This is a genomic window from Streptomyces sp. NPDC001880 (assembly GCF_053594575.1).
In genome coordinates this window covers 54975-103144 of the sequence record NZ_JBSFET010000019.1, presented here as the reverse complement: position 1 = coordinate 103144, position 48170 = coordinate 54975, and the positions used below count along the sequence as shown (strand labels likewise).

Genomic DNA, 48170 nt, shown 5'->3' with positions numbered 1-48170 from the left:
ACGACCAACGCACAGGCAACAACACCGCCGAAACGATCCGCGCCCTCAAGATCAACTATAGCCCGGGCCCCACTGGGGTTCGCACGCGCCTTGGGCTTGCCCGCGCCGTCAGCGGAAGGCTTGCCCGAGTCAGCGGCACAGGCACGAGAACCAGCCGCCCGCCGTCCCGCGCCGTCGGGCCGGGCGGCGCGGATCGACTTCAGCGCGGCCATACTGTTGGCGGTGCCCTTGCGGCGGCGGTTGACGCCCCACAGCTGGTCGTCGCCGACGGAGTATCAGCCGTGGAAGTAGGTCACGCCGTGGGCCCGGCGGTAGCCGCCGCCGCACCAACGGCGAAGCCGAATGTCCGCGCAAGCTGTCGCGCCGATGCCGTACCGGCCCCGACGGCGCCCACCATTCCGGTCGCCGCCGCCATTGCCGTCACGGTCCGAAGGATGATCCTCATCCTTGGTCTGGTGCACCTGGTACTCATGAGTTCCACTCCGACCACTACTGAGGTGTTCGATTACAGAACAACTCCTGTTTCCCGAAGATCGACACGCTGCTCTGATCGCCTGCTCGGCACCGAATCCGTGGCGCCTGGGCAATTTCGTCCAGCATGTCCGTACCACTCCTGGAAAGACGTACTGCGGACGGCTCCAGTTCCCTTGTGGACTGACACGAATGACTGCATGTCAAGGACTTGTGCTGACCTTTTTTGATCTTCGCTGCGCGGAGCGTTTCCGCAGCACACTTGATACCACGTCACAGGTTCGTACTGGCGCCCGAATTCACCGACTGTGACACTGAGCCGGCGCTACTCTGAGGTCCGGATGTCCCGCACCAGGGGATTCACCCCTGCGCCCGGGAATAACCATGTACGCGGATCAAGGGAGGGCCCTGGTGACAAGTGTCGACGCTCTACTCGGCCAGATCGTGCCCGCTGTCGAAGCGGCGGTGGGTGCGTACGGCGTCAGCGTGCTGACCCAGGCCGAGGACCTCGCGGCCGGTGAGACGGTACGGCTGGGGCAGCGGCTGCTCGCTCGGATCCTGAACCGTGGCACCGACGCCGCGTCGGTCGAGGCCGCCGTCAGTGACCTGGCCGAGCCGGGCGAGGACCGGGACGCACGGGACGCGCAGGCCGCACTGCGCTTCCAGATCGAGAAGGCCCTGCGGGAAGACCCCGGCTTCGCCGCGGAGTTGTCGGCGATGCTGCCTCAGCGCCCGACCGTGCAGGCCACCGGCCAGGGCAGCGTGGCGGTGGGCGGAAGCATCGTGGGACCCGTCATCACCGGCAATAACGCGACGTTCGTCGCTCTCGGCGAACCTCACACCGGGTCCGGAGGAGAGAGCTCCCGCCGTGCTCACCTCTGACCAGCCTCCTCCCGGCGAGGGATCGGTCCAGGCCAGGGACATCGAGGGCCCTGTGGTGACCGGCAAAAACAACATCGTCGTCACGCTCTACATCGACGGGGCCTCCGCCGGGGATGCGCTGGACGAGCTGTCCTCTCGACTCATACGTGAAATGCGGGTCGGGCGCAGCCCCGTTGACGCGGAGCGGGCCGGCATGGCCGATCAGCTCGCGGGCGACGTCCTGCATCGACTGACGTCAGAAGTGGAACAGTTACGGTTGGCGGACCGGGACTCGCTGCCTGTGCACTGGCAGCCGGCGTTCAGGAGCGCACCCGGCAGCGGGGGAGACACCCGCGATATCCCGGGCGAGGCATCGGGTATTCCTCTAACGGGGTTGACCAGTCGACTGGATGAAATCACGGCGGATTCCCGCTGGCTGATGGTGTTGGGGCGGGGAGGGTCAGGGAAGAGTGTCCTGGCCCTGCAATTTGCGAAGTCCCGCTTGGAACGCCGCTCTCACGACCGCAAAGAGTCGGTTCCGGTGATCTTCAGTATGGGATCATGGAATCCCGGCACTGTCGCGTTGCGAACATGGCTGATCGACCGGCTGGAACGAGATTATCCTGATCTGGCCGATGCCGGCCCCAGAAAAACGAAGACATGGGCCGCAGAACTGATGGGAACCGGCTATGTGCTGCCGATTCTGGACGGGTTCGACGAGATCGCTGTCGATCTGCATGAACGCGCGCTGAACCAGCTCAACAGCAGTACCCTGCCACTGGTGGTGACCAGCCGCCGTGACGCGATCAAAGCCGTCATGGACGGAAGTCATATCGTGCCCTCCGCCGCCGCCATCGAATTGGTCGACCTCGGCCTGGACGATTCCATCCGATACCTGTGCGAGGCCACCGGCACGGCTCCCCCCGACGGCACGACCGCCGCCCGCCGGACCGGGTGGGGCCACGTGGTGGACGAGTTGAGCAGCCCTCGTCGCACCCGAGCCAGTGACAATCTCGCCACCGTGCTGGCCACCCCACTGATGACCACACTCGCCCGGTTCGCCTACGAGTCGAGGCGGTCCGGCCATGACCCGTCGGAGCTGCTGAACACCGAGAAGTTCGGTTCCCAGGACGCCCTCGAGAAGCACCTCCTGGATTTCTTCATCCGTACCGCCTATGAGCGCTTCCTGGAAATCGAGTCCGTGGGAGGGGCAGGAAACGGGGCGCAAGACCACCGCTGGGACACCGAGCGCGTCCGGCACTGGCTCGGCTACCTCGCCACACATCTGACGAAGCTCGGTACGCCCGACATCGAGTGGTGGCGGCTGGGCACCGCCATGAAGCTGCGCTGGGTCATGCTGCGGGTCGGTGTCACGGTCGGAGTCGCCTCCGGTCTTGTGGCCGGACTCGTGTTCGGGGCCGAAGACGCGCTCTTGTACGGGCCCGCTTACGGGCTCATGTCGGCGGGCCTCAGTGGCCTGGCGGACGGAGCCGGGCTGGGGCTGACCTTCGGGCTCATGCATGGGTTCGCCACGAAGATGCGGGACGGCGGACCGATGTTCGAACCGTCGCGCATGGAGATCAGTCGTCATGGCTGGGACAAGTCGAGGCTGCGGAAGAACTTCCGCCCCAGAGTCCAGGGCGGGCTCGTCGGCGGGCTCCTGTTCGGGCTCGTGTGGGCACTCGGAGTCGCGGCCTTGAATGCCCTCGCGGGCGCCACCTGGTCCATGATCTGGCCGTTCGCGGGGCTGCTGTTCGCGGAAGGGACCGGACTGGGTCTCGTGCTGGGCCTCGTCGCCGCCGTCGGGGCCGGGTTCGAAAAGGTCATTCCGAGAGAGAAAGCCGACGCCTCGTCGGACCTGCTGGACACGAACCGCGCCACGGTGCTCAAGCAGCTCATCACTGTCGGGCTCGTGATCGGCGTCGGGCACGGAACCTTGTTCGGGTTCGCATGGAACAGTGTCCTCAACGGACTCGGGGCCGGACTGGCGGCCGGAGCCGCGGTCGCGCTCGGAATCGGCAGCATGACCGCTTGGGGGCGTTGGGTCGTCCTGGGCCGGATCTGGCTTCGTCTGACGGGGCAGTTACCGAAGGACCTGGACGCCTTCCTGCGGGACGCCTACGTGCGAGGTGTTCTACGCCAGCAAGGCGTGGTCTACCAGTTCCGCCACGCGCGGCTCCAGGAGCACCTGAGCGATGCATACCAGGAGGGAACGGCCCGATGACGAAGCTCGGCGCAGCAGGCGGGGACGTCGACGCCCTTGGACGAGGATCTTCGGGGGCCGGTTTCATGAGGAGTGCGGGGTGAAGGTGACGAACTCACCGACACGTGGGCCGCTGCGAGGCGGAAGGCCATCTTGAGTGCGGCCCTCCACCCACTCCACATGCAGTCGAACGAGCAGCATCAAGAACCTCAGCCCGGTGCCTGGATATCGGACTTCAGCTACCGCTGGCCGGAGGGCGGGGTCGCTCGGGGAGATGCCGAGCCAGACCCAGCCAGCGGCCATGAGCGTGGAGTAGAGGCCGCGCAGGGTCTTATGGACGACGTCCTTCATGCGTGCAGGACCTCTCCCACCGAGGACGCGGACGTGGTAGTCGGCACGAAGATGACATGGCGTTTCGGCATCTGTTTCAGCAGTCATTCAGCAACCACTACCAGCGAGAAATACCAGGTCGCACGGCCTTTACCACTGACGCTCGGATGACGCTCTCCAACTGACACTCCCCGCAGACCATCACGAAGTGTGACCTCGGCGGCATGGCGGAGCACGAGGAAGCCCTGAGGAATTTCCTGCCTGCAGCCGATGGCGACGGCCTCCTGGAGATGCTGGACGACGCCCTGCGCCACGCCGAAGCACGTCTGCTGCGCAGCAGCGGCAGTCGCCTGCACGACCTGCGCGCCTGCACCCGCGAAGCGCTCTGGAACGACGCCGATGACGCGTACACCGAAGAGAAGTTCCTCCAAGTCAAGGCGCGCCTCGACCGCTTCAAGGGCCGCCCGGAGCACACCCGTCTCGACAAGGAGTGGACCGCCCGGGTCACCGACGTGCGGCGCTGGTTTGTCTTCTCCGCCAGCGAGCTCAACCGCGAGGACGACGCCGAGTACGAGGTCCACTCCGACTCCGGCGGGCACAGGCTCCGCTTGAAGGAAGCCCTGCTCGGCAGGTCCCGTAGCGGACTGACCAGCAAGATTCACCTCGCAGCCGTCCAAAAGCGCGTCCAGGGCGACGACAGCGAGGTTGGCCAGGCTGCGCTTGACGTGGGCGCACACGCCCTCGACCGGGTTCAGGTCGGGCGAGTAGGCGGGCAGCAGGAACACCGTCAGCCATGCCCGTGCGTCGATCAACTCTCGCATCGTGCGGGAGACATGGGTGTTGAGACGGTCCCAGACCAACACGATCGGTGCCTTGATGAGCTGGTGGGTGCCGTCGAGCAGAGCGATGAAGTCGCGCTCGCTCATGCTGCGGCGCTTGCCCTCGCCCGCCGGGTGCGCGATCAGCCGATGGCACAGCCGGGTCCGTGAGCCGGGCCGCATCGCAATCAGCCCGGCCACCGACAGCCGCCCCGAGCGGCGTCCACTCACCGTCACGACCGGGGTGTGTCCGCGTCGTCCCCAGGTCGGAACTTCCGGCCGATCAGCGTGGCCACCCGCGCAGCGGTCCACACCTGGTCCTCCACCCAGCCGTGCGCATTCGGCCCCTCCTCCAGATACGCGGCGAGCTTCTCCAGACAGCGCGGCGACAGACGGCACCGTGATCCGCCCGGCTCGCGCGAGTCCAGGGCCTCGATCCCGCCGTCCCGCCGCAGCTGGTGCCACCGGTAGGCCGACTTCCTGCTCACACGGAGACGCTGGGCGACCTCCAGCGGCTTGATCTTCTGCTCGAACAACCCGGCCGCCTGCCGCCGTACGGCCTCCAAACGCTGCCGCCCCGCAGCGGTCGGCCCGCCCCCATCCGCGTACCTCACACAACACGAGATACAGCCCGCACCCCAGGCCCATCAGGCACATCGACAAAGCTCACCCTGCCGAGCCGAAGTCAGTAGACGCAGCAAGCTACATGCGACAAGCCCGCTTGTTGTCAACAAAGTTGACACAACCCCAGGTCAGCCAGCTCATCACCAGGCCGAAGGGCACCACGCCCCGTTCTCACCGGATCTGCAGCAGCCCAGCTCACACACACTCCACACCTCAACTCACACCCCCGCCAGAGATCGTGAATGCCGTCTGCGATGGCGAGGCCGATCCGGCCTGCCTCACGTGGCATGCCGTCAGACAGGGCGACGCGCCCGGACAGAGATCATGACCAGACTGATGTCCATGAAGGCCGGATCGTTGAAGGGATCGATGCCCGCCTGCCACTCTTCCTGCGAGAGGAGTCCTGCGGATATCAGAGGATCGCGCATTTGGTTGATCATAAACGTCCAGTGGCGGTCACCCGCGCCCCCCTGCCCGCACTGCATTATCCGGGCGGAGACGGACAGGTCGGCCAGGCCGTTCCGCAGGGCCAGACCGGGCAGGGACCTCGACCACCGCAAGTCCGCGCCGTGCCTTCCCAAGAGAGCTCTGACGGCTCGGGTCATGTTGCTGAACTCTGGGTAGGGCGATTCGCGATCATCGATGATCACGGGTTCCTCGGTCACGAGCCATCCACCAGGAGCGAGCCACTGAGCGGCGCGCCGATAGATCTCCTCCCGCTGGCGGAGGTGAAACAACAGCAGCCGTGTGTGGATCAGGTCGAAGGACTGCGGAGCGAAGTCGCACTCGAGGACGTCCCGCTCACTGATCGTGAGGTTGCGGAAGGCCCCCTGGTCGAGGAAGCGGGTGTCCAGGTCGACGGCGGTGGTGCGCCCCTCAGGGCACATCCCGGCGAGCCAGTACGCGATCGACCCGGCGCCTGCCCCCAGCTCCAGACAGCGCCAGTTCGGCTGTACCGTGCAGTCGGAGAGCAGGCTGATGGTCTCGGGATCCAGCGCGCCCTCCAGGCGGCGAAGCCTCTCGAGTTCGCTGTGCACCTGATGGCCGATCGAACTCTCATTGTACCCGTACGCGGGGTTTTGCGGCTGATTGCTGGTCATCGTTCAGTGCTCCTTGCGTGCCGAGGCAGTCGGGTATGGCAATTCAGAAGTCATCTGATTTGGTGAGTCTGCGGTAGCAGATGAGGGTGCGGGCGATGCTGATGAAGGCAAGGAAGTGCTCGGCCTTGCGTCAGCTCCTGAGCGCGGAGAAGACGAGAGCCGGCAAGCGCCTGGCCTGCGGTGCGGCGACGAAGTGGGTGAGTCGTTCAAGAGTCGCGCGCCCGGTGCGACTCGTGGCGAAATACGGCGGGCGTGGTGAGAGCGACGGAGAACCGGCGAGGAGGCCACGTGGGGCCGGTGCGAAGGGTGCGCGGAGCACGGTCTTCTCGATCTCTCCCAACATGAAGGCGTTGTGCACGAATCCGGTGCCGCTGCCGACTGCCTGGCGGGTGTGGCCGGGGTAGGCGCCCCAGGGGGTGTAACCGAGTAGGAACCCCACCGCTGGCCAGCAGTTGACGCCCAGGGTCCCGTAGCGCAGCGCGGCCACGGCGTCCCGGACGGCGGGGGATGCAACCTTTTCCGTCCGTGGGTGGACGAGGACTGTGGCGCCCAGCGTCCCGGGCAGGACGTGGTTGGCGAAGTCGATCGCGTGGCGGAGAAACTCGCGCGGACTGTCGCCGGGAAGCTTGACCACCCCCAAGGCGCCGGAGAAGATCTCGGCCGTGATGAGCGGGTCGTTGTGGTCGTGCAGTTCCGGTACCAGGACGAGGCCTGTGGTACCGAGGATCTCGGCCTCCGGGTGGCGGGCCAGGACGTCGGCCAGCCGGTTCTCGGTGCCGGGGTAGTAGCTGGCGCGCGTTGGAAGCGCACGTGCGAGAAGACGGATCTCGTCCAGCAGCCGCTGGGATCCGGTCCAGCCGGACGGCACGATGAGAACCTGACTGGCGACGCAGTTGTGGCCCGAGTTGTTCATCTTGCTGGTGACAATGTGCTCGGCCTGGAAACGGAAGTCTGTGTCACTCCAGTCTCCGGGTACGACGATGACGGGGCTGACTCCACCCAGTTCGCTGGTGAAAGGCTTGCTGACCAGGGGAGTGTTTTCGCGGCGCCGCTGCTCTGCCAAAGCGTCGGTGCCCCACACGATGGCGTCGTGAGTGCGGTCGCTTCCTGTCACATGAATGGAGTCCACACCCGGATGTGTGGTGAGGTACGCGCCCTCCGCCTCGCCTCCGTCGACGAACCGCAGCCAGTCGCGCTTGACGAACTCGCTGAAGATCTGCTCGAGGTGGGGCCGAAGGTAGGCGTTGACCGGGTGTGTCTTCGCCACAACGACCTGACCATCGGTGTAGAGCTTGTGGAGAACGTCGAGCGCGGTGATGGAGGCGACATTGCCGCCTCCGAGTACCAACGCGACGCCAGGTGGGCTCGCACCGCCACGGTATTCCTTTGCCGCACCAGCCCGAACACTCTCGGGCGTGGCACCCTCCTGCATCCGCACCTCGGCACGGTGCCCGTTGAGCAGGATTCGGTCCCACCCCGTGGCGGGGAAGACGTCGACCGCAATGCGTCCGTCACGGATGCGCACCGCGTGGGACTCCACGGGGTCCCTTCCCTTTGCTATACGACGCAGCACCTCAAGGCGGGCACTGACGCCCTGGAGCAGGGCCCAAGGGCCGCCGGCCCAGTCCTCGGCCGCCCACGGGGAGTCTGGGGCATAGCTCTTCGCGCGGGCTGCCACTGCGACCATGTCCGAGGCCACACCGAGGATCCTCGGTACGAGTCGTTCGAGCAGGGCGATGCGCTCCTCAAGCGGAGTGGCAGCCCATGAAGAGGCGTTTCGCCGCAGTGCGTGCACGGCCTCGTCCATGACTGCCATGCCCGGAACAATCCTATCCACGACAGGCCACCTCCCGAGCGTACACCCGTTTTCCCAAATACCCGTTCTCGGCCGGAGTTCGCACTGGGAGCAGCATCATTTCCTCTCCTTGCAAAACGTGTCCAGGAATTTCTGGATCTCTCCGCTCAATTCTTCCGGGCATTCGAGAGGCAGGATATGGCCGACGCGAGGGATCACGGCCAACCGAGCGGACGGGAGCTCCTCGGAGAGTAGCCTCATGTATTTACGCGAAGCTATTCTGTCACCCCCGCCAGCTACTATCAGGACCGGAACCCTCCTCAGGGCGGCGAGATCCGGCAGCGAGAACCTGGAGAGCAGTCCAAGCATGACGCTCAGCGTGTACGGCGGAGTTCTCGAAAGCATGGTCGAGAACTCGTATCGAGCACCCCTGGAAGCGTCAGCCCCGTAGAGGGGCCACCGCCAAGCACTGATCACCCTTATTGCCTTCATCGCACCGCGTGCCACCAATCGGCCGAAATATCCGCCGCGCTCATTCCTCAGAGCGACGCTGGGCAGAGAAAGCAGAGCCCGTTCCAGGAAGCGTCCTGGATACCCGCTCACCGAGCAGCGGAGATCCGGGCGGGCTGCACTGGCCAAGACCACGCCGACGATCTCCGACTCCGAACCGAACAGCGTCGGCTCGAGAGCGGCAAGCCTGAGGATGGCGGCACCTCCGGCCGAGTGTCCGACGAGAACTACAGGACCCGGCAGGGGGGAACTCCGGACGACGGCACCGAGATCTCCCGCGAGCCGATCGAGTGTGAGCTCCTCGTTTCCCAATGGGGTTTGCCCGTTTCCACGTTGGTCATAGGCGTACGACTCGTACCGGGCAAGGAGGCTGCGCACTTTACCCCAGTATGTCCTGTCAGCGCCCAGTCCATGAACGAAAAGCAGGGAAGGTTTCGCAGTCATGAGCCACTCTCGCTTCCTGACCCGGATTTGCTGGATTCGCCGTATTGTCGGATGTCGAAGTGTGACAGCTGAATCCGTGACAGCATTTTATGATGCGCTCTCACCGTCCAGGGCCAGACCATCAGACCTCCTTGGGAATCGTGGTACCAGGATGCGCACCCGGACGAGAAGGCCGTACCCGGCATGCCACTCCGCAGAAGTTTGTTGAATTTATCCGAGGCTTCCTGGGTGGGGGACATCTCCGCAACGACACCGGATTCGAAGAGTTCTATCCAGCGAAGGACGTAATCTGACTGCGTCTCGGCGATGCGCATGACCGACTCGCTTGAGAACGGACTGTTCGGGCCGACGAGCATGAAGAAATTCGGGAAGTCCGGCATCGCGACCGTCTGATATGCCTTGGGGCCGTCGGACCAGAAATCTTCAAGTGTTCTTCCGGATTTTCCGACTATTTTCATCGAACGCATGAAGGTATCTGCGCGGAACCCCGTGGCGAAAACGATAACATCCGTTTCCCTTTCTACACCGTCACGGGTCAAGATCCCCCGTTCCGTGATCCTCTCGATCTCCTCACCGATTACTGTGACGTTATCCTGCTGCACGACCCGGTAGAACCCGGAAGCCGCCACCAACCGCTTGCACATCGGGTTGTCCGGAGGTGTGAGCAGTCGCCGCAGCTCCTGGGAACGGACCCGCCCAAGGGACAGCCGGCAGACCCCCGCGATCAGCCTCCTCTGCCACCCCGCTCTGACCACTGCCGCACTTATTGTTCCCTGGAAGACCACCCGCCAGAACCGATCTGCGAGCCGGCTAAAGCCCGGGACCACGCGATGAATTCTCTTCGCGATCGCGGAGTACCGCTGCGTGGGCTTCGGGAAGACCCACTGCGCGGTGCGCTGGAACAGATAGAGGTGCTCGGTCTCCGCGGCAAGTGCGCAGGTCATCTGCGTTCCTGTCGCCCCCGTGCCGATGATCGCGACGCGCTTCCCTCGTGTATCCACGCCGCTTTCCCATTGAGCGGAGTGCATCATGACCCCCCGATAGGCACTCCTCCCCTCCAACTCGGGCAGGGTCGGCTGGACAAGCAGCCCTGTGGCACATATCAGGAAATCCCAACGCGACTCCACCCCCCGGGACGTCAGCACTCTCCACTCCCCTGCGGTGAACCGGGCCTCTACCACCTCTTCCCCTAGTCTCAGATGAGGGCCGATTCCGTACATTTCCACCACCCTATTGAGGTATGAGAGGATCTCATCTCCTCGGGCGAAATAGGAATCCCAGTCAGGGTTCGGTGCGAACGAGAAGGAGTAGATCCTGCTCGGGACGTCACATGAAACACCTGGATAAACGTTTTCTCGCCACACTCCCCCCACGGCCTTCCCCCTGTCGTATACGACAAAGTCGTCGTTGCCGGACTGCTTGAGCTTGGCCGCGAGGCAGATCCCGGAGACCCCGGCGCCGATGATCGCAATCCGGGCCTTTCGTCGACCTCTCATCGCTTTTGCCCTCCACCGTCGCGCGTTGACGCGGTCAGTGATGCCGACAGAAGCTCCCGAGTCTGCTCCAGCACGTTTCGACGAGTCGCCTGCCGGATTCCGAACCACCGAGCGGCCTCACAAATATGGGGGTGCGGCTCGAACAGCAGCGACAATCCGGCCCGGTTCAGTACCTCGATGTCCGGCCAGGAGTTTCCCAGCGCGTAGGCGACAGTCCAGTCCACTGTCCTGGGCTGCACCGCCTCCTCCAGTACCGCCCTTTTTCCTCCCGGCAGCGCAGGAGCCAGTTCGATATGACCGGTGTAATGGCCCTCGGCGCGGACAAGTCGAGTTCCGTACCCGGCATGGACGCCGAGGTCCCGGGCGACCAGACGCACGATCTCGTCCGGACTCCCGGAGACGAGAAGCGTGTGATACCCGGCCAGATGGAGTGTGTCGATCAGTGGCTTCGTATGGGGGTAGATGGACATCTTCTCGCGCTGCCACACCTCCTCCGCCAGCTCCTGTATCGCCGACTCGGGCAGGCCGGCCAGCGTCTGAGCGTATTTTTCGTAGAGCGCGTACATGTTCGTGACGGACATCCGGGCATCCCGGTAAAGTCGTCCGAGGTCCTTCATCGCCGCGGGGTTTACGAGCTTCGTGGCACGTTGGGATCCGAGCATGGCCATCCCCAGCGCGGTGGGCGTGAGTGTGCCGTCCATATCCAGAAGTGCGATCTTCATCAGATTTCCCGTCTCCCGATGCGGTGATCCCTCGCCATTGAATAGTCACGCCTCGATTCACCGCTGAGCTCGACGAGCCGCCTCAGCTTTTCCGGCGCGAGCGCGTGAAAAGCCGCGACGTACGGCACGTAGGCGGGGACGTTCACCACAGGACGTGGTCGGACCAGGGACTTGGCGATACTTCGTGCGACCTGCTCTGGTGTCGCCGCCGGGAAGATGTCGCTGAGCCGCGACATTCTCCGGGAGGACACGTGACGGAAAAAATTCGTACCAGCCACCGCCCCGGGGCGCACCAGCGTCACGTCGACGGGGGTACAGGCGAGTTCCAGGCGCAGTATCTGGCTGTACGCCTCCGCTGCCGCCTTGGCCGCGGCGTACGCTGCAGCAGGACCGCGGACGTAGACGCTCCCTGCCAGCGATCCCATCGTGATGATCTGCCCGCCTCCGCCAGCAAGCATCAAAGGGACCACCGCGCGGGTCGCGTGGACCATAGCGTCAAAGCTGGTCCGCATGGTGCGTTCGATGTCGTCATCACTCATGTCGACGTCGTCTACCCAGCGGCTGTACGCCGCATTGTTCACGAGTACGTCAACACGCCCATGGTGGCTGTGCGAGGCGGATATCCACGCCTCCAGGGCGTGCCGGTCGGTTACGTCCACCTGCTCGAAGTGGAAGGATCCGGACGATGCCGTGGAGCGCACGGCCTCGATAGCACTCCTCGATATGTCACAGACGTGGACAATCGCGCCATGCTCGGCAAGGAGGCGTGCCACGGCCCAACCAATGCCTTGGGCACCTCCGGTGACGAGGCAGGCCGCACCGGTCAGGCGGTCACGCAGGGTCTTGTTCTGCCGGGATGTCATCTCCACTCCTTCAGTCGAACCTTGGCGACGGGTGGTCAGGTTCCGGGCAGGCACTGTCCTCTCGGCCTGCCGGTGGTTGTGGCTCGACCCGGTCATCGATCGGAGACCGGGCCGGTACGGGACGTCGGCTCCATGTCGGCGATCGCCACAGCGGTCACTTCCTCCGGGTCATCAGGTCCGTCGTCGGCACCAACTGGATCCCGGTGCAGACATCGCCGACCAACCGCCATGGACGAGCACGCTCATGGAAGCGCGGGGTTCAGATCGGTGTAGTCCAGGCGGTGAGGGTGCGGGGGGTCAGGCCGTAGCGGCGTTTGAAGACGGGATTGCGCCGGCCGCCTTCGAACCAAGGGCGGCGGTTGGCCATGGCTTCGCGTAGCAGTTCGGCGAAGGCGATGTAGAAGGGGCTGAATCCGGGGCATGCGTCGTAGTCGATGCCGCACGCCCAGAAGTGCAGCCGGGTGGGGTCGACGAGGGCGAGCGCGGAGCCCACCAGGTGGCCGTCGATGCGCAGTTCGAGGACGCGTACGTCGTTGCCGAGCGCACGGACGAAGTCCTGGAAGCGGCCGGGCCGGTAGTAGTCGGAGTTGTGGTGCTTGGCGGCGGTGGCGCGGGCGAGGCGGACGAAGCCGTCCAGGTCGGCTTCGTGGGGCGGGTGGAACGAGGTGGTCAGTCCTGCGTCCTGCGCGTTGCGCAGGTCGTGGCGCATGTTGCGGCGGGGTGCCTTGCCGAGGCCGTTGAGGTAGGTGTCGAAGTCGGGTACTGCTCGCAGGTCGAGGCCCCAGCCGGTGTCGATCTCGACGGGGTGCAGGCCCGCTTGGGCCAGGATCTTCGTGTGCGGGTGGGCGGCGTCGATGTTGGCCAGGCCGATCAGGGTCGCGTCCCAGGCGGTGGCTTGTCGGCGCAGGGCGCTCAGGAGCGTGTGGGCGGCGGTGTCGTCGGCCTGGGGGTGGAGGGGCAGGACGGTGTCGAAGCAGTGCCAGACGTGGCTGAAGACGACTGGCATGTCGACGGTCTGCGGCAGGTGGTCGGCGAGGACGCGCATGGGGTCGACACGCTGTTGCAGATAGGCGGGGAGTCCTGCGACCGCCCGTCCGGTGTGGTCCCGCACCAGCAGGTAGGCCGTCTGTTGCACCGGGTGCAGGGGGTGTTGTTCGAATGCGCGCAGGAAGGGGCGGCGGTAGAAGACGGGTGCGTCGGCGGCGTTCATGAGGGTGTCCCATTCCGCGCCGCAGTCGTCGATCGAGGTGTGGGCCGTGACGGTGAGGCGGTCGGTCGGAGTGCGGGTCATGCCGTGGCTCCTGTCGGCTCGGACCAGGTGAGTACGACCTTGCCGGCGCTGCCCTCGGCGGCCGCGGCGAATGCCTCGTCGTGCTCGTCGGCCGGGAAATGGTGTGTGATCACGGGCTGGGGGTCGAGCCCGTCTCGCAGGAGGTCGCGCATGCTGTGCCAGGTGTCGAAAACCCGCCGTCCGCTGATGCCGTGGACGGTGATCATGTGCAGGGAGAGATCGGCCCAGTCGGCCGGCACCGGTTCCGGCGGCAGACCCAGCAGTCCGACATGGCCGCCCCGGTCCACGCAGGACAGGGTTTCGTGCAGGGCTTGGGGGTTTCCGGACATCTCGAAGGCGACATCGAAGCCGGTGTCCCTGCCGAGGTCGGCGAGCAGGCGGGAGACAGCTCCGGGGGCGGCCTCGACGGCGTGATGGGCGCCGAGTGTCTGGGCAAGCTTCAGCCGGAACGGGTTGACGTCGGTGACCGCCACCAGCCGGGCACCGCGGTGGACGGCCACCGCGGCGGTCAGCGCGCCGATCGGCCCGGCGCCGGTGATCAGAACGGTGCGGCCGTCCAGGTCGAAGGTGTCCGCGGCGTGCACCGCGTTGCCGAACGGATCGAAGATCGCGGCCACGTCCAGGGAGATGCCGGGGGCGTGGACCCAGATGCTCCGGGCCGGCAGCGTGATGAACTCGGCGAACACGCCGTCGCGTTGAACACCGAGCCCCTGCGTCCCCGTGCACAGATGCCTCGCCCCGGCCCGGCAGTGGGCGCAGCGTTCACAGGTCAGGTGGGCCTCGGCCCCGACGAGTTGCCCCGGTCTCAGCGCGCCGACGCCTGCCCCCACCTCCACGATCTCCCCGACGAACTCGTGCCCGACCACGCGCGGCAGGGTCAGGGTGCGCTGCGCCCAGCCGTCCCAGCGGTGAATGTGCACATCGGTGCCGCAGATCCCCGTGCGCAGGACCCGGATGCGGACGTCCTCACGGCCCATCGTCGGCTCCGGTACGTCCACATAGCTCAGGCCGGCGGCCGCCGTGGTCTTGACCAGCGCCTTCACAGCCGATCCACATCCTCGGCGGCAGCCTCGCCGGGGAGCGGGGCGTGGAGATGGTCCAGGGGCACGGCGATCCGCCGGTCGTTCTTGTCCTCCAGCCAGCCTTCGAGGTCGAACAGCCACCATTCGTCGACATCGACGACGTAGAACCGTCGGGGCCCACAGCCCTCGAACTCCGCCCTGTCCAGACGCCATTGCTCGCGCACCTGCGGGTCGGCGAAGTTCCGCTCGTAGTACCACTGGCTCAAGGTGGTGAGTTCATCGGCGCCGACCGCCCGCGCCGTCCCGGTGAATTGGGCTCCGTCCAGGCCCAGTTCATTGTCGATCCCGGTCATGAACAACGACGCGGACAGCCGCCCGTCGGCCTCGATGTTGACCGAGTGCCGCGCGGCCCGCAGGGAGTACCACAGCAGGCGCAGCGGACCGCGCAGCGGCACGAAGTTCACCGTCGACGCCCACGCGCCGTCCGGGCCCTCCGTGGCCAGGGTCATGAAACGGGCCTGCTCGATCAGGAGGTTGCTGCGCGTTACCAGCCGCTGCGTCCGGTCGGCCGCGAGCCGCGACGGGGCCATCACAGTTCCTCTTCCTTGACCGCGTCGAGGATCAGCGCGTGCGGCACCCGTAGATAGTCCGCGCCGAAGCCCGCCGGGGCGTCATCGGTCGCCAGGTGGGAGGGCTGGGCGGGGGCGCCGAACCCGCACTCGGTCAGTGCCCGGCGCAGCGTGGCCGTGTTCCACAGCCGCGCCGCGACATGCGCGTTGTGCCGGCCGAAAAGCAGGTCGAGTCCCAGCGGCGCGCCATCGCCCCTGGAGCCCTGGTCGTACACGCGGAAACCGTAGGAGGCGTAGTAGTCCGGGTCTGGGTGAAAGGCAGGGTTCACCGGCAGCGTCACGAACCGGCCCCCGGGCCGCAGTGCCCGCGCCGCGGTACGGCACATCGTCGTCAATTCCTCGTACGTGGTGGCGTAGGGCAGCACATACACGCCGAGGACGATGTCGAAGGAGCTCACCATGGCCTCCGGCAGGGCACCGGCCACGTAGGTGATTCCCTTGGGCTCCCGTTTCTCGGCTCGTCGGGCGTGGGCGACCATGCCCTCCGCCTCGTCCATCCCGACCACCGCGTCGGCGCCCTGCTCCGCGAGCAGCCGGCTGTAGGTTCCGCTGCCGCACCCGAGGTCCAGGACGCGCAGGCCCTTGAGTGCTCCGACCGCTTGCAGCACGGAAGGGATCTCCAGATGCCGGCGAAAGGGCGTCTGGGAGAACTCCTCATACAGCGGGGCGAGTTGATCGAACTGGCTGCTCACTGTCAGTCTCCTCTGGTTAAGGGTTGACTTCGAGGGGCTTGCGATATGTCAGGTCTCCGCGCCTGTGCTCCCGCTCGGTTGCGCAACACGATCGCCGCGGCATGTGGAAAGGCGCGCAGCTGGAGGCACAGGAGGTGTATGCGGCATCAGTCATGTATCGGGCTGGGCCCTGTTTCATGGGCGATCGCCTATGAAACAGGGCCACGACCGTTGATGGCGGCGTCGGCCGTGATGTCGGGTGACGTTGCCGGCCTATCGGCTTGCACCTGGTGGGTCGAGAGGAGTCAGGGTGCGGGCCCCGGGGAGTACTTCTGCTACTGAGTGGGCAAGGGTGCGACCGATGCCCAGTTCGATGAACAGGCGGCCCCTGGGCGGTGCGAGCCGGATGAATGCGTCGAGGGAATAGGCGGGCATCACCCAGTTGTCGGCCATAGCGTCGCCGAGTTTCTCGGCGTCGGTGTAGCACCGGCGTTGAGTCGACGAGTACACGGGCACGCGCAGGGGCTGTTGGTCCACTTCCCCGATCAGGCCGAGGAAGCGGTCCCGGTATTCCCACAGGGCGGGATCATGTGCGCGCAGGGGCACAGGCAGCATCTTGCGGCGGGGTCCGGCGAGCCCCATCAGATCTGCCACGGCATCGGTGGATCCACTGACGACGGTCTGGCGGGGGGTGTTCACGCAGGCGAGAGCGAGATCATCGCGCGCTGTGCGAGCCAGGAGCGCCCGTGTCTCCTCCTCCCCGGCCTGGACGAGCACGAGGGCCCCCCGGGTCCCGGGGCTGCGGTAGACGTCGCTCAGTGCGCACACCAGACGGGTGCCCTCTGCGAGGGTGAGCGCCCCGGCTGCGACCAAGGCAGCACACTCGCCGAGGCTCTGCGACACGATCAGTGACGGCACGGTGCCCGCCCGGGCCAGGATCCGGGACAGAGCCACTGACGCGGCGAACTGCGCCAGCATGCTCGTCCCATGCGGTGCCGTGTCGGCCGGCCTGCGGCCCAGGAGCACGTCATAAAGTGCGTCGTGTGCCTGGTAGCCGTAGCAGCCCATGGCCTGCGTGACCTCTGCGAGGACCTCGTCCGCCGCGCCCCATGATCCGGCCGGAAGGGCGGTGTTCGTGCCTTCGCGGAGGCTGACCAGGGCCCCGGTTGGGTCGGTTCCCTGCCCGGCGGCAAGGTAGACCACTGCTTCGTCGTGTATGTGCGGGAAGCCGTCCATCAGCGGCTCACCCGCTTCCATACGACCGTCACGGCGGGGAGGCCGTTTGCTGGTTCGGCGCGCAGGATCAGCAGGCCGTCTCGAAACTCCACGGTGCGGGAGAACGCGGTGTTCTCCCACTGCGGGGAGCTGCCGACGATCGTGTGGTGGACGACCACATCGTTGTGGAGCTCGTATCGTCCGGCGTAGCCGACATATCCGCCCGAGCCGCCGATCTGGGCGGACAGGCAGCCGTCCGTGGTGTACATGATCTGGCCGTGGGCGTCTTCACCAAGCGGGTGGGTGATCTCGCCCTTCTCCGTGCCGGTCAAAGACAGCAGTTGCCAGGTGCCGGCGAGCAGAAGCGGGTCAGCCGGCGGCATTGAGGCCTTGTCCATGTTCGGTGTCCTTTGTTCTGGGGTCGAGTGGGATCGGGAGGGCATGGGCCGGTCACCACCAGGTGAGTGCGACCGCCCCGACCGTCATGCCGGCGCCTGCTCCGGCGAACAGGATCTTCTCGCCGCGGCGCAGCGGCGCGACGCGGTTCATGTGGTGCAGTGTCAGGGGCATGGAGCCGCACCCGGTGTTGCCGTACAGGTCGCCGGTCACGCCGACCCGGTCGGCGTCGATGCCCAGGGTGTCGGCGATTTCCCGCAGCATCACCGGGTTGCCCTGGTGGAACACGAACCGGTCGATGTCTGCAAGCTTCCACCCAGCCTCGTCGGCTGCCTGGAGGGTGAGGGCGGGGACCTTCTCGACGAACACCCGGCGTACGACCTTGCCGTTCATGTGGAGCTTGTCGCGGCGCGCTTCCAGGACCTCAGGAGTGAGGGGCTCACGGGTGCCGCCGGCCATGATGCCGACCTCGTCGTGGAACTCACTGTAGGCGGCAAGCGCCACACCCTGGATGCCGTAGCCGTCGGGGACAGGGCCGACCGTCACGGCACCGGCACCGTCGCCGAACAGGGCCGCGGTGGCGCGGTGAGAGCGGTTGACGTATTTCGAGTACTGGTCGGCTCCGACGAGGAGGACGTTCTGCACGTTCGGCAGGGTGCTGATGAGGCCACGCGCCACTGCGAGACCATAAACAAAGCCGCCGCAGGCGGCATTGAGATCGAAGGCCATGCCGTCACCGTCGAGCCCGAGACGGCGCTGCAGGGCCGTCGCGGTGGCGGGGGTGACCTGGTCCGCAGTGGACGTGGCGAGGATCAGCGCGTCGATGGGCCCGGCTGCGCCTTCCATGGCCTCGCGGGCCGCCGGCTCGCACATGGCGGAGGTGGACTCACTGACCGGGGCGACGCGGCGCTCCATGATGCCGGTCGCAACGGCAACCCACTCGGGCTCTGTCGACGCCCAATCGGCGACCATCTGGTTCGTGACCACCCCACCCGGTACGTAGGCGCCCAGAGAGCGGATGCCGACCGGTACCGACCCCGGCTTCCCGTTTTCCTCTAGGGCAATGCCGTCGGCGGGGCCAGCGCCCGGGCGGTAGAAGGTGCTCGTCATGAGAGATCTCCGTCCTGTTCCTGTAGGCGGTAGCGGTTGATGGCGTCGATGTGCCGGGCGCGCTTCTCGTGGTCGCGTACGCCCAGGCCCTCGGCCGGGGCGAGGGCGAGGACGCCGACCTTGCCCTGATGCAGGTTGTGGTGGACGTCGTACGCGGCCTGGCCGGTCTCCTGCAGGGAGTAGACCTTCGACAGCGTGGGGTGGATCCTGCCCTTGGCGACCAGGCCGTTGGCCTCCCAGGCCTCGCGGTAGTTGGCGAAGTGCGAGCCGATGATCCGCTTCCGGGACATCCACAGGTAGCGGTTGTCGTACTCGTGGTCGTAGCCGGAGGTGGAGGCGCAGGTGACGATCGTGCCGCCCTTGCGGGTCACGTACACCGAGGCGCCGAAGGTCTCGCGGCCCGGGTGCCCGAAGACGATGTCCACGTCCTCCCCGCCGGTAAGTTCCCGGATCCGCTTGCCGAACCGCTTCCACTCGCGCGGGTCCTGGCTGTGCTCGTCCTTCCAGAACCTGTAGCCCTCGGCGGTGCGGTCGATGACCGCGGTCGCGCCCATTGCGCGGCAGATCTCCGCCTTCTGCTCGCTGGAGACGACACAGATCGGGTTGGCGCCGCCGGCCAGGGCGAACTGCGTGGCGTACGAACCGAGTCCGCCGCTGGCGCCCCAGATCAGCACGTTGTCGCCCCGCTCCATGCCGGCGCCGTTGCGCGACACGAGCTGCCGGTACGCCGTCGAGTTGGCCAGACCGGGCGCAGCCGCCTCCTCCCAGCTCAGGTGATCCGGCTTGGGCATGAGCTGGTTGGACTTGACCAGCGCGATCTCGGCGAGGCCGCCGAAGTTGGTCTCGAAGCCCCAGATGCGCTGCTCGGGGTCGAGCATCGTGTCGTTGTGACCGTCCGAGGACTCCAGCTCGACCGAGAGGCAGTGTGCAACGACCTCGTCGCCGGGCTTCCAGGCGTTCACCCCCGGGCCGGTGCGCAGAACCACGCCCGCGAGGTCGGACCCGATCACGTGGTACGGCAGGTCGTGGCGCCGGGTGAGTTCGCTGAGCTTTCCGTAGCGCTCCAGGAAGCCGAAGGTGGCCATCGGCTCGAAGATCGAGGTCCAGACCGAGTTGTAGTTCACCGAGCTCGCCATGACGGCGACCAGGGCCTCGCCCGGCCCGAGTTCGGGCACCGGGACCTCGTCCAGGTGCAGCGACTTGCGGGGGTCCTTGTCGCGAGTGGCGAGCCCGTGGAACATCTCGGTCTCGTCCTTGTGCACGGTCACCGCGCGGTACGAGTCGGGCAGGGGAAGTGCGGCGAAGTCGGCGGGAGTGGATTCCGGCGACTGGATCGCGTCCAGAATCTCCTTCACGGTGTGGCCACTCGGCTCTGATGCGCTCGTGCTCCACAGATTCTGGCCCTGCTCACTGTCCCAATTGGGAAGGATTGACATAGGTGTACCTCCGATCTTGCGTGATGAGGTGGGAATGAACGCCTCAGGACGGCCTATTAGTGGCCAATTGAGCTTCCGTGGCAGCAGGTACTACATGGCGAAGGGCGAAAGGGGTTTGGGGATACCGGTGAGGCCCGCGTCGGGGACCGGTAGGCCACCGTCGATGCCCTGGGAGTGGCCCGTGGCAAAGGCGGAGGCGGGCGACGCCAGGTACTGCACCGCGTATGCGACTTCTTCAGGCTCACCCCAACGGCCGGGCGGGACATGCGCCATGAGCCAGTCGGAGAGTTCGTCGGTGTTGGAGGCGAGGCTGGTCATGTCGGTGTGGACCCAGCCGGGGCACATGGCATTGACCCGGATGCCTTGCCGTGCCCATCCCGCCGCCAGGCTGGGCGTGAGGGAATGTTGTCCGGCCTTGGAAGCGGCCTGGGCCTGTCCGGCGGATCAGGGTCGGATAGGCCCTAGGGGGATGCGCCAGTCACCAGTGCCCGGGCTCCGTCGATCCGGAAGACATCAAGAACGCTCATCACAGCTCCAGTGGTTGTGGTGCAGTACCTGCTCACGTGACCCCAGGCGACGTTCACGGCGGGTCGCTCGGGTCAGCCAGGGCGGGTGCGACGGTGGCCATGGCCATCAGCCCGTCCTGCACCCGGGTCCGGGGCAGGTAGCGGCCAAAACGAACACAGCGGGTTGCGCCTGCCGTTGAAGACGACAACCAGTACACCGCACGGATGTTTCGACAGACAGACGGTCGAGGCGGTGAATGCGCTGCAACCGCTGCACCATTGCGCACTTGTGAATTCCGGGCAAGGGTGGCCTAGTTGACCGGAGCCAGAGAGGGAAGAAGTGCCGAAGACACCCAATACCCGCCTGCGGACGCTGCTTGCGGAGGCCGACTGGAGCGGCGCCCAGCTCGCTGCGGCCTTGCGGCAGGTGGCTGCCGAGCACGGACGCCAGCTGGCCTGCGACCGCTCCATGGTCTCGCGCTGGCTGTCCGGCACCACACCCCGGCCGCCGGTGCCGCAGCTGCTGTTGGAGGTGCTCTCCCGGCGCCTTGGGCGGCCCGTGGGCGCCGTGGAGGCGGGCCTGAGCCGCCCCCCATGCACGATGCTCGATCTATCCTGGGAGGCTGACCCGTTGCGCCTATTGACTGCACTCACTCGCGCTCACCTCGACCCTGAACGGCGCCGCCTGCTGCACGCCGGGGTGTACAGCCTGGCCATGCTGGCCGTTCCCGTCGTGTGGTCGCCCGACGCCAAACCGTTGGCCGGGCCGGCGCCGGGTTCAGACGGTCCGAGAGGCCGGGCGGGGCGGGGGGAGGTCGAGCAGATGCAGACCATGGCGCGCGTCTTCGCCGAGGCCGCCCAGCTCCACGGCTCCGGTCATGTCCGCACCGCGCTGGCCGCCTATCTCGGCCATGATGTGGCCGGCTACTTACAGGCCCCCGCCGCCGAGCACACACACCGGCAGCTGCTCACAGGAGCCGCCCAGCTGATCATGCTGCTCGGGACGATGAGCGCCGACAGTGGGGCCGACGCTCTGGCCCAGCGCTACCACCACACCGCCGCCCGCCTCGCCGCCGATGCCGGTGACCGGGCAGTCTTCGCGATCACGTTGCGGACCATGGCCACCCACGCCCACGATCTGGGCCACCACACCCCCGCAGTGATGAACCTCGCCGAGCGCGCCGCCGACGCCGCCCGCGACGCTCCGCGCATCATCCGCGCCTACACCCAGGCCCACCTCGCCGTCACCGCCGCACCCGAGGACCGGCACACCGCCCTGACCGCGCTCCACCAGGCCGAGCGGCTCCACCAGCAGGCCGATTCCGCTCCCGGTCCGTTCACCGCCTATCCGCTGGCGGCCCTGCACTACCAGCGTGCCCAGACCCTGGCCGCCCTCGGCGACCGGTCCCATGCGATCGGCGCCTATACCGCCTCACTGCGCCTGCGCACCCCCACCGAACGCCACGCCCGCACCCTCACCCACGCCCACCTCGCCGAAACCCTCCTCGCCCACGGCCACCTCGACGCCGCCCTCACCCACTGGACACACTTCCTAGACAACTACCCCTACCTCAGCTCTGTCCGTGCCGCCCGCCGCCTGGACGTGATGCGCCGGCACCTCGTGCCCCACCACCGTCACCGGCCTGCAGCAGCCCTCCTGGACCGCGCTGCACCCCTGCGCTGAATTGGCTATGACGGCGGCGACATCAAACGGATCTTGCATGATCAAATACATGCCTGCGGAGCAGCCAGGTTCGACCAATCCAGGGACATATTCACCCGTATGCCATTCCCGTGCCCCGGGGCATCACCCGCAGGCGCCGGTGCTCGGGCTGGGGCACCCGGTCCGGCGCCCCGTCGAACCAGTAGATCCGCAGCAGCAGCGGCTGCCCGGTCCCGGTCTGCGCGCGCTCGCGGATCTGCTGGATCAGACCTCCGTGGTCAACGAACAGACGCAAGCGCGCGGCATCCCTCGTCAGCAGCGTTGCCGCCGCCCCGTCTATCACACGTTGTGGTCCGTTCAGTTGGTGACGGGACTCGATGAGCTGCTGCATGGCGGATCCGTGGTCTGTGTGCCCGCTGGTGGTGGCCCTGAGCGTGGATGAGCAGCAGGGATCGGTGTGCTGGGAAGGAAGCGAGCGCGGTGGGTGGCCACGCGGTGAGCTCGAGCAGCGCGAGGAGCGTGAGCAGCACGAGGCAGATCAAGCCTCTCTGTGGAGCGTGGGGCGGGCGGGGCCGGGGAGATCCGTCGCCGTGACCAGCACCGCACCCTCCCCACCCGCGGCCCGTCAGCCACGACACGGACCTGTACAAGGAGCGCAACACCGTCGAGCGGGTGATCAACAAGTTGAAGGCCTGGCGGAGCATCACCAGCACCTCGATGTCGGAGGCAACCCCTGCGCTGGCCGCGCTGACCGGACAAGTACGGTTGGCGAGAGCACGACCACAGTGCCAGACGTCCCGTCCGGCGGGAAGGAGGAGCGTTGCGCCGAGCACGCACGACTGACCGGTCGATGAGTTCCGTCCTCCTGCTGCTGGTCGCCCTTCTCTTCGTCCAGCTGTGCGTCCAGGGGCACACCGGCCTGCAAGGTGGGTCCGGCCAAGCGGCCCCCCGCGGGCCTTCGGTCGGCATTCCGCTGTCCGTCGCGCCAGCCGGAGGCCAGGCGCCCGCAGGACATGATGCTCCCGTGCCCGCCGCCGGTGAGACGGCCACGGACTCCACCGAGATTTCGCACGCCAGGAGCGGTTCCTGTCCTGAACGCCGAGCGCCGGAGCAGTCGAGCAGCCCCCACCTCGCAGCGCCTGCCGCGGCGGAACTGCCCTCCCTGGGCGGGGCTCCGGCCCTGCAGGCCGCACGGTGGCCCGCATACAGCGAGGACCCACCCGCCAAGGCACCACCTCCGCACGTCTCCGTCCTGAGGATCTAGACCGGCCCGCGCCGCCCCACACCCCATTCCGAGCCCTTCCCTGGGCTCCGAAGGTGCGGAAGCGGCTCCGCACCCGCGTCCCTTCTCAGCAACGGAGACACCTTCATGGGCCTGTCACCCACCTCGCCCGAACCTGTCCGAACAGCCGTCGGGAGCAGCAGCCGCTCCCTGCGCACCGCCCTCGGCGTACTGCGCCTGTGGGAGCCCCGGCAGTGGGCGGCCGCAGCCGCCTTCGCCGCTGCCGCGGCCGCCGTCGTCGGCGTGCCGACCGCCGTCGTCCCCAACGCGTTCTTCGGCCGGGAGATCCCCGTCCAGTGGTGGAACTACCCGGCCCTCGTCCTGACCGCGCTGCTCTCGGGGCTGGTACTCGGCACGTACCTGCGGCCCAGCCCGCGGACAGCCCCCGGAGGCCGGCTCGGCTCGATCGGGGGCGTGCTGTCCTTCTTCGCCGTGGGCTGCCCGGTCTGCAACAAGATTGTCCTGCTGCTGCTCGGCACGGGCGGCGCACTCAGCTACTGGGCGCCGCTGCAGCCCCTGCTAGCCCTCGCCTCGCTGGCGCTGCTCGCCGAGGCGGCACTCCGGCGTCTCAACGCCCAGGCCGCCTGCCCCGCGCCCACCGCCTGACGCCGTCCCCCTCGGCCCGTCCCGAGGGCCGGCCGGCCGCTGCAGATGACGTGGCCGGGCAGCGTGGCACGACTGCACGGGTCGTCGTTACTGTCCAGGACGGACAGCAACCCGGCCAGAGACCGCCGCTCATCCGGATACCGTTCCAGATACGCCTCGGCGGTCCTACGAATGTGGGAACGGGTGGGCGGCACGTCATCGCCTCGGGCGAGGGTGGGGTGGTCGAAGAAGCGCGGGGTGGTGGGCGGGTTCACGCCGGCTCGGGCATCTGCAAGGGCACTGGGCCGGCTCATGTGCGCGTCCCGTCCTTCTCGCCGTCCGGCTCGGCCGAGACCTGGTAGGACAGCAGTTGCTGGAACAGCCCGGGCTGCTGGGCGAGCTGCTGGTAGGTGCCCTCCTGAACAACCCTGCCTTCGTTGAGCACGACGATCCGGTCGGCCACGGCAACGTTGGTGATGCGATGGGTCACCAGCAACACCACCCGATCCCGGGCCAGGTCCCGCAGCCGCTGGAAGATCCGGTACTCGGCGCGGGGATCGAGATTCGCGGTCGGCTCGTCAAGAACCAATAGCCCGGCCTCCCGGAAGAACGCCCTTGCCAGGGCGATGCGCTGCCACTGACCTCCTCTGAGTTCCTCCCCGTTGAGCCATTCACGGGCAAGGAGCGTGTCCAGCCCGGCGCCGAGCCTGTCGACGACCTCATCGGCGCCGGAAGCCTCGCATGCCTCACGCACTGCCTCGTCACCGCGAGCCGTGGGCTGCCCCAGGGTCACATTCTCGCGTACGGTCAGCGGCCAGTGGGCGTAGTCCTGCGGAACCAGGGCCACTTGCTCCCACAGCGCCTGGGGGTCGGCGGGTCGCTGGTAGGTACGCCGTCCCACAGCATCTGCCCGTCGGTGGGCAGGTACAGGCCGCTGACCAGCTTCGACAGCGTGGACTTCCCCGAGCCGTTGAATCCGACCACGGCGGTGACCTCACCGCGGCGCAAGGTGAGCGACACGTCAGACAGCGCGTTGCCGTCCTTCCCCGAGTAACGGTGTGTTGCCGACTCGATCACGATCTCCTGCGGCGCCTCCGGACGGAGCGAACCCCGGCGCAGGCGGAACCCGCCGGCCTTGTCGGTTGCGGTTCGCGCCAGGCGTGCGGCGTGGGGCATTTGAAATGCCCCCGTTCGATGGATGGTCGCCCGCTTGGCCGCATCCCCGAGGGTTTCCGGCCAACCTGAAAACCAGGCCGAACCGTGCAGCAGCTGCACGGCGACGGCACGCACCGCACGGAGCCACGGCGGCGGCAATGGCCCGATTCAATGCGGTCGCACCACGGTCGCCAAGAAGGCGTACCAGGCTGCCGAACAACTTCTCCCGCGCCGGCGAGCACCGCACGGTCGTAGCTCAACGGGACGCGGGGTATCCCCCCATTCCCCTGCGCCCTGGCCAGGCGGCCGGGGCACGGCCATGGAGAAGGAGCCCGGGTCGGCCGGGGGGGAGCAGCCGGTCCGGGTCAGTCCCTTCTTCTTCTGCGCCTCCGCCTTCGACACCGGCTCCTGTCAGCAGTTCGCCGGACTACTCCGGGTGCGCCTGGACACCCCGGCCCGGCGGAATATCAGCTGACACCAGGCGCCGGCCCCTCGGCCGGGCTCATTCCTCGGCCCGTTGGGTGATGGACGCCTCGGTACGGTCGCCCAGGAATTCGTACCACCGGCGCTCCAGACAGACGTAACGCACATCGGCTTCGACGAGGCAGAGGAAACCGGCCACGGTTTCGGACAGACGTTGCTGCAGCCCCGGGTCGATCAGCGTTCCGTCCTCCGCGAAGGCCTGGTAGCTGTTGGCGAGGCTGAACATGTCCGGGTAGACACGGGTACCGAGGTGCTCCAGGGGGACCCTCAGCGCCCACAGCCCTCGGTTGCCGCCGACCAGGGACGGCGAGGCGGAGACAAGCATCGCGTGCTTGGTCTTGAACGGCTGAGGCCGGACACGCGAGACCCAGTCGATCGCGTTCTTCAGCAGGCCCGGCACGGAGGCGTTGTACTCGGGGGAGGAAATGACGAAGGCGTCGGCCTGTTCGATCCGGTCACGCAGCAAAAGAGCGCCGTCCGGCAGCCCTTCGGCGGCCTCCGCGTCACCGTCGTACAAAGGCATGCCGAAATCGTGCATCGCAGCATGGTCGACGGTGGCTCCGGTGTCGGAAATCAGCCGGGCCACGAGCGACGCGAGGCGGGCGTTGGATGAATCGGCCCGCAGCGCGGCGCCGAAGACGAGCACCCGCAGCGGGCCGGGCTGGGCCTCCGTGGGCATGTGGTACGTCCTTTCGTCGCAGGGGCCCGTGCTTGGCCCGGGCACCACGCGGACCATTGGTTCCATGGTGAGGCCTTCACCCTCCAGGGAGCCGGAAGAGCTCGCCCGAAGGAGGGAGGAGCCCAGGCACGGTCACGGCCGTCGGCCTGGTCACGGTGGGGTGGCGACGGCCATCTGGTAGGCGATCTGCACGTTGGGCGAGTGGGTTCCCGACGAACGGGAGGCCGACCACCCTTTCACCAGCCTGCCGGGGCCGTCGTACTCCATGCGTGTCACCCCGCCGTTGGCGTCGGTGACGGTGAGCGGAAGAGCCCGTCCGGGGTCGAACGTGGTGACCTCGGGGTGGCCTATCGGGTTGATGGTCTTGATGGACGTGACCGGCCCGCCGCTGTCGGCCGGTGTACCGGGTCTCGGTGACGCCGCCGTCGAGCTTCTTTCCGGAGAGCGTCCACGCAGGCGGCGGGTACTGTCGCTCGTGACCGAGCGCCGCAGTTGGCCAACCGGGGCATGCTTGTTGGCCGACGCGCGCCTGGGGCTATCCGCAGATGGTGCCGAGGTCGACGCCGGTCAGGTCACGGCTGGCGTCCCACAACCGCGCCGCTACGGAGATGTCGGTGAGGTGGTTCCAAATCCGTTCACGTCGGGGCTTGCCGCGCAAGCTGAAGACGCGCGGTCCCCACAACTGCCCTCCGCGCACGGTGGGGTCGAGCACCGCTCGGACCGCGGGCCATGCGCCGGCGTGCTTGCCCTGGACGAGGAGGGCGGCTGGTGCACCGCAGAGCCGCGCACCAGCGGTCCGCACGTGGACTGACGGCCGTGACGGGGTCAAGGAGTCCAGTGCGCCCCCGGGATGGACCACCACGCTTGCCACCGTGCTGTCGACGGCGCGCAGGCGGCGGTCGAGTTCGAGGCCGAAGTACATCTGCGCCAGCTTGGAGCGTCCATAGGTGCGCTTGGGCCGGTAGTCCTTCCGGGACTGCAGGTCGTCGAGGTCGAGCCGCTCGGACTTCGCCGCGAAGCTGCCCATGGTCACGATGCGGGCCGCCGGTGCGGCCGACAGCAGGGGCATCAGCCAGTGGGTCAGCGCGTAGTGCCCGAGGTGGTTCGTGGCGAACATAAGCTCGTGACCGTCCACGGTCTCCCGGCGCGGCGGGGCGTCGAGCGCGACGCCGGCGTTGTGGACCACCGCGTCAAGGTATTCCACATCCAGTGATTCCACCGCTGTTCTGAGCGACGAGAGGTCGGCGAGGTCCATCCGCACGGCGCGCACCCGGGCGCCAGGGACACACGAGCGGATCGAGGCCGTGGCGACTTCAGCTTTCGCGGGATTCCGGCTGCCCAGTACGACAGTGGCTCCGGTTGCGGACAACTGCTCCGCGACGAAGTACCCGATGCCGGCGTTGCCGCCGGTGACCAGGAAGACGCTGCCATCGGCACGCGGCAGCCGGTGAACATCCCAGGCGGGGACGGAGGACGTGGACGACATGGCAGCGGGGCTCCCTTGCAGTTGAAGGCGGCTGCGGCTGCCCTGCAGCGCAGCTCGGCACCCACGGTTCCAGCGGCTCCCGACACGTCGCCTACGGATCACCGACAGCCCCACCGGACGGCCGGCGTCCTGCCGACCCGGTGCCGGCCCGTCTGGCCATTGAACACGAGACGCCCCAGGTGCGGGTGCTCGTCGACGGGCGAACACCCGCGCCCGAGACCCCGCACATCCCCGTGCACCGCCTCCCACCAGGACGAATGAGGTTTTCGGCAGGGGCAGGGTCCTGGTCGACAAGGTGCTCCCGAGCCGCGCACGCGTCTTCGGTACTGACCGCCTGCACGCCCTGCTGCAGACGAAGCAGTCTCGACCAGGCCGGACGGGCGAGCAGCCTGACGGCGCAACTGCCGTGTGCGGGCGCTTCTACGGCACCCGAAGGAGCTGTCGCATCAGGTGGATGGATGTTCGGCTGAAGCCTGTCGCCCGGTACAGATGGGTGGCCCGTGTGTTCTCCCTGAACACTGTCAGAGCCATGTGGGTGTTCCCTGCGGACGCGGCATGATTTTCCGCCACCTGGAGCAGCACTCGCCCATGCCCTCGTCCCTGATACTTCTTCTCGACTCCTACGTCGTGGACGAATCCCGTGCGGCCGTCCGCGCTCCCGCCGAGGCATAGGCGTCCGACGTGCTCGCCCTGATGGAAAAGGTCCTGGAGCTGGTAGGACCCCGCTGCTCCACCCAGGCGCGCGAGGGAGGCGAGGGCCTTCCGTGCGCTGGACTCTGCGTAGCCGCCGGGCAGCCCCAGGTCGCGCAGCACTGCCGCGTACCCGCGCAGGAACCCTTGCTCCCACGACTCCCGCCCGGCCTGCGACGTGCACACGGTCGCATAGCCCTCGCCGAGTTCCGTGCCGGCCCGGTTGCCCGGGCCGACCCGCTTGCCCAGGTCGTAGGCGAACTCCTTGTATCCGGCCCGCGACAGCATCGGGAGATCACCGAACCGGAAGGAGGGAAGCGTCAGGAGAACGTGATCGCATCCTGCGCGGAACAGCACTCGCTCCGCTGCGCGCACCGCCCGCAGGGCGAGACGGTGTTCGTGATCGTCGTCCTCCACCTGGAACGAGTGGATCCTGCCGACGGGTGCTTCACCGCCCGTGGCCAGACGAAGGGACCCGACATCCCGTGCCCCCACTCGCACGACGTACTCCTCGACCGTCGGATCCACGCCTGGTGCACCCTCGGATGTCGCCTCCACAAGACGGAGATCCCCCGACCGCTCCATGTCCCTCCTTGGTTGCCGTCCCGAGCCGCATGCGATCGGTCAGACCGCGGGATACCCCAACGCAGCCAGTAGTGCCTGCGCCTCCGAAAGACCGGCTCGTGGCCCCTCGAGGGCGACCACACCGCCGGCGCTGACCACGACTTCGTCCACTCCGGCCGCCGCGTACTCAGCCACGCGGTCCTTCAGCTCGGCCGCGTCCCCGTACAGGAAGGCACCACCGTCGACGAGGGCCCTCGCCGCCTTCACCGGGTCCGCGTCCACATCGGTGTCCATGCCGGCCTGCCTCAGCATGTCCCGGTAGTGGGGCAGACCGAGATGGGCCCGGTTTCCGGCGAGGACGAGTTCTTCCGCCGCCCGGCCGGCCTTATCGAGCGCGGCAGGCACCATTGCGACGACGCGCGGGACTGCACGACCGCGAGTGGCCGCCCCCTCTCGCAGCGCCGGCAAGATCACGTCACGGATGTATGCGGCAGGCGCCAGCCAGGTGATCGCGACATCGGCCATCTCTCCGGCAAGCCGCGCCATCCCGGGCCGGAGCACGCCCAGGCCCACCTCGACCCGGGGGCGAGTGACCTTGGGGAGTCTGCCGTGAAAGGAGAAGTACTCGCCCGTGACGGCCACCTCTCCCCCGTCCAGCAGCCCTTTCAGGATGCTCACGTACTCCCGCACCGCCCCCAGCTGGCTTCGATAGGGCGCGCCCAGAAGCCTCTTCTGGAACGAGACGCTGCCGGGACCGTAGCCGGCGACGACCGGGTGCCCGGTCGCGGCGGCCACCGACTGGGCCTGGACAGCCGCGTCGTAAGGATGCCGCAGCGGCATCAGCGACACACCGATGCCCGCGGGAACCGGAAATCCGGCCGCCGCCGCGTGAATGAACGGATGGTGTGTGTCGCCGCTCAGTACCTGGCCGAGCCAGAGCGTGCGCCCGCCCCTCGACTGAGCGAGCGCGGCGTAGGGCAGGACGGCCTGCATCCGCGCGCCTCCGACGGGCATCATGAGCGCGATGTTGGGCGTCATCGTGTTCCTTTGCACATCAACCCCCATATGTACAAGAGAGATCCGGCCGCGATCACAGCGGAACGGACGGCGAGGAGAAGATGAACTTGGGCTTGACGCCCGGATCGTAGCCACCGCTCTTGACGACGACGAACTGGAACGCCACAGCATTCTCCCGCTCGCTCGCGGGGTACGACGCGATCTCGGCGCGGACGTACTCCCGGAGGATTCGGTACAGGTGGTTCTCCGTGACCCCCTGGACACCGGCGGACGCGACGACTCCGCTCAACTTGCCGCAGACCATGAGAACGGACTTGACGTGCCGCCGCTGCGGGGACCACAGGACGGAGGTCCAGCCCCTCTCGTACGGTTGCGACGGCCGCTGCCACCCCCCGGTCGAGCGGTCGGCGCGCACGAGGCGGTAGAGCACGACGTAGTCGTGCTGTGCGGGGATGGGCGCGAAGAACCGCCAGTTCGGGATGAGGCCGAGACGGTCGAACCGCCGCAGCCCATCGAACACCCGGTGGGGGTGCTGGCTGAGGACCGTCGCGGTGAACCAGCCCGCGAGAGCGACCCGAACGGAACGGTCGAGAACACTGCGGCTCAACGGTCGGCCTCCGCCTCGTAGAGGTCATGCAGAAAGCGTCTTGTCCCATGGACGATCCTCTTCGCTCCTTCCTGGTACGGCACTGCTTCTCGCCTGACGTCGTCGAGGACCGTGGTGCCGGCAAAGTCGGGCAGGTCCATGAGCTCCGCGTGCATCTCCTGGTATGCGAGGCTCTCGGCGTTCCTGGGGCTCGACATGAGCAGGGACACCGGGACGGGGACCTTCGGTACCGTGGCCGGCTCGGCCAGTTCACGATGTGCGGCCCGCCATTCGCGTTCAGCCGCGGTCCAGGTCGAGGCCGCGCGGTACTGATCCAGGCAGAGCGACCTCACACGTCGGGGGACCTGCTCGATCCACGGGGGCGCCAGCAGCAGCGGGGAGAGGCCGGAGCGCAGAGACCGCGGCATCAGGGTGAAGCCGAACCCGGTCTGCTCGGAGAGCGATCGAAGCAGCTTCGACCGATGCAGTTCGCCGGGGTACCGGGGATCGATCACCACCACTCCGTCGACCAGCTGGGGCGCGTCCGCTGCGGCCCGCAGGGCGAGGAGCCCGCCGAGTCCGTGGCCGACCAGCACCACGCGACGGCCCCCGCAAGTCACCCGCACGAGGTCCACGGTGTCCTTCACGAGCAGGTCGAGGGTGAACGCGACGGTGCTCCCGAGACGGCTCCTGCCATATCCGGCGCGGTTGGCCGCCAGGACCGAGAAGTCCTCGCCGAGCGCGGCCTCGACCGCGCTCCATCGCTCCACGGTGTCGCCCAGATCCGGCAGAAGCACCACCACGGGATCCGTGGCGAGCGCCGGGCGAGTTGGACGCCGGAACCGATACGCGATGGTGCTGCCGCTGCCGGTGCGTACGAATCGCTCCGAACCGGTTCCCCACGCGACCCGGCGGGCCGTCCGCCGCTGCGCGACCGCTCCTGTGAGCAGAGCAGTACCGAACACCGCGGCAATCAGGCGCGGCAGCGCGTCATCCCTGGTGTCCACGGAGTCCCTCCGCTGTGCCGATCCTGTTCGGCCGCGTCACGTAAAGGACCGCGGGATAGGTGGAGAAGAAGGCCCACACGAAGCGCGAGAGCCCCATGACCCGGGCATTGACCAGGTGGAAGGAGCCGGAGACGGCCAGCATGAGAGGAGCCGCCCTCCCCTTCGCCACGAAGATCACGGGGAACGCACACTCGAACAACAGCACCCCGTGGCTCACGTACTTCGACAGCTCCGGGAAACGCTGCGTGAGCCGGTACGCTCCCTCGTCGCCGTAGATCTCGGTCCGGAGGATGCCAGGCAGTGCTTCGCCCGAACGCCAGCCCGGCCCGGCGAGCTTGGTGACGCCGGCGGCGAAGTACGACAGGGCCGACTGGAGTGCGATGAACCAAAGGCAGGCGTCGACCACCTTCGGTTGCCGCTCGCTCAGCCGGGCCACGGCAGCGACCCCCTGCACCGTGAAGGCCACCTGGTCGGATCCGTCCGTCCCGAAGTGCTGGCGAGGATTGACCACCAGGGAGGACAGGGCGAGGAAGGACCCGGCGGCCGCTCTGGTCCGGCGTCCTGTCGACGGCACCACAAGCGTCGCCGCCGCGGCCACGCGGGCGATCTGAATCGACCGGCTCACCCGCGGCCGGCCGACGAAGTCCAGGACCCGTTGTACCGGGGGAGGCGCCCACGCGAACTCCTCACGGACCAGGTCCCAGTCCACGAGGGGCGCGTTGCGCGTCCGGCGCTCGTTCGTCAGCGACTCGAGAGCTGCGACCAGGTGCGTGATCGCGCTGATCTGCTCGGTCGTCGTCAGTGCGCGTGCGCGGCCCGGCCGCGGCACTCGAAATCTCCCTGACCACCGCATGTCTGATTTCCCCACCTGTTCCGATCGTCCGCCGGGCTGCTGTCAGGCCAGCAGGAGCGCCGCGTCCCACGGCGCTGCCTCGGTGCTTCCCGAGGCGTAGGCGTCCAGTGCCAGGACGACGCCGGTGGCGCCGTCGAGGAAACCCGGGAGCGCGAGCGTCGTCCGCCCGTCTTCGTCCGGGTATCCGAACCCGAAGGGTTCCCGTTCGTCGTAGAGCCGGAGAACCACATCAGCGATCTCTTCACGAACGCGGTTCACCTCCTCGGCACGTGGCCCCGTCGCGAAGAACTTGAGGCAGTTGAGCGCACCGGCCCAGCCGTGGCAGAGCCCGGCGCTGCGCACCGGCCATCGGCTCAGCGGTACGCGGACCATGGATTCCACGGCCGAATGGGCCAGCAGGCGCAGTTCCTCCTGACCTGTCGCGTCCGCCGCGAGACGCAGCGCCGAGGCGATACCGAGACTGCCGTAACACCACGCCGTTCTTCCGCTCTCCTCGTCGCCCTCACCGGAAAGCCACGCGTCCCATGAGATGAAGTCGGGCCAGAAGACACCGTGCTCCCCCATCCGGGCACGATCCTGGTAGACGGCGGCCAGCATCTCTATCGTTTTCAGCTGACCGGGTACGGACACCCCCTGTTTGTGGGCGAGGGCCAGAAGTGCCAGCGGGCCTGCGATGCCGTGCGACATGCCGAGGTTCAGGTTGCCGGCGCGTGGCGAGGCGACGAGCCCGCCGCGCGGTCTCGTCAACGTCCAGTAACCGGGAATGTGGTGGCCGTCGACGGAACGACTCGTTCCGAGAGCGACCAGTGCCTTCAGGACCGACACGAGGGTGTCCCGCATCGGGGCGCCCCTCAACAGGGCGTACCGGCCCACGCCCGCCAGACCGCTGATGGCGTCGAAGCGGGCCCGGTCGCCGATGGGATCGCGTTCGACGGAGGTGCACACCGCTGCCACGATGGCGCCCAGGGAAGCGTCGAGCCCCTGCAGGGCGCTTCCGTACCCGCTGCCACTTCCACGGCACAGAAGGATCGACAACGCCAGGCCACTGAGCCCGGAGTGAAGTCCGGGGTCACTGGCCGGACCGCGCTGCAACAACTGGACGGCCGCGGTGAAGTGCCGGTGTGACACGCGGTCCATCCGCAGGCCGGGAGGTGCGCAGTCGCCGAAGAGGAGGGCCACGCCGGGCAGCCCGCTGCCCAGGCTCCGCGTCTGTGCCTCCAGTTGCGCCGGGGTCGCGCCGTCGCCCAACGAGTCCGTGAACGTCCTCACGACGGACGCGGGGTCGACGAGCCTGGCCGAGACGTTCTGGCAGACTCGGCGCACACTGCTGGTTCCGTCGGTCATCGGTGTCGCAGCCTTCGCGCCGCATGGCCGAGCAGGATGAGGCTCCGTTCCTCGTTCTCCGGGTTCACGCCGACGAGACGGTTGTGCTGCATGTGGAGAAGGCTGGAGATGGCGTAGTTCTGCTGCTTCTCGGAGAACCGGGACGGATCCCGCGAGATGCACTCGCCGTAGCCGCGCGCAGCAGCGTTGTCTCCCCAGGCCCGTACCAGGTCGAGCGCCGGAAGACGTTCGGTGACGCTTCGTGCGACGTCCTTGGCCGTCACGATCCGGCACACCTCGTCGATCTGGTCACGCCCGACGGCCCCGTCCCTGGACTTCATGAACCGTTCCGCCGCCCATGTGGTCCAGTCCACCCCGAGGGCCTCCAGCAGGGACGCGTAGCCGGCCACCAGGACAGTGTTCGCGGCGGCACCGAGGGCCTGGCCACGGTTCAACAGACGGATCTGGTTGACGGCGACCTGACTGTCGACGCAGAAGATCCTCTCGGCGAGCGACAGCGCCTCGGGCCCGCCGTAGCGCTCGGTCTCCGGCTCGTAGGATTCGGCACTGACGCGGCGGAGGAGACCCTTGCGGATGAGTGCCCGCAGGTTCTCGTGCAGCCGCTCGTGCATGCGTCCCGTCGTCCTCGCGTCGGCGCTGTGCAGACGCAGGCGGATGTGCGGCTCCGGATCGTTGAAACGGATGAAGAACCACTGGTCGGCCAGATCGGCCATCTTCCTTATCACTTGCGGCAGATGGCGTGCGATCAGCTCGTCATGGGTGTCGAGGTCGGCGTACAGCCGTACGTACGCCCAGTCGCCGCCGAGACCGTGGTGCACGGGCTCGATCACTGCCGGCGGGTGCGGCGGCCGAGGATCGTCCGTGCCGGCCCTCCCGCGCAGCGGAACCACGATCTCGTTGGACCGGCCCTGGAGCCAGCCGAAGTCCTCCTCGCCCCTGCCCGGTCCCTCCATCAGGGTGATCCCGCCCTTGAGCAGGTCGCGGCGGAGGATCTCGCGGTGGAAGGCGTCGTCGAGGTCCAGCACGTAGACGCGGTCCTGGTCCACGACGCCGACCCGTCGGTCGACGCGTGACGCATCCCGCCACCGCGGGACCGCCTCGTGCCAGGCCGAAGGGTCCCCTGCGGCCTGGCGCAAGGCAGGGGTTGCGCGCCAGGTCTTGGGAAAGGCGACGACCTTGCCGATACGGACGCGCGGCAGCATGGGCAGCGCGTCGTGCCCCTTCCAGTTCCATTCGCGCCAGGCCTTCCGGCCGCTCGTGTACCGCAGTTCGCTGAGAAACCTCGCCAGGTTCGGCGCGCCCCCCTGCAGCGCGAGCATGTGCGGGACGAAGGGATGCACCTCCATGTCCTCACGCGGCCAGTGGAGGCGGAGCCTCGTTCCGTCGGAGTGGACGACGAGTTCTCGCCAGTCGACGGGACGGCCGCCGTCCTCCCGGCCGACGAAGGTGCCGATGGGGAGGGTGAAGGGGACGAGGCGCGGCGTGCGCATCACGTTGCGGGCGCGCGCCGAGGTCGGCTCGAAGAAGACCTGCGCGTGAATACCGGAGGAGTGGCCGGATGGGTAGAGCGCGGCAAGCCGGTCCACACTGCCGGTCAGTTCCGCGAACCGCCCCATGGTGGCACCCATGACACGCGCGCCCACCAGCGGTGACGAGACCAGCTCGAAGTCACCGGCGTTCAGGGCGTCGGTGTTCCGGGCCCTGAGCTGGAAGCAGAGATCCATGTCGTACGGGGGTGCCTGTGTGCTGTCCGCGAGCAGTTCCACATCGGACTCGTCCAGGACGACCTCTCCGTCCGGGTGTGTCAGTCCGCTGTGCAGCAGCACGGCCACGTGTTCCTCGCGCCGCGCCTGGCGGAGCTCGTCCTTCGTGCCCGTGACGTCGGGGAAGACCCGGGAGTTGACGAGGGGGTGGCGGTAGCCGGTGGGGAAGCCCAGGCCTCGGTGCGAGTCGATGAGCTGTTCGAGCCGGACCGCCCCGTACTTGCCGTAGCGGTCCATGAACGCGTAGAAGTACGACACCATGTGCGGGTGCGAGGGCTCGTCGGGGGTGATGCGCCACATCGAGGACGCGTACGCCTCGATCTCCGCGAGCACGCCGGGCGGGACAGCGGCCCGGATCCCCAGGTCCAAGTCCACCTGGATGGCACCCTTGGCCGTCTCGGCGAGACCTTTGGCCGTACGGGAGGCTGTCCTGAGCTCCTCGATCCCTTCCGCCGAGTCCGGGCGCTCCTCGTAACGCCGCAGGCGGGTGCGGAGCTCCCGCATCGTGTCGGACTCCGGACAGGTGCCGTCGTGCGGCAGCTCGTCGAGGAGGTCGGAGCGCAGCGAGGTGAGCAGGACGCCGTTCTGCACGAGCCCGAGGAGGTAGCGGTCGACCTGCTCGGCCGGGGTATCGGGCAGGGTGCCGGCCAGCCGGTCGGCCAGCTCCGCGTACCGGATCGGCTTCGCCGCCGTCTCACGGACGGTGGCCAGGAGCGGTGTCATGCGGATGCTCGCCTGGCCGCTGCCCTTCTCCCCCGTGCCGTCCGGGGCTTGCGTGCTGGGCAGCACGAGCCTGTCCCCGCGGACGTAGCCCAGGTTGGTGACGACGACGGTGAGCGAGTGACGCACGCTCGGGTACGTCAGCAGGGTCCGCGCCACCTCGGAGAACCATGCCTCGTCGAACCGTGCTCTCACACGGCGCTCTGTGTGCTCCACGCGCGCAGTGCCCGCCGTCTCCAGAACGGAGACTCCGGCGTGCAGGCCGAAAGGTGTCGGCCGGCCGGCTATGCGCAGGGCGTACTTGGTGAGCGAGACGGCCATCTTCATCAGGCGCTTCCGCGGCAGTTCCGCGCCCTCGAGCAGCCGTTCCAACGTCTTGTCGAGAGACGGGCTCGACACCGCCACGGCGTCACGGAGGCGTCGGTCCGATGCCAGGAGCCGGATCTGAGCCAGGAGATCCATGTCGCAAAAGTCGTACGTTTCGCTCGCCGGAGGCGAGGGAATTTCGGCCGGGCTTTGAGAAGTGGCCACCGCACGAAGCATCAGCGGTTCCCGTGACGTGAAGTAACCCGCCTTCATCCCCTGCCTCCATAAGAACGAGCCGCCAGGCCCGCGAAAAGAGGACTGAGCCTCTTCTCGCAGGCCTGGCATTTCCGAATATCCCTCACGGGATGATTACGCGCAGCAGGTGCGCCAACCGTTGGAGGTGCTGGACCCGTTGCCCATGCTGTCGACCGCACAGCTGTACATCTGGTCAGCCACGTCGCCACTCGACATGAAATGGACGTCGAGGTCGAGGTCGCTCAGTTCCTCGTCAGCCGCTGCGATGAGGAGATCCGTGCTCATGATGCAACTCCTGTTCATAGTCAGGGCGTGCGTGGAAAGTAACGGATATTTCCCGTGGCCCAATGGCCCGTGCCCCTGCGAGGAAGAAATATCTGCTACAGGTTTCCACGCCGAACGCCAGAACTTTCCGCTCAGGAACCTAAGTGCCGATGATCATACGTGTCAACACCTTTCAAAAGGAAGGAGAGATTCCCCGGACTATGTCCCATATGCGAACATTGGTCGCGGAGGTTGCATTGCGCCACTCCGCCATCAAAATTCATTGAACACTTGACACCCGACCTCCCCTGTGAAAGACGCCGCCGTTACTTCGCTCGCTCGGGCGGTCACCCATAGGGGCAATTCCGTCACTTCAGTCTTCGCACTGGCAAGTCGGAGAATGAAACGCTACGGCAGCCCGGAGTGGGAGCGATTTCCGGCCAGAAAGATTCCCCCATCCCCACTGAGAACGTAAAGGTCCTGGCAACCGGGAAGGTTCCTGTGCGGCCAACCTCGCCGTTTCGGTTGAGGTGATGAGGCGTCGTCGCTGATCGTCAGTTGTCGGGTCGGCGACGCGATTTCAGTGCTCGGGCATGGTGAAGTCCCGGCGCAGTGGTCGGGTTCTCCAGGTCCTCGGGGCGTGGGCAGTCATGGGCTTGCCGGTCAGCCGGCCGGGCGGGGCAGCGCGGCGGAAGGCCGCGGCGAGTTCGTCTCTCCGAGGCCATGTCGCTGCTGTCCGCAAGTGCGGACGGCGGCCGCCGCGGGTGAGGCGTGCGGCGCCGTGCGGCTTCTGCATGTTCTCGGCCCGGCCGTGCGAGGATCCCCCGATGCCTTCACCTCTGGACGTCGCCGTTCCTGCATCCGCCGAGATCGAGGCACTGCTCACGGCCGCTGTCGGTGCCCGGACCACTGTCGAGCGCATCGAGCCGCTGCATCATCCCTGGGTGCTGCGCGTCCACCTGGTGGAGGCGACCGGACTCCCCGAGACGGTCATCGTGAAATGCCGCCGCCCCGAGGGATACGGCCTCCGCTCCGCTGAGGAGCTGACGCGGTGCGAGCACGCCGCGCTCGCCTTCATCGCCGACGACCTCCGCCTCGACCTCGCACCGGGCCTGCACGCCGCCTCACCGGACTCCCGCCTGCTCGTGCTGGAGGACCTGTACCCGCGCACCGAACTGGCCGAACTGCTGCACCGCGACGGCCACACCCCGGCTCTGGACGCCGAATTGACCGCCTTCGCCTCCTCGATGGGCGAGCTGGCCGCCGCATCCGCCGACCGCGCCGCGCTGTTCAACGCCCGCCGCACGGCGCTGGGCACCGGCGCTGACCGGCTGGGCGACTGGGAACACGCCTACACCGGCCTCTGGCGGAACGGGCTCGGCCGGGCAGCCGCCTTCGGCGTCCCGCTGCCCGCCGCCGCGGAGCGCGATCTGGGAACGGCCGTGGCCGAACTGACAGACCCCGGCCCATTCCTGGCCCTGACCAACGGCGACACCGAGTCACACAACTTCCTGACCGGGCCGAGCGGCGGCGGCAAGCTGATCGACTTCGAGGGGGCGGGCTTCCGTCATGCCCTCACCGCCGCGACAAGCTTCGCAGTCCCCGGCCCGAACTGGTTGGGGGTATCGGGGCCGAGCCAGGTCAAAGCGTTCCGCCGAGCCCTTGCCCGGACGGTCCCCGAGGCCGAGGACGACCAGCGGTTCGGCTTCGGCCTGGCTTCGGCTTCCATGGTCTGGGTGATGATGCGCACCGGCCGGCTCACGACACTGGACGCACACAGCCCCGGCAACGACTCCCGCACCCAGATGGTGGCCCTGCTGGAATCCGGAGCCCGCACCGCCGAGGCGTACCGGGTACTCCCCCACCTGGCGGCCTGGTGCCGGTCCACGGCGGCCCTGCTGCGCCGCCGCTGGCCCGACACCGACATCGACACCGCCGCCGTCGCCCCCTACACCTGGCGTGAACGGTAGCGCGGACAGCCGGGCGGTCACCGCCGTGGAAGTGCCGATCATCCGCAGTGGTTCAGGGCACGGGTGAGTTCGCGGTTGGCCGCCCGGGACGCTTCGGGCCGTGGCAGACCGTCCCACGCTTCGGGCTGTGGCAGACCGTCCCTGAAACGGCACGCACTATGGTCAGCCGACGGCACCTGGGAGATCCTGCTGCAGGACCGTTCTGGCCGAAGCTGCGGCCGCGTTCCGGGCTGCGATCGAGAGCGACGAGTTTCTCCTTGGCCAGGCTCACGTCGTGGTCATGAATTCGGGCAGGGTGAGGGCCGAGTGGGCCGGTCGTCCCTCCGCGGAGGGCGTGGCGCTGAGATTGCGCAGCATGGCGTTGCGCTGCTCCAGGGCCCGGGCGGTGGTTGGGAAGAGTGCGGCGTCGCCCTCGCCGACCTGTTCCTGGTTCAGGGTCACAAACTCACGGGTGTTGTGTTCGTAGGCGGCGAAGCCCGCGGCGTGGTCACGGCCGGCCAGGGAACCGGCGAGCATGTACGCGCCGACGAGTGCGAGGCTGGAGCCCTGTCCGGTGAGGAACGAGGGCGCGTACGCGGCGTCGCCCACCAGCGCGACCCTGCCGCTGGACCAGCGGGGCATGCGGATCTGGCTGACCCCGTCGAAGAACAGGTCATCCGCGTTGCGCATGGCGGCAAGCATGCCCGGGACCTCCCATTCCGCGTCGGCGAAGACCGTGGCGACCAGGTCCCGTTGGGCTTCCGGGTTCCGGAACGCGTGAAACGGTGGTTCCGGGTGGGCGAAGTTCAGGAAGGCGTGCACTTCACCGTTGTCCTCCACGGCGTAGAGTGCCGCGGCTCTGCCCGGGGTGTTCCACATCATGAGCTCGTGGGAGAGCCCGAAGGTGTTGCGCATGGTGAATCCGGCGAAGCAGTAGCCGAGGTATCGGTGGAACTGCGCTTCGGGGCCGAACAGGAGCTCGCGGGTACGTGAGTGCAGGCCGTCCGCACCGAACACCATGTCGAACGTACGCCTGCTGCCCCCGCGGAAGGTGACGTCGACCCCGTGGCCGGACTGGTCGAAGGTGTCGATGGAGTCGTCGAACAAGAACTCCACGTCGTCACGGACCGCCGTGTGGAGAGCATCGGTCAGATCCCCGCGCCGCACCTCGATGTCCCGTCCCGCGACACCGCCGGTCACAGTGTGCGGGTCGACTGAGGCCACCTCGCTGCCGTCCCCTCCGAGGAAGGTCAGCCGCCGCAGGTCGATGTGCGCGTCCTTCAGTCGAGGCAGGATTCCCATCCTTCGGACGACCTCGAGTGCGGTGCCGCGTACGTCGACGGGGTAACCACCGCCACGAAGTACGCCCGCCTTCTCGACCACCGTGACCGCGAATCCGTAGCGGTTCAGCCAGAATGCGAGGGCCGGCCCCGCGATGCTGGCCCCGGATATCAGAACCTTGCGCCTGGGCGTGGTGCGGATGTCTCGCAACGGATCGATGCGGGTCATTCCGTGGCTCCTTTGCTCATGGTGCGGGTGACGAGGAGGGACAGCGCCGTGACGGCGCCGGCTATGACGAAGCCGGTGACGAAGGCCGATTCGGCCGGGGCATCGGACCCGGTAGGGGTACCGGCGGTGAGGATCGCACCACTGACCTGCACACCCACGGCGTAGCCGAGCACGCGAGTCACCAGGACCAGGCTGGTGGCGATGCCGGTGTCACCTTGACCGACGGATGTGGCGGTGCTGGTCACCAACGCCGTGACGCACAGGCCGTTGGCAAGCGCGATCACCATCTTGCCGATGACGAGATGCCAGACCTCGGTGTGCATGACTGCCAGGGCGATCAGGGCGGCGGCCATGATGACGATCCCGGCGGTGACCACGGCATGCGAGCCGAAACGCCGCGCCCCGATCCCACCGATCGGCCCGGCCAGCGACGCGGCCACGGCACCGGGCAGCAGGAAGAAGCCGATCTCGGTGGCGCCGGCCCCGAATCCGTACTCGTCGGCGGACACCGCGAACAGTTGCGGGACGAGATAGACCGCCACCGAGGTACCGACGCAGATCACGAACGTCAGCACGCACGACTTCCACACCGCAGGCTGTGCAAGCATGCGCAGATCGACCATCGGCGAGGCCGCACGACGCTCAACGGCTGTCCATCCGATCACGAAGGCGGCCAGGACCGCGATGAGGGCGCCGAGCACGGGTGGCTGCGAGCGGATGTCGGGCGCCAGCGCGAGCACGAGCATGAGCGTGACCAGCGTCCCGCTCAAGAGAACCAGGCCGGGCCAGTCGATCCCGGCACCGTCCGGCCGGCTCGACGGATCATGCGGCATCAGCCTGTTCACGAGCATGGTGGCCCCGATGACCGCGATCGTCGGCAGCGCGAACATCCAGTGCCGGGACAGCCCTTCGGCCACGGGCCCGGCCGACAGCGTTCCGGCCATCCCGCCCCCGACGAACAGCCCGCTGACCAACCCGATGGCCACCTTCGACTCTCCTGCGGGAAGGTGCTCGCGCACCAGGATGAACGAGAGGGGCAGCGCGCCCACCATCGCACCCTGCAGTACCTGACCGAGCAGCAGCACCGGCAGGTTCGGCGCCAGGGCCGACACCAGACCACCGGCACAGACCACCGCCATCAGCCGGATCAGGACCCGTTTTCCGCCGTAGCGGTCGCCTAACTTGCCCGCGACCGGTGTGACGAGCGCGCCGGTGATGAGGAGCATGATGCTGAGTAACGCCCCTTCGGCGGGACTCATGTCCAGCTCGCTCTGCAGGAGTGGGAGCGTAGGCGTCACCACCGACTCCAAGGCACCGGTGGCGACCGCCAGCATGCCGAGAGCCCCGACAGCGGCCTTCCCGATGCGAGTCGGGGGAGTGAGTGTTGCGGTCATGGAGGTCCTTTCCGTCATTGCCGGGCAAGGGAGGGGTCGGCCGTACCCGCAGCGCTGCCGCTTTGCCGGGCCCGGTGAGGACACGGCGGCCATTCACGCGGGGCGCAGTGTGCAAGGTGCTCTGTGGACAGGTCCGAGGTCGTCCGGCGGGGTGAGCCCGGGGAGGCGGTACCCGCGGTGGCCATGCATGGCTCCCCCGGGCGAAGCGGGTGCAGGAGTGCGGCGCCCGCCGAGCCAGAATTACACTACACCGTGCAGTGTAGGGCAGTTAACATGTGCCCATGCCGACCACGAAGAAGCCGACCACGAAGACACTGCGCGAAGGGTCCAAGCGGAAGCGGGCCGCCATCCTCTCGGCGGCCCGGGAACTGTTCCTCGCCGACGGCTTCGACCGGTCCAGCGTCGACGCGGTCGCCGCCCGCGCCGCGGTGTCCAAGCGGACGGTCTACGACTACTTCGGCGACAAGCAGACGCTGCTGCAAGCAGTCGTCGACGCCGTCGGCGAGTCACTGATCACCACGATCCGGCGCACCCTCGACGACACCCTCACCGGTCTCACAGAGGACGCCGACCTCGAGGACGCCCTGGTCACGTTCTCGATGCGCATCGCGACCGACATGCTCGACTCGGCGGAGTACGCAACGCTGCAACGACTGGTCCGGGCGGAATCCGGCCACCTGCCGCACCAGGGCTACAACTCCATGGCCGACACCCCCGACGAGGCACTTGCCGAGCGGTTCGCCGCCTTCGCCGCAGCCGGGCTGCTCGACGTCCCCGACCCCCGGCTCGCGGCCGACCAGTTCATCGCGCTGACCTTCGGCGTCGCGCTGGACAGGCTCGGTTCCGCGAATGCCGCGGAGGACACCCGCGTCCGGCCCCTCGTCGTCGAGGGGGTGCGGACCTTTCTCCGGGCATACCGAACCACGCAGGGCTGAGGCAGCACGAAAGAACAGTGCGCCGTCAACGCGCCCACAAACTCAGCAAGCAGCGCCGCGCAGACCTCGATGCTCTCGGCATGCGCGGGTAGGGCGGATGGGCGGCACACCGGAGGGGATCATTCACCGGGCGACCAGTTCGCCGAGCGACGGGGTGCTGACATCGGCCGCGGGGCGCGCGAGATGCAGTGCGGTGTGGAAATGGCCTGCCGATTCCCTGCCGTCCGGGTCCTGCCCCTGGGCGGTCACCGCGTCGATGGCGTACTGCTGCTCGGCAGCGCCGGTGAAGCGGCGTTGGACGAAGGTGCGCCCGGCGTACGTCTCGGTGGTCAGACCGTGATCGGCCAGGTACTCGGCGATGGGCGCGTAGGAACCGGTGCGCAGGACGAAGGCGGCGACCCATGGCAGTGTGCGGGCGTTGTCCAGGAGTGGCTGGAACGTGGCCCGGGACAGGAAGCTCGCACCACCCGTGACGGTGATGAGCCGGACACTCCGGGCCGCGTCCAGCAGGTCTCGGGTCGGCGGGGTGGTCTCCAGATTCTCGGCGAACCCGGCATCGAGCAGGCCGACCGCTCGTGCGTAGGCGATGGCGTTGGGCGCGATATCGAGACCGATCACCGGGACGGCATCCCGTCTGCGACGCGCACGGAAGAAAGACCTGTCGTACTCGGCCAGTTCCTCCGCCGTCATCGCCACCGCCCGCGGCGACGTGTAGTGGGCGTACAAGTCGTCCAGGGACAACTCGTGGTTGAGCAGGGCCGCGTTGATACCGTACGAACAACACAGGTCCAGCACCACCTCCCCCGGGGCCCGCAGCCGGAGGGCCGCCAAGCGGCGGAAAATACGCTGGGCGTGATGCGGTGTCCGGTAGCCGAACGCGCCGAGTTCGCGGAAGAAGGCGCGGGGATCGGCCTGGTCGTAGATGTCGTCGAACGGGGTCATTGTGTGCTGCGCGGGCTCTCCCGCGTCGTCTGCCCGAACCTCGGCCATCACCTGCTCCGTTCTGCCGGTCGAACCGCAGTCCGTGGTCGCCACAGCTTCCCGCACACGGCGGGCAGGGGAAACAGGCCGCTGCCGGATCCGGCCATGCCCGGCCGAACAGCGGTTTCGGCTTCAGCGGCCGGCCGTCGCGCTCGGCGACCCTGCGCGCGGTGCCCAGGCTGATGCCGCCCCTGCTCAGCACCGTGGGGGCTGCCGGTGGAGTTGCGGCGGCCCAGTGCGCGCAGCCGGGCGACCAGCTCCAGGCAGGAGAGCGGTCTGGTCATGCAGTCGTCGGCGCCCCGGTCGAGGCCGTCCACCAGATCGGACAGCGAGCCGACGGCGGCGCACCATCACCGGCCTTCCCACCGAGCAGGCCGACGCGGCCGAGATCGCCGCCTGGCCCGCGGACACTGGACCGTGGAGAACACCGTCCACCGGGTCCGCGATGTCATCTTCGGCGAGGAAAAGTCCCAGGTCAGAGCCTGCAAGACACCCGCCGTGCTCGCCGCCGTCCACGACCTGATCCGCAGCGCGCCCAAGCTCGCCGGATATGTCAACACCGCTGCCGAACGCCGAGCCTACAGCGAACGCCACCGCGTGCTCACTCTCTACGACATCACCTGATCGACCGGACATCCGAGGCAAATGCCAGGTCTCTGCGGATGGGTGGGCAACGTGTCGGGGACGTTTCGGAGAACACCAGCGGGACGCGCACGGCGGAACCTCAGGAGTGGATGGAGACGGCACACGTGCCGGAGGTCACAGGAGACGGCCGTCCGCAGTCCTGAAGCGCGGGTCGAGACATTGAGGAAGCCCAATGAAGGATGACTTCCGCATCTATCTGCGGACCGAGCAGCCACGTTACCGCCTGGGTGATCCAGTGCTGGTCACATTCGAGCTGATCAACGTCAGCCAGCGTGATTATCGGTTGCTGGCCTGGAATACCCCGTTCGAAAGTGAGGAGGTCTTCCAGTACTTCCTTGTCCGCCGCGACTCCGACCTCGTCCCTTATGACGGACGATTCGTCAAGCGCGGGGATCCCGAGGGCTCCTCCTACCGGCTCGTCACGGCTGGAGAGACTGTGGCCGTGACGGATGATCTCACCACTGCATACCCGATCACGGCACCAGGGACGTACACCGTCACGCTCGACGCACGCATCCTCGATGCGATGGTGTGGGCCCCGGGGGATCCTCTGGCACGAGCACGCCAAGAGCACCGTGGTTTTGAACTCGACCCGATTTCCGTAACGTTTGAGGTCGTCGGTGATGGAGAGCCCCGCAGCACGGTGGGGGAAAGGGCACGGCGGGAGCTGGGAGGGCCACATGTACCGGGCGGGGGCCTGGCAGAAGCCAAGCTGGCTCCTCTCACACCGGTGCTGGTAGGAGGTGCTCCGGAGCAACAGGCAGCGGTGCGCAAGGCACACGAGAACGCAGGCGTGTTCGCCGAAAGTTCGATGCGCCAGCTGATGTGGGTGGCCGGAGCTGCGAACACGCACTCCACGGAGTGGTTCGGCGCCCACGACGCCGCACGCTACGCAACCGTTCGGCAGCACTACATCGACATCAGCGCTGTGGTCGCGGGCCAGACTGTCACCTACGACCTCACCGGCACAGGCTGTCAACCGGGCTGGTACGCCTACACGTACAAGAACACACGCAAGATCTGGCTCTGCTCCAGTTTCTGGTCAGCCGCCGCGACGGGAACGGACTCCAAGTTCGGCACCGTCGTGCACGAGCTCAGCCATGCCGTCTGCGAGACCGACGATCTGGCGTACGGCGAGGCGGGAGCGCTCAATCTCGCAACGACACAGCCGACGGACGCGATACGCAACGCGGACAACCACGAGTACTTCACAGAGCACCTCGCCGCGAAAGTGATCACAGCGCCCATCCTGTGGAAGGGCGGAAAGGCTTTCATGTTCGTCGCAGGGAACTTCCTCCGGGTCGACATCGCCTTGGGCAAGGTCGACCTCGGGCCGATGTCGATCAACTCCAGATGGAGCGGTGTCTTCCCGGATCGCGTAGATGCCTGCGTGGTGTGGCCGGACGGCGAGAATGCGTACTTCTTCCGAGGCTCCCAGTACGTGCGCTTCGACATAGCGGCGAGCAGGGTCCCCTCCGACTACCCGCTCGAGATCGGCCCATACTGGCCTGGCCTCGGCTCAGACCCCATCGATGCCTGCCTGGTATGGCCGGGTGGCGAGAAGGTGTATTTCTTCCGAGGCTCCCAATACAGCCGGTTCGACATCGACGCGAACCACCCGCTGGGCGGAGAGGTCCCCACCGGGTACCCACGTCCCATCACCGCCGGCTGGGCAGGCATCTGGCCGGCGAACCTCACCGGAGCAGTCACGTGGGTTGACGGCAACGTGTACTTCTTCCGGGGCTCGGAGTACATGACCTACAAGATCGCCGACGATACGGTCGACGGACCCAAGCCGATCAGTGCCAAATGGCAGGGCCTGCCCTGAGCCAAAGGCTCGCCGACACGGCCCCGGCGGTGAACCGAAGCGCAGGCGCAGACACATCCGCGTTCTCGGTTCCGTGGAGAAGAGCTGTCAACAGCATGCGTTCGCCGACTCCATGCCGCCGGCTCTGTCGCGCCACCGCTGCGAGCAGGAAGGCTCCGAACACGCCCTCGCGGCGTTACATCAACGTTCCAGGATCACGAAACCTCACTCGCCGCCTCATCGCACGGCTACGTGGGCATCAAGTCCTGTACCAGCTGCACCATCTGCTGCGATGGCGCGACCCTCAGTTCTTGCTGCAGGAACGCCCGGTAGTCCTGATAGCGCTTGACGGCACTCGCGATGTTGCCTTCAGCTATGTGCACCTCTATCACGATGCGATGAGCTGTCTCCCGGATGGGGTCGACCGCAGTGGCCGCCCGCGCGGCCTGGAGGGCGGGAAGGTAATCGCCTGCAGTCTGAAATTGCTGGGCCAGACTCTCAAGGGTGTACACACGTGTCTGATCCCAGTACTCCCGCTCAAGGATCAACCAGTCCTCGGCCCAGCCAGGCAGCAGTTCTCGGCTCAGGTCACCGATAAGCCGGTCCCAGTCGACAGACAACGCACTATGGCCGGCCATCACCTGACGGGTTGAAGCTCGCACCTCATGGAGATCGACCTGTGTCGACGGCGTCAGCAGAAGGCGCTGTCCGACACTGTCGATCAGGGTAACCGAGCCCACCCGTCGGCCCTGGCACAGGGCCGACCGCAGGTTCGCGGCCGCCCGGTAGGGAGTGCAATCGGGCCACAGCTGCTCAGCCGCTGCTCCCCGGTGCGCGCCCTCGTCGTGCAGCGCGAGGTACGCCAGCAGGCGCTGGGCCCCCAGAGGGACGGAGATCCTGTTACTGGCGTAGGTGAGCTCGAAGGGCCTCAGGAGTTCGAGGCACACACCATTCCACGACACATCCACCACTTTGCAACCGGCGTCTGTCACGCGCACCTGCTGTGCACCCTTGCCGGGTACCTTCGCACCGCTTCTGGCCTGCAAAAACGCGTGAGCGACGAACCAACAACGCCGCAGGGACGCGCTCCGTACGCCGTGGAGAACGTCCTCGGAACGGGCGCGGGGGAATCTCATTCCGAGTCTGCTGCCACGACCGTGCCCAAGAGGCGGAAGGGAGCTCGGATGCGTATCCGGTCGGTCCTGCAGGGCATCCCTCATCAGCAGGAGCTCCTCGGCGACCCCGAGGTGTGCATTGCTGTGCTCGACGGCCCGGTGGACCTCTCCCATCCCTGCTTCGCGGGCGCCGATCTGACACGGCTCGACTCTCTGGTGCAGGACCCGGCCGGCCAGGGACCGATGTCACTGCACGGCACCCATGTCGCAAGCCTGCTCTTCGGTCAACCGGACAGCCCTGTGGCGGGCATCGCACCACACTGCCGCGGACTCATCCTCCCGGTGTTCCGGGACGCCCAGGAATGGCGGGTTCCACAGCTCGACTTGGCGCGAGCCATCGAGCGGGCGGTGCAAGAAGGAGCGCACATCATCAACATCAGCGGCGGCGAACGCACTCCCGACGGTCGCGCCGAGAGCATGCTGGAACGAGCTCTGCGGCTCTGCGACGACAACGGGGTCCTCGTCGTCGCAGCCGTCGGAAACGACGGGTGCGACTGCTTGCAAGCCCCCGCTGCAGCGCCCTCCGTGCTCGCCGTCGGAGCGACAGGCTCCACCGGCGA

General features: G+C 67.6%; 36 protein-coding genes and 7 pseudogenes (1 of these 43 only partly in view). 10 read left to right on the top strand and 33 right to left on the bottom strand.

Annotated elements, in window-relative coordinates; translation table 11 throughout:
* Nucleotides 1-167 precede the first annotated feature (167 nt).
* Nucleotides 168-314 (bottom strand): annotated as a pseudogene (locus ACWCQ6_RS14485) (IS630 family transposase); the annotation flags it as partial.
* Nucleotides 315-882: 568 nt separating this feature from the next.
* Here ACWCQ6_RS14485 and ACWCQ6_RS14480 point away from each other — a divergent pair.
* Complete coding sequence (locus ACWCQ6_RS14480) at nt 883-1353, top strand: hypothetical protein (RefSeq protein ID WP_451088965.1); 471 nt, start codon at nt 883-885, stop codon at nt 1351-1353.
* Nucleotides 1340-3556, top strand: coding sequence for an NACHT domain-containing protein (locus tag ACWCQ6_RS14475; protein WP_451088963.1), 2217 nt, complete (start codon nt 1340-1342; stop codon nt 3554-3556). Before ACWCQ6_RS14480 ends, ACWCQ6_RS14475 begins: the two co-directional genes overlap by 14 nt.
* 986 nt (nt 3557-4542) lie before the next feature.
* Here the strand turns inward: ACWCQ6_RS14475 and ACWCQ6_RS14470 are convergent.
* The 16 genes and pseudogenes from ACWCQ6_RS14470 to ACWCQ6_RS14395 all read right to left on the bottom strand — a co-directional run.
* Nucleotides 4543-5297: pseudogene (locus ACWCQ6_RS14470) on the bottom strand (transposase); the annotation flags it as partial.
* Nucleotides 5298-5600: 303 nt separating this feature from the next.
* The gene (locus ACWCQ6_RS14465; protein ID WP_451088961.1) at nt 5601-6407 is read right to left on the bottom strand and encodes a class I SAM-dependent methyltransferase; all 807 of its coding nucleotides are present in this window, start codon (nt 6405-6407) and stop codon (nt 5601-5603) included.
* A gap of 130 nt (nt 6408-6537) precedes the next feature.
* Nucleotides 6538-8223, bottom strand: a complete 1686-nt coding sequence (locus tag ACWCQ6_RS14460; RefSeq protein WP_451088959.1) for an aldehyde dehydrogenase family protein — start codon at nt 8221-8223, stop codon at nt 6538-6540.
* A 96-nt stretch (nt 8224-8319) separates the two neighbouring features.
* Nucleotides 8320-9156 (bottom strand): alpha/beta fold hydrolase, encoded by an 837-nt coding sequence (locus tag ACWCQ6_RS14455; protein ID WP_451088957.1) that lies wholly within the window; start codon nt 9154-9156, stop codon nt 8320-8322.
* Entirely contained in the window at nt 9153-10652 is a 1500-nt protein-coding gene (locus ACWCQ6_RS14450) for a flavin-containing monooxygenase (protein ID WP_451088955.1), read from the bottom strand. Before ACWCQ6_RS14450 ends, ACWCQ6_RS14455 begins: the two co-directional genes overlap by 4 nt.
* Nucleotides 10649-11374, bottom strand: a complete 726-nt coding sequence (locus tag ACWCQ6_RS14445) for an HAD family hydrolase (protein WP_451088953.1) — start codon at nt 11372-11374, stop codon at nt 10649-10651. The genes ACWCQ6_RS14450 and ACWCQ6_RS14445 overlap by 4 nt, the downstream gene beginning before the upstream one ends.
* Nucleotides 11374-12237 (bottom strand): SDR family NAD(P)-dependent oxidoreductase, encoded by an 864-nt coding sequence (locus ACWCQ6_RS14440; protein ID WP_451088951.1) that lies wholly within the window; start codon nt 12235-12237, stop codon nt 11374-11376. The genes ACWCQ6_RS14445 and ACWCQ6_RS14440 overlap by 1 nt, the downstream gene beginning before the upstream one ends.
* A 259-nt stretch (nt 12238-12496) precedes the next feature.
* Nucleotides 12497-13528, bottom strand: coding sequence for a GNAT family N-acetyltransferase (locus ACWCQ6_RS14435; protein WP_451088949.1), 1032 nt, complete (start codon nt 13526-13528; stop codon nt 12497-12499).
* Nucleotides 13525-14571, bottom strand: coding sequence for an L-threonine 3-dehydrogenase (gene tdh / locus ACWCQ6_RS14430; RefSeq protein WP_451088947.1), 1047 nt, complete (start codon nt 14569-14571; stop codon nt 13525-13527). Before tdh ends, ACWCQ6_RS14435 begins: the two co-directional genes overlap by 4 nt.
* Complete coding sequence (locus tag ACWCQ6_RS14425) at nt 14568-15140, bottom strand: pyridoxamine 5'-phosphate oxidase family protein (RefSeq protein ID WP_451088945.1); 573 nt, start codon at nt 15138-15140, stop codon at nt 14568-14570. The genes tdh and ACWCQ6_RS14425 overlap by 4 nt, the downstream gene beginning before the upstream one ends.
* On the bottom strand, nt 15140-15871 hold the full coding sequence (locus ACWCQ6_RS14420) for a class I SAM-dependent methyltransferase (RefSeq protein ID WP_451088943.1): 732 nt from the start codon (nt 15869-15871) through the stop codon (nt 15140-15142). Before ACWCQ6_RS14420 ends, ACWCQ6_RS14425 begins: the two co-directional genes overlap by 1 nt.
* 252 nt (nt 15872-16123) lie before the next feature.
* A complete protein-coding gene (locus ACWCQ6_RS14415) occupies nt 16124-17107 on the bottom strand; it encodes an acyltransferase domain-containing protein (RefSeq protein ID WP_451088941.1) in 984 nt (327 codons plus the stop codon).
* Nucleotides 17086-17463: a lipocalin-like domain-containing protein gene (locus ACWCQ6_RS14410; protein ID WP_451088939.1), complete on the bottom strand. Its 378-nt coding sequence runs from the start codon at nt 17461-17463 to the stop codon at nt 17086-17088. Before ACWCQ6_RS14410 ends, ACWCQ6_RS14415 begins: the two co-directional genes overlap by 22 nt.
* Nucleotides 17464-17515: 52 nt before the next feature.
* Nucleotides 17516-18571 carry a 3-oxoacyl-ACP synthase III family protein gene (locus tag ACWCQ6_RS14405; protein ID WP_451088937.1) on the bottom strand — a complete coding sequence of 352 codons (1056 nt, stop codon included), beginning with the start codon at nt 18569-18571 and terminating at the stop codon, nt 17516-17518.
* Entirely contained in the window at nt 18568-19926 is a 1359-nt protein-coding gene (ccrA, locus tag ACWCQ6_RS14400) for a crotonyl-CoA carboxylase/reductase (protein ID WP_451088935.1), read from the bottom strand. Before ccrA ends, ACWCQ6_RS14405 begins: the two co-directional genes overlap by 4 nt.
* A 171-nt stretch (nt 19927-20097) precedes the next feature.
* Nucleotides 20098-20442, bottom strand: a pseudogene (locus tag ACWCQ6_RS14395) (SDR family NAD(P)-dependent oxidoreductase); the annotation flags it as partial.
* Nucleotides 20443-20853: 411 nt separating this feature from the next.
* Between ACWCQ6_RS14395 and ACWCQ6_RS14390 the strand changes: the two are divergent.
* Nucleotides 20854-22197 carry a hypothetical protein gene (locus tag ACWCQ6_RS14390; RefSeq protein ID WP_451088933.1) on the top strand — a complete coding sequence of 448 codons (1344 nt, stop codon included), beginning with the start codon at nt 20854-20856 and terminating at the stop codon, nt 22195-22197.
* A 109-nt stretch (nt 22198-22306) separates the two neighbouring features.
* Here ACWCQ6_RS14390 and ACWCQ6_RS14385 read toward each other — a convergent pair.
* Nucleotides 22307-22567 (bottom strand): annotated as a pseudogene (locus ACWCQ6_RS14385) (hypothetical protein); the annotation flags it as partial.
* A 227-nt stretch (nt 22568-22794) separates the two neighbouring features.
* Here ACWCQ6_RS14385 and ACWCQ6_RS14380 point away from each other — a divergent pair.
* Together ACWCQ6_RS14380 and ACWCQ6_RS14375 are read left to right on the top strand one after the other, a co-directional pair.
* Nucleotides 22795-22887, top strand: a pseudogene (locus ACWCQ6_RS14380) (IS5/IS1182 family transposase); the annotation flags it as partial.
* A 658-nt stretch (nt 22888-23545) separates the two neighbouring features.
* Nucleotides 23546-24064 (top strand): hypothetical protein, encoded by a 519-nt coding sequence (locus tag ACWCQ6_RS14375; RefSeq protein WP_451088931.1) that lies wholly within the window; start codon nt 23546-23548, stop codon nt 24062-24064.
* A gap of 289 nt (nt 24065-24353) precedes the next feature.
* Here ACWCQ6_RS14375 and ACWCQ6_RS14370 read toward each other — a convergent pair.
* The 11 genes and pseudogenes from ACWCQ6_RS14370 to ACWCQ6_RS14320 form a co-directional block, all read right to left on the bottom strand.
* Nucleotides 24354-25183: pseudogene (locus tag ACWCQ6_RS14370) on the bottom strand (ATP-binding cassette domain-containing protein); the annotation flags it as partial.
* Nucleotides 25184-25700: 517 nt separating this feature from the next.
* The gene (locus ACWCQ6_RS14365) at nt 25701-26360 is read right to left on the bottom strand and encodes an NADPH-dependent FMN reductase (RefSeq protein ID WP_451088929.1); all 660 of its coding nucleotides are present in this window, start codon (nt 26358-26360) and stop codon (nt 25701-25703) included.
* A gap of 535 nt (nt 26361-26895) precedes the next feature.
* Nucleotides 26896-27846: an SDR family NAD(P)-dependent oxidoreductase gene (locus ACWCQ6_RS14360; RefSeq protein WP_451088927.1), complete on the bottom strand. Its 951-nt coding sequence runs from the start codon at nt 27844-27846 to the stop codon at nt 26896-26898.
* A gap of 420 nt (nt 27847-28266) precedes the next feature.
* The gene (locus ACWCQ6_RS14355; RefSeq protein WP_451088925.1) at nt 28267-29064 is read right to left on the bottom strand and encodes a GNAT family N-acetyltransferase; all 798 of its coding nucleotides are present in this window, start codon (nt 29062-29064) and stop codon (nt 28267-28269) included.
* Nucleotides 29065-29160: 96 nt separating this feature from the next.
* Nucleotides 29161-30138, bottom strand: coding sequence for an LLM class flavin-dependent oxidoreductase (locus ACWCQ6_RS14350; protein WP_451088923.1), 978 nt, complete (start codon nt 30136-30138; stop codon nt 29161-29163).
* Between the two features lie 52 nt (nt 30139-30190).
* The gene (locus ACWCQ6_RS14345; RefSeq protein ID WP_451088921.1) at nt 30191-30724 is read right to left on the bottom strand and encodes a hypothetical protein; all 534 of its coding nucleotides are present in this window, start codon (nt 30722-30724) and stop codon (nt 30191-30193) included.
* Nucleotides 30721-31710: an alpha/beta fold hydrolase gene (locus ACWCQ6_RS14340; RefSeq protein ID WP_451088919.1), complete on the bottom strand. Its 990-nt coding sequence runs from the start codon at nt 31708-31710 to the stop codon at nt 30721-30723. Before ACWCQ6_RS14340 ends, ACWCQ6_RS14345 begins: the two co-directional genes overlap by 4 nt.
* A complete protein-coding gene (locus ACWCQ6_RS14335; protein WP_451088917.1) occupies nt 31694-32539 on the bottom strand; it encodes a hypothetical protein in 846 nt (281 codons plus the stop codon). Before ACWCQ6_RS14335 ends, ACWCQ6_RS14340 begins: the two co-directional genes overlap by 17 nt.
* Before the next feature lie 66 nt (nt 32540-32605).
* Nucleotides 32606-33907: a lanthionine synthetase C family protein gene (locus ACWCQ6_RS14330; RefSeq protein ID WP_451088915.1), complete on the bottom strand. Its 1302-nt coding sequence runs from the start codon at nt 33905-33907 to the stop codon at nt 32606-32608.
* On the bottom strand, nt 33904-36852 hold the full coding sequence (locus ACWCQ6_RS14325) for a lantibiotic dehydratase (RefSeq protein WP_451088913.1): 2949 nt from the start codon (nt 36850-36852) through the stop codon (nt 33904-33906). The genes ACWCQ6_RS14330 and ACWCQ6_RS14325 overlap by 4 nt, the downstream gene beginning before the upstream one ends.
* Before the next feature lie 213 nt (nt 36853-37065).
* A complete protein-coding gene (locus ACWCQ6_RS14320; protein ID WP_177328114.1) occupies nt 37066-37236 on the bottom strand; it encodes a hypothetical protein in 171 nt (56 codons plus the stop codon).
* 806 nt (nt 37237-38042) lie between these two features.
* On the opposite strand from ACWCQ6_RS14320, the gene ACWCQ6_RS14315 reads away from it, so the two are divergent.
* A complete protein-coding gene (locus ACWCQ6_RS14315) occupies nt 38043-39185 on the top strand; it encodes a hypothetical protein (protein ID WP_451088911.1) in 1143 nt (380 codons plus the stop codon).
* Nucleotides 39186-39452: 267 nt separating this feature from the next.
* Here the strand turns inward: ACWCQ6_RS14315 and ACWCQ6_RS14310 are convergent, their stop codons facing one another.
* Nucleotides 39453-40673: an FAD-dependent monooxygenase gene (locus ACWCQ6_RS14310; RefSeq protein ID WP_451088909.1), complete on the bottom strand. Its 1221-nt coding sequence runs from the start codon at nt 40671-40673 to the stop codon at nt 39453-39455.
* Nucleotides 40670-42067 carry an MFS transporter gene (locus ACWCQ6_RS14305; protein WP_451088907.1) on the bottom strand — a complete coding sequence of 466 codons (1398 nt, stop codon included), beginning with the start codon at nt 42065-42067 and terminating at the stop codon, nt 40670-40672. Before ACWCQ6_RS14305 ends, ACWCQ6_RS14310 begins: the two co-directional genes overlap by 4 nt.
* Before the next feature lie 281 nt (nt 42068-42348).
* On the opposite strand from ACWCQ6_RS14305, the gene ACWCQ6_RS14300 reads away from it, so the two are divergent.
* Nucleotides 42349-43002 carry a TetR/AcrR family transcriptional regulator gene (locus tag ACWCQ6_RS14300; RefSeq protein ID WP_451088905.1) on the top strand — a complete coding sequence of 218 codons (654 nt, stop codon included), beginning with the start codon at nt 42349-42351 and terminating at the stop codon, nt 43000-43002.
* A 123-nt stretch (nt 43003-43125) separates the two neighbouring features.
* On the opposite strand, the gene ACWCQ6_RS14295 is transcribed toward ACWCQ6_RS14300, so the two are convergent.
* On the bottom strand, nt 43126-43992 hold the full coding sequence (locus ACWCQ6_RS14295) for a hypothetical protein (protein ID WP_451088903.1): 867 nt from the start codon (nt 43990-43992) through the stop codon (nt 43126-43128).
* Nucleotides 43993-44332: 340 nt separating this feature from the next.
* Here ACWCQ6_RS14295 and ACWCQ6_RS14290 point away from each other — a divergent pair.
* Both ACWCQ6_RS14290 and ACWCQ6_RS14285 read left to right on the top strand, forming a co-directional pair.
* Nucleotides 44333-44607: pseudogene (locus ACWCQ6_RS14290) on the top strand (ISAs1 family transposase); the annotation flags it as partial.
* 193 nt (nt 44608-44800) lie between these two features.
* Nucleotides 44801-46456, top strand: coding sequence for a M35 family metallo-endopeptidase (locus ACWCQ6_RS14285; RefSeq protein ID WP_451088901.1), 1656 nt, complete (start codon nt 44801-44803; stop codon nt 46454-46456).
* 227 nt (nt 46457-46683) lie between these two features.
* Here ACWCQ6_RS14285 and ACWCQ6_RS14280 read toward each other — a convergent pair whose 3' ends face one another.
* Nucleotides 46684-47433: an AfsR/SARP family transcriptional regulator gene (locus tag ACWCQ6_RS14280; RefSeq protein ID WP_451088899.1), complete on the bottom strand. Its 750-nt coding sequence runs from the start codon at nt 47431-47433 to the stop codon at nt 46684-46686.
* Nucleotides 47434-47619: 186 nt separating this feature from the next.
* Here ACWCQ6_RS14280 and ACWCQ6_RS14275 point away from each other — a divergent pair, with 186 nt between their 5' ends.
* Nucleotides 47620-48170, top strand: the start of a protein-coding gene (locus tag ACWCQ6_RS14275) for a cyanobactin maturation protease PatG family protein (RefSeq protein WP_451088897.1). The gene runs 1936 nt beyond the window's last position; the window shows 551 of its 2487 coding nt (coding positions 1-551); its start codon is at nt 47620-47622; the stop codon falls past the right edge of the window.

Excerpts from the sequence above, each read along its gene's own strand:
- ACWCQ6_RS14465 (WP_451088961.1), bottom strand. The coding sequence starts at position 6,407 with ATGACCAGCAATCAGCCGCAAAACCCCGCGTACGGGTACAATGAGAGT.
- ACWCQ6_RS14460 (WP_451088959.1), bottom strand. The coding sequence starts at position 8,223 with ATGGCAGTCATGGACGAGGCCGTGCACGCACTGCGGCGAAACGCCTCT.
- ACWCQ6_RS14455 (WP_451088957.1), bottom strand. The coding sequence starts at position 9,156 with ATGACTGCGAAACCTTCCCTGCTTTTCGTTCATGGACTGGGCGCTGAC.
- ACWCQ6_RS14450 (WP_451088955.1), bottom strand. The coding sequence starts at position 10,652 with ATGAGAGGTCGACGAAAGGCCCGGATTGCGATCATCGGCGCCGGGGTC.
- ACWCQ6_RS14445 (WP_451088953.1), bottom strand. The coding sequence starts at position 11,374 with ATGAAGATCGCACTTCTGGATATGGACGGCACACTCACGCCCACCGCG.
- ACWCQ6_RS14440 (WP_451088951.1), bottom strand. The coding sequence starts at position 12,237 with ATGACATCCCGGCAGAACAAGACCCTGCGTGACCGCCTGACCGGTGCG.
- ACWCQ6_RS14435 (WP_451088949.1), bottom strand. The coding sequence starts at position 13,528 with ATGACCCGCACTCCGACCGACCGCCTCACCGTCACGGCCCACACCTCG.
- ACWCQ6_RS14425 (WP_451088945.1), bottom strand. The coding sequence starts at position 15,140 with ATGGCCCCGTCGCGGCTCGCGGCCGACCGGACGCAGCGGCTGGTAACG.
- ACWCQ6_RS14415 (WP_451088941.1), bottom strand. The coding sequence starts at position 17,107 with ATGGAAGCGGGTGAGCCGCTGATGGACGGCTTCCCGCACATACACGAC.
- ACWCQ6_RS14410 (WP_451088939.1), bottom strand. The coding sequence starts at position 17,463 with ATGGACAAGGCCTCAATGCCGCCGGCTGACCCGCTTCTGCTCGCCGGC.
- ACWCQ6_RS14405 (WP_451088937.1), bottom strand. The coding sequence starts at position 18,571 with ATGACGAGCACCTTCTACCGCCCGGGCGCTGGCCCCGCCGACGGCATT.
- ACWCQ6_RS14375 (WP_451088931.1), top strand. The coding sequence starts at position 23,546 with ATGGGCCTGTCACCCACCTCGCCCGAACCTGTCCGAACAGCCGTCGGG.
- ACWCQ6_RS14365 (WP_451088929.1), bottom strand. The coding sequence starts at position 26,360 with ATGCCCACGGAGGCCCAGCCCGGCCCGCTGCGGGTGCTCGTCTTCGGC.
- ACWCQ6_RS14360 (WP_451088927.1), bottom strand. The coding sequence starts at position 27,846 with ATGTCGTCCACGTCCTCCGTCCCCGCCTGGGATGTTCACCGGCTGCCG.
- ACWCQ6_RS14350 (WP_451088923.1), bottom strand. The coding sequence starts at position 30,138 with ATGACGCCCAACATCGCGCTCATGATGCCCGTCGGAGGCGCGCGGATG.
- ACWCQ6_RS14330 (WP_451088915.1), bottom strand. The coding sequence starts at position 33,907 with ATGACCGACGGAACCAGCAGTGTGCGCCGAGTCTGCCAGAACGTCTCG.
- ACWCQ6_RS14325 (WP_451088913.1), bottom strand. The coding sequence starts at position 36,852 with ATGGATCTCCTGGCTCAGATCCGGCTCCTGGCATCGGACCGACGCCTC.
- ACWCQ6_RS14320 (WP_177328114.1), bottom strand. The coding sequence starts at position 37,236 with ATGAGCACGGATCTCCTCATCGCAGCGGCTGACGAGGAACTGAGCGAC.
- ACWCQ6_RS14315 (WP_451088911.1), top strand. The coding sequence starts at position 38,043 with ATGCCTTCACCTCTGGACGTCGCCGTTCCTGCATCCGCCGAGATCGAG.
- ACWCQ6_RS14310 (WP_451088909.1), bottom strand. The coding sequence starts at position 40,673 with ATGACCCGCATCGATCCGTTGCGAGACATCCGCACCACGCCCAGGCGC.
- ACWCQ6_RS14305 (WP_451088907.1), bottom strand. The coding sequence starts at position 42,067 with ATGACCGCAACACTCACTCCCCCGACTCGCATCGGGAAGGCCGCTGTC.
- ACWCQ6_RS14300 (WP_451088905.1), top strand. The coding sequence starts at position 42,349 with ATGCCGACCACGAAGAAGCCGACCACGAAGACACTGCGCGAAGGGTCC.
- ACWCQ6_RS14295 (WP_451088903.1), bottom strand. The coding sequence starts at position 43,992 with ATGGCCGAGGTTCGGGCAGACGACGCGGGAGAGCCCGCGCAGCACACA.
- ACWCQ6_RS14285 (WP_451088901.1), top strand. The coding sequence starts at position 44,801 with ATGAAGGATGACTTCCGCATCTATCTGCGGACCGAGCAGCCACGTTAC.